The organism is Pedobacter aquatilis (assembly GCF_032678425.1).
Lineage (GTDB): Bacteria > Bacteroidota > Bacteroidia > Sphingobacteriales > Sphingobacteriaceae > Pedobacter > Pedobacter aquatilis_B.
In genome coordinates, this window is record NZ_JAVTSG010000002.1 from 57,672 (window position 1) to 115,342 (window position 57,671).

Annotated in this window: 35 protein-coding genes, 1 tRNA gene and 1 pseudogene (1 of these 37 only partly in view); 15 read left to right on the top strand and 22 right to left on the bottom strand. The window is 36.6% G+C overall.

The window, feature by feature from the left end; all coding sequences use genetic code 11:
• A tRNA-Met gene (locus R2Q16_RS06250) sits at positions 1–18 on the bottom strand; it reaches 56 nt to the left of the window's first position.
• A gap of 137 nt (positions 19–155) precedes the next feature.
• Here R2Q16_RS06250 and R2Q16_RS06255 point away from each other — a divergent pair.
• From R2Q16_RS06255 to R2Q16_RS06265, 3 genes are all read left to right on the top strand, one after another.
• Complete coding sequence (locus R2Q16_RS06255) at positions 156–536, top strand: START-like domain-containing protein (protein WP_316735851.1); 381 nt, start codon at positions 156–158, stop codon at positions 534–536.
• Between the two features lie 29 nt (positions 537–565).
• Complete coding sequence (locus R2Q16_RS06260; RefSeq protein WP_316735853.1) at positions 566–1,990, top strand: LptF/LptG family permease; 1,425 nt, start codon at positions 566–568, stop codon at positions 1,988–1,990.
• A gap of 122 nt (positions 1,991–2,112) precedes the next feature.
• Positions 2,113–3,324, top strand: a complete 1,212-nt coding sequence (locus R2Q16_RS06265) for a bifunctional 3,4-dihydroxy-2-butanone-4-phosphate synthase/GTP cyclohydrolase II (protein WP_316735854.1) — start codon at positions 2,113–2,115, stop codon at positions 3,322–3,324.
• A gap of 180 nt (positions 3,325–3,504) precedes the next feature.
• On the opposite strand, the gene R2Q16_RS06270 is transcribed toward R2Q16_RS06265, so the two are convergent.
• Positions 3,505–7,929, bottom strand: a complete 4,425-nt coding sequence (locus tag R2Q16_RS06270) for a translocation/assembly module TamB domain-containing protein (RefSeq protein WP_316735855.1) — start codon at positions 7,927–7,929, stop codon at positions 3,505–3,507.
• Between the two features lie 74 nt (positions 7,930–8,003).
• Here R2Q16_RS06270 and tsaD point away from each other — a divergent pair, with 74 nt between their 5' ends.
• Together tsaD and R2Q16_RS06280 are read left to right on the top strand one after the other, a co-directional pair.
• Positions 8,004–9,005, top strand: coding sequence for a tRNA (adenosine(37)-N6)-threonylcarbamoyltransferase complex transferase subunit TsaD (gene tsaD / locus R2Q16_RS06275; protein WP_316735856.1), 1,002 nt, complete (start codon positions 8,004–8,006; stop codon positions 9,003–9,005).
• A 184-nt stretch (positions 9,006–9,189) separates the two neighbouring features.
• Entirely contained in the window at positions 9,190–9,387 is a 198-nt protein-coding gene (locus tag R2Q16_RS06280) for a hypothetical protein (RefSeq protein ID WP_231463494.1), read from the top strand.
• A 76-nt stretch (positions 9,388–9,463) separates the two neighbouring features.
• Here the strand turns inward: R2Q16_RS06280 and recA are convergent, their stop codons facing one another.
• The 5 genes from recA to R2Q16_RS06305 form a co-directional block, all read right to left on the bottom strand.
• The gene (gene recA / locus R2Q16_RS06285; RefSeq protein WP_316735859.1) at positions 9,464–10,492 is read right to left on the bottom strand and encodes a recombinase RecA; all 1,029 of its coding nucleotides are present in this window, start codon (positions 10,490–10,492) and stop codon (positions 9,464–9,466) included.
• Positions 10,493–10,613: 121 nt separating this feature from the next.
• The gene (gene nth / locus R2Q16_RS06290; protein WP_316735860.1) at positions 10,614–11,273 is read right to left on the bottom strand and encodes an endonuclease III; all 660 of its coding nucleotides are present in this window, start codon (positions 11,271–11,273) and stop codon (positions 10,614–10,616) included.
• Between the two features lie 423 nt (positions 11,274–11,696).
• Positions 11,697–12,887, bottom strand: a complete 1,191-nt coding sequence (locus tag R2Q16_RS06295; protein ID WP_316735862.1) for an MFS transporter — start codon at positions 12,885–12,887, stop codon at positions 11,697–11,699.
• Positions 12,888–13,171: 284 nt separating this feature from the next.
• Entirely contained in the window at positions 13,172–13,366 is a 195-nt protein-coding gene (locus tag R2Q16_RS06300; RefSeq protein ID WP_316735864.1) for a hypothetical protein, read from the bottom strand.
• Between the two features lie 87 nt (positions 13,367–13,453).
• Complete coding sequence (locus R2Q16_RS06305) at positions 13,454–14,038, bottom strand: RNA polymerase sigma factor (RefSeq protein ID WP_316735866.1); 585 nt, start codon at positions 14,036–14,038, stop codon at positions 13,454–13,456.
• A gap of 261 nt (positions 14,039–14,299) precedes the next feature.
• Between R2Q16_RS06305 and uvrA the strand changes: the two genes are divergently transcribed.
• Both uvrA and R2Q16_RS06315 read left to right on the top strand, forming a co-directional pair.
• Positions 14,300–17,104, top strand: a complete 2,805-nt coding sequence (gene uvrA / locus R2Q16_RS06310; RefSeq protein WP_316735867.1) for an excinuclease ABC subunit UvrA — start codon at positions 14,300–14,302, stop codon at positions 17,102–17,104.
• A gap of 16 nt (positions 17,105–17,120) precedes the next feature.
• Entirely contained in the window at positions 17,121–17,774 is a 654-nt protein-coding gene (locus R2Q16_RS06315; protein WP_316735868.1) for a LysE family transporter, read from the top strand.
• 619 nt (positions 17,775–18,393) lie between these two features.
• On the opposite strand, the gene R2Q16_RS06320 is transcribed toward R2Q16_RS06315, so the two are convergent.
• From R2Q16_RS06320 to R2Q16_RS06360, 9 genes are all read right to left on the bottom strand, one after another.
• A complete protein-coding gene (locus tag R2Q16_RS06320) occupies positions 18,394–19,428 on the bottom strand; it encodes a DUF2157 domain-containing protein (protein WP_316735869.1) in 1,035 nt (344 codons plus the stop codon).
• Positions 19,429–19,567: 139 nt separating this feature from the next.
• Complete coding sequence (locus tag R2Q16_RS06325; protein ID WP_316735871.1) at positions 19,568–21,784, bottom strand: cation:proton antiporter; 2,217 nt, start codon at positions 21,782–21,784, stop codon at positions 19,568–19,570.
• Between the two features lie 93 nt (positions 21,785–21,877).
• Positions 21,878–22,237, bottom strand: coding sequence for a hypothetical protein (locus tag R2Q16_RS06330; RefSeq protein ID WP_316735873.1), 360 nt, complete (start codon positions 22,235–22,237; stop codon positions 21,878–21,880).
• A 55-nt stretch (positions 22,238–22,292) separates the two neighbouring features.
• On the bottom strand, positions 22,293–23,300 hold the full coding sequence (locus R2Q16_RS06335) for a bifunctional riboflavin kinase/FAD synthetase (protein WP_316735875.1): 1,008 nt from the start codon (positions 23,298–23,300) through the stop codon (positions 22,293–22,295).
• Between the two features lie 132 nt (positions 23,301–23,432).
• Entirely contained in the window at positions 23,433–24,293 is an 861-nt protein-coding gene (locus tag R2Q16_RS06340) for a YitT family protein (RefSeq protein ID WP_316735877.1), read from the bottom strand.
• A complete protein-coding gene (gene truB, locus R2Q16_RS06345) occupies positions 24,290–25,021 on the bottom strand; it encodes a tRNA pseudouridine(55) synthase TruB (protein WP_316735878.1) in 732 nt (243 codons plus the stop codon). The genes R2Q16_RS06340 and truB overlap by 4 nt, the downstream gene beginning before the upstream one ends.
• A 26-nt stretch (positions 25,022–25,047) precedes the next feature.
• Positions 25,048–25,842, bottom strand: coding sequence for an undecaprenyl-diphosphate phosphatase (locus tag R2Q16_RS06350; RefSeq protein ID WP_316735879.1), 795 nt, complete (start codon positions 25,840–25,842; stop codon positions 25,048–25,050).
• 77 nt (positions 25,843–25,919) lie between these two features.
• Positions 25,920–26,147: a DUF3098 domain-containing protein gene (locus R2Q16_RS06355; protein ID WP_316735881.1), complete on the bottom strand. Its 228-nt coding sequence runs from the start codon at positions 26,145–26,147 to the stop codon at positions 25,920–25,922.
• Positions 26,147–27,025 (bottom strand): cell division protein FtsX, encoded by an 879-nt coding sequence (locus R2Q16_RS06360; protein WP_316735883.1) that lies wholly within the window; start codon positions 27,023–27,025, stop codon positions 26,147–26,149. The genes R2Q16_RS06355 and R2Q16_RS06360 overlap by 1 nt, the downstream gene beginning before the upstream one ends.
• Before the next feature lie 201 nt (positions 27,026–27,226).
• Here R2Q16_RS06360 and R2Q16_RS06365 point away from each other — a divergent pair, with 201 nt between their 5' ends.
• Complete coding sequence (locus R2Q16_RS06365; RefSeq protein ID WP_316735886.1) at positions 27,227–27,631, top strand: lipocalin family protein; 405 nt, start codon at positions 27,227–27,229, stop codon at positions 27,629–27,631.
• Between the two features lie 275 nt (positions 27,632–27,906).
• Positions 27,907–30,693, top strand: a complete 2,787-nt coding sequence (gene leuS, locus R2Q16_RS06370) for a leucine--tRNA ligase (RefSeq protein ID WP_316735887.1) — start codon at positions 27,907–27,909, stop codon at positions 30,691–30,693.
• Between the two features lie 322 nt (positions 30,694–31,015).
• Here leuS and R2Q16_RS06375 read toward each other — a convergent pair whose 3' ends face one another.
• Positions 31,016–32,317, bottom strand: coding sequence for a DEAD/DEAH box helicase (locus R2Q16_RS06375; protein ID WP_316735888.1), 1,302 nt, complete (start codon positions 32,315–32,317; stop codon positions 31,016–31,018).
• A gap of 448 nt (positions 32,318–32,765) precedes the next feature.
• Here R2Q16_RS06375 and R2Q16_RS06380 point away from each other — a divergent pair, with 448 nt between their 5' ends.
• Positions 32,766–35,993, top strand: a complete 3,228-nt coding sequence (locus R2Q16_RS06380; RefSeq protein WP_316735890.1) for a TonB-dependent receptor — start codon at positions 32,766–32,768, stop codon at positions 35,991–35,993.
• Between the two features lie 16 nt (positions 35,994–36,009).
• On the top strand, positions 36,010–37,725 hold the full coding sequence (locus tag R2Q16_RS06385) for a RagB/SusD family nutrient uptake outer membrane protein (protein ID WP_316735891.1): 1,716 nt from the start codon (positions 36,010–36,012) through the stop codon (positions 37,723–37,725).
• 59 nt (positions 37,726–37,784) lie between these two features.
• On the opposite strand, the gene R2Q16_RS06390 is transcribed toward R2Q16_RS06385, so the two are convergent.
• Both R2Q16_RS06390 and R2Q16_RS06395 read right to left on the bottom strand, forming a co-directional pair.
• The gene (locus R2Q16_RS06390; RefSeq protein ID WP_316735892.1) at positions 37,785–39,119 is read right to left on the bottom strand and encodes an MFS transporter; all 1,335 of its coding nucleotides are present in this window, start codon (positions 39,117–39,119) and stop codon (positions 37,785–37,787) included.
• A 370-nt stretch (positions 39,120–39,489) separates the two neighbouring features.
• A complete protein-coding gene (locus tag R2Q16_RS06395) occupies positions 39,490–40,827 on the bottom strand; it encodes an APC family permease (protein WP_316735893.1) in 1,338 nt (445 codons plus the stop codon).
• Positions 40,828–41,053: 226 nt separating this feature from the next.
• Between R2Q16_RS06395 and R2Q16_RS06400 the strand changes: the two genes are divergently transcribed.
• Both R2Q16_RS06400 and R2Q16_RS06405 read left to right on the top strand, forming a co-directional pair.
• Positions 41,054–42,922: a DNA topoisomerase IV subunit B gene (locus R2Q16_RS06400; protein WP_316735894.1), complete on the top strand. Its 1,869-nt coding sequence runs from the start codon at positions 41,054–41,056 to the stop codon at positions 42,920–42,922.
• 118 nt (positions 42,923–43,040) lie between these two features.
• Positions 43,041–45,185 (top strand): ATP-binding protein, encoded by a 2,145-nt coding sequence (locus R2Q16_RS06405; protein WP_316735895.1) that lies wholly within the window; start codon positions 43,041–43,043, stop codon positions 45,183–45,185.
• Between the two features lie 9 nt (positions 45,186–45,194).
• Here the strand turns inward: R2Q16_RS06405 and R2Q16_RS06410 are convergent, their stop codons facing one another.
• The 3 genes and pseudogenes from R2Q16_RS06410 to R2Q16_RS06420 form a co-directional block, all read right to left on the bottom strand.
• Complete coding sequence (locus tag R2Q16_RS06410) at positions 45,195–46,211, bottom strand: YihY/virulence factor BrkB family protein (RefSeq protein ID WP_316735896.1); 1,017 nt, start codon at positions 46,209–46,211, stop codon at positions 45,195–45,197.
• 144 nt (positions 46,212–46,355) lie between these two features.
• Positions 46,356–48,509 (bottom strand): annotated as a pseudogene (locus R2Q16_RS06415) (BamA/TamA family outer membrane protein); the annotation flags it as partial.
• Complete coding sequence (locus R2Q16_RS06420; protein WP_316735899.1) at positions 48,493–53,487, bottom strand: translocation/assembly module TamB domain-containing protein; 4,995 nt, start codon at positions 53,485–53,487, stop codon at positions 48,493–48,495. The pseudogene R2Q16_RS06415 and the gene R2Q16_RS06420, both read right to left, overlap by 17 nt.
• A 147-nt stretch (positions 53,488–53,634) precedes the next feature.
• On the opposite strand from R2Q16_RS06420, the gene R2Q16_RS06425 reads away from it, so the two are divergent.
• Both R2Q16_RS06425 and R2Q16_RS06430 read left to right on the top strand, forming a co-directional pair.
• Positions 53,635–54,129, top strand: a complete 495-nt coding sequence (locus R2Q16_RS06425; RefSeq protein WP_316735900.1) for a cytidine deaminase — start codon at positions 53,635–53,637, stop codon at positions 54,127–54,129.
• A 585-nt stretch (positions 54,130–54,714) separates the two neighbouring features.
• Positions 54,715–57,621, top strand: a complete 2,907-nt coding sequence (locus R2Q16_RS06430; RefSeq protein ID WP_316735901.1) for a DNA gyrase/topoisomerase IV subunit A — start codon at positions 54,715–54,717, stop codon at positions 57,619–57,621.
• Positions 57,622–57,671: the final 50 nt, after the last annotated feature.

The following is a 57,671-nucleotide window of genomic DNA, read 5'->3' on the forward strand; positions in this document are numbered from 1 at the left end:
CATCTGAGCTACCCCGCCGGGTAAAAATATTTGCTTATATTATCAAATATTTAGGTGGTTATTTTTTGGAGTTGCAAATATAGAATAAATTACCTTTCTTTAAAAAAATAATATTAAAAAAATAGTCCGCAGTAATATTCGGGCAATGAATTAACATGGCAGAAAAGAAAAAATTTACGCTTGAGTACGAGGTTAAATCGTCGCCACGAATTTTGTATAGCTTTATAAGTGAGCCAAATGGCTTGTCGCAATGGTTTGCAGATGATGTTAATTTTCGCGATCAGGTTTACACCTTTACCTGGGATGACGAACAGCAAAAAGCAAAGCTAATTGCGGTAAAAGAAAACAAATTAGTGAAGTTTAAGTGGCTGGACGACGAACCACAATGCTATTTTGAGATGGAAATTGTGCAAGACGAACTAACCAACGATGTTGCGCTTTCTATAACTGATTTTACTACAGACGACCTCCTTTCAGAGAAAAAATTAATTTGGGATAACCAGATTGATTACCTGATAAGTGTTTTGGGTGCATAAAATAAATATGCATTGTTTACCTTTGTAGGGTGAAAAAGATACATCTTCTAATTATAAAAGCATTCATCAGGCCATTCATCAGCACATTTTTTGTGATGATGTTTATTCTGCTGATGTTCTTTCTATTTAAATATGTTGATGATATCATCGGAAAGGGCTTCGAGTGGTACACTATACTCGAACTCATGTACTATCAATCGATGGTGCAAATTTCTATGGCTCTGCCACTTTCTGTTTTGCTCTCTTCCATCATGACTTTCGGAACGCTTGGTGAAAACTACGAGTTGGTTGCCATAAAAGCGGCGGGTATATCCTTACAAAAGGCCATGCAACCCCTTTTTGTGTTGATACTGATGCTCACCATCGGTTCATTTGGATTCTCCAATTACATGCTTCCAAAAGCCAATCTTAAATTTTATTCCCTAATGTTTGATGTTCGGAATAAAAAACTGGCTTTCCTGATAAAACCCGGCGTATTTAACAATAGCATTCCAGATTATTCCATTCGTGTAGACAGTAAGGATGAAGATGGAAAAATGTTTGGCATTATGATTTACGATCATAAGGGTACTAATGGCATCCCAAAAGTTATTCTGGCAAAAGAGGGCGAATTAAATAAATCACCGGATGGCAAATACTTAATATTTAACCTGAAAAATGGGGTAACTTACGAGGAGCAAGCCAGTTCGAGCGGGGTTTACAACCCAAGGCAAATATTATACAGAAGCCGATTCAAGGAAACTCAGCCAAAGTTTGATATGGCATCCTTTGATATGCAAAAGACCGACCAGGGCAGTTTCGGCAATAATACAGTGATGCTAAATCTTAAAGGCATCGATAAAAAGCGGGATTCATTAGTTAAAAAAATGGATACGCTGAACATAAACCGGGCCCGCACTTTGGGGAATAACTTTAAGCAAACCAATATTGCACTGGGTTACACCAAAGTTAAAATTGCGCCTAAAAAGATTGATAACGATATCCTGAAGAATATTCCGAATGGTTATAGACTTCAAAGTGTTCAGAATGCAGCAAACATTGTTGCAACCATGAAACAAGGTTTAGATTATGGCGCTCCGGTACAGCAGGATTTAAAGGAAGAAATTATTTTTACCAGCGTAGAGTATCAGCGTAAGTTTACCCTCGCTGCATCTTGTATTCTGTTATTTTTTATTGGTGCGCCATTAGGGGCAATCATCAGAAAGGGTGGGATGGGCTTGCCTGTCGTAATCGCCATTATTTTTTTCCTGATTTACCACATCATCACTACAGTTGCCGAGAAATCTGCAAGAGAAGGCAATTTAAACCCGATATTGGGGATGTGGCTGGCCTTTATTATACTTACACCCTTAGCTGTATTTTTAACCTATAAGGCTACAGTAGATTCGGCATTGTTCGACGTAAACTACTACAAACAATTTTTCATTAAGCTCTTCAGGATAAAGCAAAAATAAAATCTCTTATCGTTTACTTACAAATGATATAATCATAATTATATTGCTCAATAAGGTTGTACCTTTGTATCAATCTATTCAAGATTTAATATCTGATAATAGGCAATTTGTACTTTATAAAAATGCAAACAAAATTAAACACCATACAAGAGGCTATTGACGACATCAAAGCCGGTAAAGTTATCATCGTTGTAGATGATGAAGATAGAGAAAACGAAGGTGACTTTTTAACCGCTGCAGAAAATGCAACACCAGAAGTTATCAATTTTATGGCGACTTATGGGCGTGGCTTAATTTGTGCCCCGCTAACTGAAGAACGTTGTAATGAGCTAAACCTGAATTTAATGGTTGGCAAAAATACAGCAGCCTATGAAACGAATTTTACGGTATCAGTTGATTTGGTAGGGCATGGTTGCACTACCGGAATTTCTGCAAGCGACCGTTCTAAAACGATGCTGGCATTGGCCAATCCAAATACCAATCCAGATGAATTGGGCAGACCAGGTCATATTTTCCCGCTAATGGCGAAGGATGGTGGGGTTATCAGACGTGCAGGACATACCGAAGCGGCTGTAGATTTAGCCCGTCTTGCGGGTTTTAAACCTGCTGGCGTTTTGGTAGAGATACTTAAGGAAGATGGGGAGATGGCTCGCCTACCGGATTTATTTAAAATTGCAGAGCAGCACCAGCTAAAGATTATTTCTATTGAAGATTTAATCGCCTATCGCTTAACAGTGGATAGTTTAGTAAAACAAGAAGTCACTATCGATTTGCCAACGGCTTGGGGTGATTTCAAAATGACCGCTTATACCCAACTGGATAATAACGCAACGCATTTAGCCATCTCTAAAGGAGAATGGACAGAAGGTGAACCGATTTTAGCTCGTGTACACAGTTCTTGCGTAACGGGCGATATCTTTGGTTCTTGCCGTTGCGATTGCGGTCCGCAGTTACATAAAGCGCTTGAAATGATTGAGAAGGAAGGAAAAGGTGTGGTTGTTTATATGAATCAGGAAGGACGTGGTATTGGATTGATTAATAAATTGCGTTCTTATAATCTACAGGACGCAGGTTTTGATACCGTTGAAGCCAATATCAAATTAGGTTTTAAGGGCGATGAACGTGATTACGGCGTTGGTGCACAGATTTTAAGATTACATGGTGTAACCAAAATGAGGTTAATGAGCAACAACCCAACTAAACGTGCCGGTTTAATTGGCTACGGTTTAGAGGTTGTAGAAAATATTCCGATTGAAATAGAAAGCAACGTACACAACGAACGTTATTTAAAAACCAAAAGAGATAAGATGGGCCATTCGATTATGAAAGGGTAAACTGTTATCAGTTGGGAGTTGTCAGTTACCTGTTTGGGTTCAACTGACAACTTTTTTATTTATATGCATCTACGACTGTCGACCAATAACTGTTATCTGTTTTGAGTTATCAGTTACCTGTCTTGATTCATTTAAACATCCTGACTAGTAACAGATAACAGGCAACCCGCAACTGAATTCCTATCTTCTCTGATTATTCTTATTCTGGTTAATAATCGCTTCCTTATTGATGGTGCGATTTGTTTTAACAGGTTGTTCTGCTTCCTTCTTTTTCAAGTTTCTTCTGTAAGCACCCGATAATTTTTGCAAAAACTCCTTAAATGTGTCGAACTGTTGTGTGTAAACCAAACCTACAGAGGTAACATTTGCCGTAGAACTGATACCGCTATTTAAGAAAATACTTTGCTGTGTTGGTGGTTTGTTGGCTAGTTTTCCAGTTAAACTTCCATCTTTTCTGATCAAAAATACAGCCTCAAGTTCGCTACCTACATTGTTTTTAGAGAAATCGATCACTGTAAAATCATTCAGACTGTTTCTGTCTACAATTCCGGCATTGATAATAAGCCTGTCATTGAAGAACTTAAATGAAGCGTTGGCCTCACTAAGCGACTTTACGTTCAAATCGACAAAGTTTAAGTTTAGTGATGATAATACATTATTAAACTGGTTAAATACCAACTCGGTTGCCGTACTCGAAACGCTAGAGCCCAATTGCTTACCAATAGATTCACCACCATTACCAGGCGCAAAACTCCTTCTGATAATTAAACTGAAAGCCTGCAAATTCAGGTTATTTTGGTCGCTGAAGTAAGTTTGAAGCTCTTCCTTAATTGCAGGTAGCGCCGGAAAATTAATATCAAGCTTGATATCCGGTTGTAATAAAAGCCCGGTTAAGCCCATTTCTACTTCGGTATTGACCCTTTGGTTGGCATTACTACTCGCATCTCTATTGGCTGCTTTGTACAATTCATTTAAGTTGGCACGAAGTGCATAAACAGCCTTTAGGTTGATTTGTGCTGCCGTCGGGTTTCCGGTCCAGCGGATGGTTCCGCCTTGCCTGATTTCGAATTTCTTATTGATAACTTCCTGTGCGGTAAAATCAAAACTTCCGGTTTCGATAATATAATCTCCAGACATCTCGAAATCGCCTAAACTATTAATGTTCAAGTTCAATTCAGCGTTGCCCTTACCACTTAAATTACCCAGAGTCGTAAAAATATTAGCGGTCGTATTCGGATCAATCGTTAATTTGAATGTTAAGGTTAAACCGTCGAAAGTAGTTACTTTTTTGACCACCTTCGCCGAATCTCTACTGATGAAATTAATGAAATCTTTATCTGAAACCGTTTCTGAACTATTTAACGGGAGATTAAAAACCGTTCCTTTTTCAGTTTTAGCTTTGATGTCAATCTTCATTTTACTGGTCGGGCCGTTAAATTTGAAAACCCCTGTACCGTAAGCCTTACCAAAATAAACAGAATTATCTTTAGAGGTGGTATTCAGTGCCATGAAGTCTTCTGCATTTACCGTAATATCAAGCGTTGGGTCGTCAATATTGTTCAAATCAACACTGCCATTTGCCTTGGCTTCATGTCCTTCTAAATCGGCTAGTTTAAAATCATCCAGGGTAATTACACTATTTTCTACATTAACTTTATCGCTAATGACGTAGGTCGTTTTAAGGTAATTCACCATCAATTGCCCTTTGTTTAAAGAGAGCGTTCCATTGATTTTCGGGTCATCTAGTTTACCTTTAACCGTTAAATCTGAGGATACATTTCCTTTCAGATTGGATACAAGCTTTTTAACAAAAGGCTCAAAAATGGTGAGTTTGCTTTCATCCATCTTGATATTTAAATCAAGCTCTTTTTCTTTTAAATCTACACCTCCGGTTACTTTAAACGTTTCAGAATCATTGGCCGTAATCCGGGTATAAACATTTATTTTGTTGTTCTCGTTAAATGAAGACGTGTCGGTAAGCGTACCTATATAAATATCATTAAAGTTTAACGAGTCGATTTTAATATCATCGTTAACCCTCGGTGCTTTTAAAATGCCATAAATATTCGTTTTGCCGTTTACATTTCCGGCAAGCTTAACGCCAAATCCCTTGGTAAAGAAATTAATGGTTTTTAGGTTGAAATCCTGAAAGCCTACCTCAAGCAAATCTTTCGGGTCTTCTGATATTAAACCATCAATCGTAATTTGTTGCTTATCGTTCGTTAAATCGAAGTTCTTGATTTCCGTTTTGCCATTATTTAAAACAATGCGAACCTTTTCCTGAATCCTCCATTCTTCATTATTAATCTGCAGGATGGATGGCAAAATACTTAAACGAGCGGTTGTATCTTGGTTTTTAGTAAATTCTACAAGTCCGTTTAAATCTAATTGGTTAGAATTATCTGCACTCGACGTTTTAATGTTAAATGCCAAACTATCATTTCTCAGAATGTTCGAAACGTTAAAATCTTTAACAAATAAACTATCGTTCAGTTGAACCCTATCTGATGTTACGTTAAGCTGAAGTTGCTGCGGTGTGGTGTTTTCATCAATAATGATGTTATTCACCACAACCCCCTGGTATTTTAGATTTTTGATAAATCCGTTTAGGGTGGCCGTATTATTCCTCGAATCGAAATTTCCGATAAAGTTTGCGCCTTCTGATAACTCCAGTCCAGGGGAAATTAATTGCGCCAAAGGTTCAAATCGCTTAACCTTTAAATTGAACTGAAAAATCTGCTCTTGAAACTTAATTATCTGTGTTTGGAATGAAGGTACATAGGTTTTGGCAATTGCCTTGTAGTAAGAGCCGATGGAATTCAAATCATACTTTCCATCAATACTGGCATCTAAGAGATCCGATTTGATGGTCAGGTGGCGATCTACACCACTGCCGTTCGCTGTCAATTCAACGGAATCGATACTGTAGGTTCCTTTAGGATTTTTAAGCACAATCTCCTGAATTCTTAACCGCCCTTCGATGTTATTTAGGTCTGTTCCCGAAAAATTGGTGTTGAATTTAGCATCAACGCGAAGCGAATCCTTAATCAGCTTAAGTGCTTTTAACCTGGCACCGGTTATGGTAGCGTTAAAGTTAAAAACTGGTAATTTCGGGTTCAGGTTTACGCCACCATCAAAATCCAGTTTAATGTTTTTATCGTTGATGGTTAGTTTTCCATCAAAATACTTTTTATCGAATGTTCCGTTAATTTTAACGTTTCGGTATCGGTAATTGTTAAAGTCGATGTAATCAACATCGCCCTCGATTTGCTCCGTAAGCTCTTTAAGTTCAGTACCTCTACCTTTTACATATAATGATGAGGTAATTCGGCCTAAGGTTTTTTCCTCTAAAAGATTGCCAATATTAAAGTCGTAGGTTTTAACATTTCCGGTGTAAGATGGAACATCGTTCTTGTCGATTTTCATGTTTACGTCCGAAACAATACGACCTAATTTCGTCTTGAATTCGCCATATGCAATAAAATCGTTTTGAAAACCCGTAAAACTGCCGTTAAAGTTAATGTTGCCAAACTTACTTACAATAGCAGGTACTATCTTCTTTTTCTTTCCGGTGATGCCAGCTAAAACTTCATCTAAATCAGTTTTATTGGTTCCGGCCATTTCGATTTTTAAATCCATAAAGGTTTCTTCCCATTTAGGTAAACCTTTAATTACAAAATCGCCTTTTATGTGCGTGGCCTTTCCCGATCTTATGGATAGTTTTTTGGCTTTGAGGTTATTCACCAAACCTGTAATCTGACCATCAACATCTAACTCCATTTTCATGGTGCTTAACTCGGGTGCAAAGTAGGCTACATCTTTAGAAGTGATGTGACTATCTTTAAAAATCGCCTTCATCCGAACATTATCAATGTAATGGTTAAAGTCTCTGAAAGTTTTAAACTGCATCCGGTAATAGTCCGTTAATCTACTTTGATTAGTGACCAGCAATAATTTTTTGAGTTCGATAGCATTGGTGTCAACCGTAGTTTCTGCCGTCAAATTCTTTAAATAGAAACCGCTTCGTTCTCTTAACGTCAGGTTTTTAATATTGGTTTTAAGGATATGGTTTTTAGTATCAAGCCCCTCTAAAATAACGCTCAAATTTTTTACATCAACATTGTCGAAGTTTACGCTATTACCTTGAACCGTGTCTTTTGCCTTATAGTTTTTGTATTTAAAGGCGAGATTATTGACAATGATTCTTCCGAAATCCATTTTGAATGGTTTCTTCTTTTTCTTTACAGTAACCTTACCATCATCAAAATAATTAATAATGAAATCGAGGTTAGAAGAATTATCTTTGAAATCTTTTAAGAAGAACTGCCCGTTATTAAGTTGAATTGTATTGATGTCGATTATCTTTTTATCAATCGATAATTGATTAATATCGACCATCAAGGTTGGTGTACTTAGTAGGGTATCTTTTTGAAGGTCGAGTACCAATAGTTCTTCAAGAACAATTGACTTAAAAGGCTTGATGTATAAGCTTTTAATAGAAACAGTAGTATTAAGCTCCTTTGATAAATACGCCGCTGCTTTTTTCGCAAAAAAAGTTTGAACAGGTTTAAACTGCAGTGAAAAAATAAGAAGCGCAAGCAGCAAAATTATTGATGCGATTACCCAAAGGAGTATTTTAAATAGTTTTTTAATAATTTTGCAGCTTAAATAAAAATAATTTGTCTATTATACTTGCTATAGAGTCCTCTTGCGACGATACTTCAGTTGCTATATGTAACAACGGCAAAATTACGGCCAATGTTATTGCAAACCAAACAATTCATGAAAATTATGGTGGCGTAATCCCTGAATTGGCTTCAAGGGTACATCAACAAAATATTGTGCCGGCTGTACAACAAGCATTATTGAATGCAAAGGTTACAAAAGAGGACATAAATGCTGTTGCCTTTACGCAAGGACCGGGTTTATTAGGTTCTCTTTTAGTTGGTGTTTCTTTTGCGAAATCTTTTGCATTGGCTTTAAATTTACCGCTAATTTCTGTTAACCATATGCATGCGCATATTTTGGCACATTTTATAGATGAACCAAAACCGAAATTTCCTTTTTTATGCTTAACGGTTTCGGGTGGCCACACACAAATTGTGCTGATTAAGGATTATTTCGACATGGAAATAGTGGGCGAAACTTTAGATGATGCCGCTGGAGAAGCTTTTGATAAAACAGCTAAGATTTTACAATTACCTTATCCCGGCGGACCATTAATTGATAAACATGCGCAGTTGGGAAATCCTAAAGCTTATAAATTTGCCGAACCTCAAATTGCTGATTTGAATTTTAGTTTCAGCGGATTTAAAACTTCAATTTTATATTTTATTCGCAAGCAGGAAAAGGAAAACCCTAATTTCATTGCTGAAAATTTAAACGATATTTGTGCCTCTGTTCAGTATAGTATTATTCAGATTTTGATGAATAAACTAAAAAAGGCAGCGAGGCAGTATAATATAAAAGAGATAGCCATTGCAGGTGGTGTTTCTGCTAATTCTGGACTAAGAAATACATTAGAGCAAACAGCTGTTGATTTGGGTTGGAACGTTTACATTCCGGCTTTTCAATATTGTACCGACAATGCAGGCATGATTGCAATTGCAGGCTACCACAAGTTTTTGAAACAAGAGTTTGTTGGCCAGGATGTTTCGCCTTTAGCGAGAATGGAATTTTAGAAAATGATTACACAGGGTTTGGTGAGGTGTGATTGATTAATTGTTGAATTGCTATTTGATAATTAAGCATTGAGAATTGAAACTTGGTTTTTTAGTTTTGATAATTGAAACTTAGTTTTTGAGTTACTGAATAATCTCCTGACCACTGAAAACTATAAACTGACCACTGATTAAAAAAAAATATATGACTGGAGCATCATTAGTATTTTGGATAGTTTGCGCAATTCCTCTGATGGGAATTTTATACTATCTGATAAGAAAAGATAAAAATAAATTGAAGGGGAGTTGGGGTGTAATTATTTTAGGCGCCTTACTTATTGCGGCAATATTGGTTATCGTTTATGTAACCAAAGATTTTAACGCCATTTTCAGCCAGAATTAAGTTTTAAAATGGCTATTAAATAAAACAGTCCCGATTAAATTAATAATCGGGACTGTTTTTGTTTATAAGAATTATACTATTTTTCTTCTAATTTATCGCCAGTTACTTCGGTTTTAATTTTAGCTTCTAGTTCCTCTGCTAATTCTGGGTTATCACTTAAAAGTTGTTTAACAGCATCTCTACCTTGTCCTAATTTGGTATCACCGTAAGAGAACCAAGAACCAGCTTTTTTGATGATGCCGAAATCAACACCTAAGTCAATAATTTCACCATTTTTAGAAATACCTTCTCCAAACATTACGTCAAACTCAGCAATACGGAAAGGAGGGGCAACTTTGTTCTTTACAATTTTTACTTTAACGCGGTTACCAGAAACCTCGTCAGTATCTTTAATTTGAGAGATTCTACGAATATCTAAACGTACCGAAGCATAAAACTTTAATGCATTACCACCAGTTGTGGTTTCAGGATTACCAAACATTACACCAATTTTATCACGTAATTGGTTAATGAAAATACAGCAACATCCGGTTTTTGAAATTGTACCCGTTAATTTACGTAACGCCTGACTCATCAAACGGGCATGTAAGCCCATTTTACTGTCGCCCATTTCGCCTTCAATTTCACTTTTTGGTACTAAGGCTGCAACGGAGTCAATTACGATTACATCAATTGCGCCTGAACGAATCAAATTATCAGCAATTTCTAAAGCTTGCTCACCGTTATCTGGTTGAGAAATTAAGAGGTTATCTGTATCTACACCTAACTTTTTAGCATAAAACTGGTCAAAAGCATGCTCCGCGTCAATAAATGCGGCAATACCGCCTTTTTTCTGCGCTTCTGCAATTATATGTGTTGCTAAAGTGGTTTTACCAGAAGATTCCGGACCATAAATTTCGATAATACGACCCTTTGGAATACCGCCAATGCCTAAAGCAATGTCTAAACTGATTGAACCAGTTGAAATGTATTCCAATGGCTCAACAGCGGTATCACCTAATTTCATTATCGTACCTTTACCATACGATTTCTCTAATTTATCTAAAGTAAGCTGTAATGCTTTTAATTTATCTGTGTTGGCAGTTGCACTCATTTTTTCTTTCATGTAAGGCGTAAATATAAAACTAATCTATCGGCTAAAATCAAATGTTAAAAACTTATATACTAAAATATTTAGCTAAGTTAATTGTTTTTTAGCTAATGTCAATAGTAAAGTAAAAATATTTTTAAACTTTTTCTAAGACATTGCGCTTTTGAAGTTTTTCAAAATAGCGACACATATATGTAATCTCGCAAATGTCGCATTTAGGGCTTCTGGCTACACAAACATAGCGTCCATGTAAAATTAGCCAATGGTGTGCAATATGAATATCGTGTTCTGGCAAATGTTTAACCAAATCTTTTTCTACAGCCAAAGGTGTTTTTCCATTGGTTAAACCCAGCCTGTTTGCTACACGAAAAACGTGCGTATCAACTGCCATTGCAGGTGCGTTGTATATCACCGAGGCGATAACATTTGCCGTCTTTCTACCCACACCAGGCATTTTTTGTAAATCATCAATGCCCGATGGTACAACATTATTAAATTCATTTAATAATATATTCGCCATTCCAACTAAATGTTTGGCTTTATTATTTGGGTAACTAATGCTTCTGATGTAATCGAAAACAATATCTGGTGTAGCTTCGGCAAGCGCCTTGGCATTTGGGAAACGCTGAAAAAGTGCTGGCGTAACCATATTCACTCTTTTGTCGGTACACTGAGCCGATAAAATTACCGCCACCAAAAGCTGATAAGGATTATTGTAATGGAGTTCTGTTTCTGCATCTGGCTGCTTGGCCGAAAAATGTTCAACAAAAAGTTTATACCGTTCTTTTTTAAGCATGGACAAATATAGGCAGGTATTTTTACATGCATTAGAAATTATTAGAAAATTGAAGCGAACAATTCTTGGCTCAATTCGTCCCGCTTTTTACTACAATCTTTTTATTTAACTTCTGTCATTCTGAGGAACGAAGAATCCCTGCCTGCGGCAGGCAGGTGTTTCATCGGTTACAGTTGCTTCGTGCCTCAGCATAACGGTGTATTTAAGTGGACTACAAATTAAAAAGTATTTTCGTTACAATCGGGTTTAGAAACATTGGATTTGTGCAGGAAATATCCCTTAACTTATGCAGATTGCAAAGGTAGGTTTGTTTATTGCAGATAACTTTGTTAATAAACCGGATAGAAACGAGCACGGAGTGCAACGGAGTAAAGTGTATAGCCGGACTGATAATTTTTAGTAGTGCTAACGCAGCCTTTCTAATTAATGGAAAGAGGTAACCGCAACTTTTTCATTTACATCAACTTCCTGATTTTGATTGCTTTTAATTAACCAAAAAGCAAAAAAAGCACCTATTAGAGCCATTGCAGCGCCTACGTAAGCGGGAGAAGTATAATCAAAGCCATAAACTAATGGCAAGCCACCAAAAAATGCACCTAATGCATTCCCAATATTAAAACTCGCCTGACTAGCCGATGCAGCAAGCATTTCCGAACCTTTAGCAGATTGTATCATGAGCATTTGAATAGGCGCAGCAAGTGAAAATGAAACGGCTCCGGTAATAAATGTCATTACGAGTGCCATCACTTGGTTAGCGGATACAAAATGTACAATTGTTAAGGTAACAACCATTGTAATAAGCAACACAGCCGAAGCTTTTGCGGGTGAATATTTATCTGCCAATACACCGCCTAAATAGTTTCCGGCCATCATGCCTAAACCAGCCAACATTAATATGTAAGTAACTGCATTAGATGAAAAGCCTGCAACCTCCGTCATTAGAGGGGCTATATAACTATACCAGGTAAACAGTCCGCCTGTACCAATCGATATCATAAAAATAATTATCCAGGCTTCTTTTTTCTTGAAAAAGCTAAGTTCGGCTTTTAAATCACGGTTTTTGGTGGCTTCTAATGCTGGTAACCAAACCTTCAAACTTAATAATGTAACTAAACCTACAAATACCACTACGGCAAAAGATATACGCCATGAAAAGTTATGACCAATAAATGTACCCAGCGGAACACCAATAATATTGGCTATGGTTAAACCCATAAACATTAAGGAAACGGCCTGGGCAGCTTTACCTTCTTTCGCAATTCTGCTTGCTACAACAGAACCAACACCAAAGAATGCACCGTGTGGCAAACCTGATAATAATCTGGCAATAAATAAAGTATCGAAAGTAGGAGCAAATGCAGAAAATGCATTAAAGGCTGTAAACATTACCATTAAGGCGATTAATATTTTTTTTGGTGGATATTTACCCGCGATCATAATTAATAGCGGCGCACCAATTACCACACCAAGCGCATAAGCAGAAATTAAATGACCAGCCTGTGGAATGGTAACCTTTAAATCTTTAGCAATATCAGGCAAAAGGCCCATCATTACAAATTCTGTAATGCCAATGCCTAAACCGCCCAACGTTAATGGAATTAAATTCTTATTCATAGCAAGTCTTAGTGTTAAAATTACACTATGTAAAGGTAAGACTTTTTGAGTTAAGGAAATGTAAAATATAATGGAGGAGGAGCAATGTAAAATTGTAGATGTGAGATGGGAAATGAAATAGGGTTAAAGAGAGAATGGAGAATAGGGAAGGGAAGATGTATAATGGAGAGTGGATGGGTTTGAGATATGGAACAGATGATGTGAGATGGAGGAAGGGGAAGGGTTACGATATAATTTAAAATAAAAAAGCTTCCTTAAATTTAAGGAAGCTTTTGCTGTGTAAATTACTTTTTCTTGCTGTAAGCTAAAATCCTGTTGATGCTATCATCAGAAGGATTTTGAAGCAGTCCATCTAACTTACTTTTGATTTGATCATAAAATAAGTCAATTTCCGCATCAGATTCACAATCAGTATTGTAATGAAACATGTTTTGGGTTGGTAAGTTTACACTTTTTAATGATGTAGAGGTTTTTGTCATAAGCAACTATAAGTTATTGTTTAATTAAGTAAACGATACTTCAGTAGCTTTATTTCAATCCCTAAAACATTTTATGTAACTTTTTTATTACCCTTTAGGTATCATTTCTTTCGTCTTCAGCATCTTGCGCAAATTGCTCAATGCGTAACGCATACGACCTAATGCTGTGTTGATACTTACATCAGTTAAATCGGCAATTTCTTTGAAGCTTAAATCTGCATAATGGCGCATTAATAGTACCTCTTTCTGCTCATCAGGCAATAAATGAATCATCGCTTTCAAATCTTTGTGCGTTTGGTCGCGGAGCATTTTTTCTTCTGCACTTTCATCATAAAAATGCAGCATATTAAATACATCCATTCCATCCGAACTTGTAATAATCGGTGTTCGTTTTTCCTTTCTGAAATAATCGATAACTAAGTTATGCGCAATACGCATTACCCAAGGTAAGAACTTGCCTTCCTCGTTATACCTTCCAGATCGCAATGTGTTAATTACTTTGATAAAAGCATCTTGAAAAATATCTTCTGCCAAATATTGGTCTTTCACCAACAAGTAGATAGATGTATAAATTTTGCTTTTATGTCTACGTAAAAGTTCCTGCAATCCATTCTCGTTCCCGGCAACATATAACTTTACCAGGTCCTGATCATTGTATGATTGTAAATTCATAGGTTTACCTACACTAAATCCCTTACTATTTGCTAAAAATTAATTTGTAGAAGTTTAATTTCTATAGCTTGTCTCCTATGTTTTTTGAATGTGTTAGTTTGGTTATGAGATTGTTAATACTCAAAGGACGGCATTTTTTTATCAAAAAACAAAAAATTAAATGTTAAAAAATAAATTAACCGTTCCAGTACCCTATTTTTGTATCTTCTTAAAACCCAAATTAGTTAATCGGGGTTTCATTATATATTCTATAATAAATACATGAGCAAAAAAGAAGCCGAAAAAGATCCGCACAAAAATATTATCATAAAAGGTGCACGAGTGCACAACCTTAAAAACATAGATGTTGCCATTCCAAAAAATAAGTTGGTGGTGGTAACGGGCATGTCAGGTTCGGGGAAATCTTCGCTTGCTTTTGATACGCTTTATGCCGAAGGTCAGCGCAGGTACGTAGAAAGTTTATCATCATATGCTCGCCAGTTCATGGGGCGGATGAATAAACCTGATGTAGATTATATAAAAGGTATTGCACCGGCAATTGCCATCGAGCAAAAGGTAATAACCTCAAATCCACGCTCTACGGTGGGTACATCAACAGAAATTTACGATTATTTAAAATTACTTTTCTCCCGTATTGGAAAAACCATTTCGCCAATTTCTGGCAAAGTGGTTAAAAAGGATTCGGTAAGTTCTGTGGTAGATTATGTTGGTTCGCTAGCTGATGATACAACAGTTACAATTTTTTGTCCGCTTTATCCGCATAATAATAGAACCATAAAAGAAGAGCTTGCAATTTTATTGCAAAAGGGATTTTTACGTGTTTTAATTAATAATAAAATTGAAAAAATTGAATCGGTTTTAGACGATGCCGATTTTAAGGATGCTGAATTAAGTGACGACAAAACAGTACAGATTCTTATTGATAGAGTGGTCACCAACCAGGAAGAAGAAACTTTAAGTCGTTTGGCCGATTCTGTTCAAACTGCATTTTTTGAGGGTAAGGGAGATGCTTATGTTGAAGTGCTTGGCAAAACAAAACATTTTAGCGATAGATTTGAATTGGATGGGATGCGTTTCGAAGAACCAACACCAAATTTCTTCTCTTTTAATAATCCTTATGGTGCTTGTAAACGTTGCGAAGGTTATGGGAATGTAATCGGTATTGATGAAGATTTAGTTATTCCAGATAAAAGCAAAAGTGTTTATGATAATGCCATTGCACCCTGGAGAGGGGAAAAAATGGGTATTTGGTTGCAGAATTTTATTAAAGCTTCCAGTAAATTCGATTTCCCGATTCATCGTGCTTTTAACCAGCTTACCGAAAAAGAGCAATCTCTATTATGGACAGGCAATAAATACTTTGAGGGCTTAAATGCTTTTTTCAAAGAGCTTGAAGAACAAACCTACAAAATTCAATACCGGGTAATGTTATCCCGCTACCGCGGAAAAACGGTTTGTCCGGATTGTAAAGGTTCCCGTTTACGTAAGGATGCATCGTATGTTAAAATTGCCGAAAAATCCATTATTGATGTGGTGTTAATGCCTTTGGCTAAAGCACTAACTTTTTTTGGTGATTTAAAATTAAGCGTTAATGATGCGAAAATTGCGAAACGATTATTAGCAGAGATTAACAATCGTTTTCTTTACCTTAATAATGTAGGCTTAGGTTATTTAACTTTAAACCGTTTATCCAACACACTTTCGGGTGGAGAATCGCAGCGTATTAATCTGGCTACTTCATTGGGTAGCAGTTTGGTTGGCTCTATTTATGTTTTGGATGAACCAAGCATTGGTTTGCATCCTCGCGATACAAATAAGCTAATAGAAGTTTTAATCTCTTTGCGCAATGTTGGCAATACCGTTTTGGTTGTAGAGCATGAAGAAGAAATGATGCGTGCTGCAGATTATATTATTGATATCGGTCCGGAAGCGGGTACGCATGGTGGTAATTTGGTTTTTAGCGGCGATTATGAAGCCATCTTAAAAGATAAAAACAGTTTAACTGGAAGGTATTTGTCGGGCGCTGATAAAATTGCCATTCCGGAAAAACGCAGAAAATGGAAGGACCATGTTTTAATTAAAGGTGCAAGAGAAAATAATCTAAAAAATATTGATGTAAAGTTTCCATTAGGGGTATTTACAGCGGTAAGTGGTGTTTCTGGTTCAGGGAAAACAAGTTTAGTAAAGAAAATTCTTTATCCTGCCTTACAAAAAGCCATTGGTAATTATGCCGGTGAACAAACCGGCGCTTACGATGGTATTTTTGGTAATTACGATTTGGTAAGTGCCGTAGAAATGGTCGACCAAAATCCGATTGGTCGTTCTAGCCGTTCAAATCCTGTTACTTATGTAAAAGCCTGGGATGATATTAGGGCTTTATTTTCTTCGCAAGCAGCAGCCAAAGCCGCAGGTTTAAAACCGGCAGCATTCTCGTTTAATGTTGAAGGCGGCCGATGTGATGTTTGCCAGGGTGAAGGAGAAGTGAAAATTGAAATGCAGTTTATGGCTGATATTTATCTGCCTTGCGAAGCTTGCGGTGGAAAGCGTTTTAAGCAACAGGTTTTAGACATCACTTACAAAGAGAAAAATGTATCTGATATTCTGGATATGACCATCGACGAGGCCGTAGATTTCTTCAAGGATGAACAAAAAATTCTGAATAAACTTAATCCATTGGTTGATGTAGGCTTGGGCTATGTTCATTTAGGTCAATCTTCAAATACTTTATCCGGTGGTGAAGCACAGCGTATTAAACTTGCTTCGTTTTTGATAAAAGGCAATAATGCAAATAAAACCCTGTTCATCTTTGATGAGCCAACAACAGGTTTGCATTTCCACGATATAAAGAAATTATTAAAGGCTTTAAATACTTTAATTGAGCAAGGCAATACCATTTTGGTTATTGAACACAATATGGATATGATTAAATGCGCCGATTGGGTAATTGATATTGGCCCTGAAGGTGGTGATGGTGGCGGACAGCTTGTTTTTGAAGGCGTTCCGGAAGATTTAGTGAAAGAGAAAAACTCTTACACCGGAAAATATTTAGCTGACCATTTAAAATAAATTTATACTTTCGGCAATGCTTTTTCTAACGTTTTTAATTGGCATCCTTCTAAATGCAATGGGCTATATTCCGCCCGGTAATATTAACTTAACCGTTGCGCAATTGGCCATTAACAAAGGCATGCGCCAGGTTTGGTATTTCATTTTATCGTTCTCGGTTGTGGAGGTTTTCTTTACTTTCGGGATGATGCGTTTTGCCCGTTGGGCCATGAGCGACATTAATCCAAATGAAGCGGTTAGCGAAGTAAGGCTCGGAACCTTGGTAGATTGTTTTATGATTCTCATGTTTATCACCATGGGAACAATTACATGGATTAACCGTAAAAAAGCGCCTAAAACCAGCAATAAAAAAGAAGATAAACGTAGCGGAAGTGTATTATATGGTTTAATTCTGGGGGTTTTAAATCCCGTTCAAATTCCGTTCTGGTTATTCTTTGGCAATTATGTCATCTTACACGAATGGATTGAAACCGATTATTTATCACTCGTGATTTTTAGTCTTGGTTCTGGTGTCGGTTCGGCGCTCGCTTTGTATCTATATGCGCATTTTGCAACATTTATTCAAGAGAAATTTGCACTAAGCAGCCTAATCATTAATAAATCGATAGCGATATTTTTGTATGTTCTGGCAACCTACTTAATCGTAAAGCAAGCAATTATTATATTTTAGGATTTGTCTTGATCAGTCGTTATTCTGAACTTGTTTCAGAATCTCTTTATTTAATCCGTTGGGTAAAGCCAAACGGTAACGAATAGGGGATTTGTCGTCATTGCGAGTTACGAAGCAATCTTAAAGCGATAGCCTTAAATTTTACAAGAGATTGCTTCGTACCTCGCAATGACGAGATGTATAGTACCTTCGTCATTTTGAACTTGTTTCAGAATCTCTTGCGATTCAAAATTGATCATTTGGAAATGAATGCTCAGATTATGATGGCGGCCTACACTCCCGCCAAACACTTTAATCGCTGCGCTCATGTTCGTTTATGTCGGGTTTAGGTACAATGGACTGTGCATTAAAAAAACCTCTCAAAATGGTTCCCGTTTTAATTTAAATAGCCCCGACATAACGGAAATCCTTTTGGCTCACCAAACTTTGGAAGTCTATAAAGCACCTTTGGGAAGATACGTTGTGAATTTAGCCAAAAGATTGTAGTGTTGGCGGGACTGCCGCAACCAAATGGCTACTGCTTTTGCGCTCCAAATAATTTATTACTTCGTGTTTCGCAAAGATGAGATGTATAGTACCTTCGTCATTCTGAAAGTGTTTCAGAATATCTGTTCGCTAACTATTTCAAAAATTCTACATTCCAAATCTTTTCTGCCTTTCTTCCAATTAACCAGAACGAAGCGGCAAGGACAGAGAAGAAAAGCGCTTTATGCCAACTATCCCAAAAATATTCAAAATAGCGGGTGTAAAGGTTTATAAACAGAAAGGTAATTCCAAACTCGCGGGCAATATCATCTCTATATTTTAAGCCATACAATGTACTTGCCAAACAAACAGCAGCAGAAATTAAGGCCCAATAAAATAAACTTAATTGCCTGATCTTATACCATTCTTCCAAGCTGGCAAAATTGCCAAAAACAGAAAGTGCCCAAAGTGAAACAAATAGGTAAACCATTCCGGCGATATAAGTAACCTGAAAAAAATGTTGGGTTTTGGAGTTAACTTTCATCAGGAAAGAAGCAGCGGTTAAAATTGCACCGAAGATTACAAACCTTAAAGGGTAATTCATGCCAAGAAAATAATAATTCCAGCGACTTAAATATCCCGTTTCGGTACCAAACCAAGCGCCAAGAGAGATTAATGCAAAAATCCAAATTAGTCTGGATTTAAAAATGTAGCCCAAAGCACCATAAATAAACACCGATATTAAAATCAGAATGGAGAAATTACCAGAGCCATTATCCAAGGCTTTTCCGAAATAGGCAATGGCATTTGCGGTTAAAAGTATTGCTGAAAATACAATCGCCTCATTGCTAAATTTTAAATTGGGCAGGTTCTTTTTTCTTCTAAATCCAAAGATGTATAGCCATGCCGCTATACCACCCGAAACAATTGCAATAACAATGTTTGGTGTATTGTAAACTCTTTTTAGATAGTTTAAGATAGAGTTATCGATGAGCAAGGAACCAAGCGCAATAAAACCGCAAGCAAGTGCAATCCAAAAGGCGTATTGCGCTAAGCGTAACCAGTCGAAATCTTTGGTATCGTAGCTTTTTCTAAGCTTTTGTCCGGTTTCTTGATTAATTAAACCATCAGTTTCCCATTGGTCAATCATGTCATCTAAAAACTCACTTTTTTCTCTATCGACTCTCATAGGTTAGGTTGTAGACGAAGATATGTTTTTTAGATGGTAGTCGGAAGACCGGTTATTTAAGAAAAGTATCGTCATTGCGAGGCACGAAGCAATCTACATTGTTATAGATTGCTTCGTGCCTCGCAATGACGAAGAGGATTTAAATCACCTCCTTAATCTTCTTGTTATTTCCAACAATCCAAATCACATCGCCATTATCAAAAATGAAATCAGATGAAGGATTAAGAATTCTTTCTGCACCACGTTCAATGCCCACAATAAGCGCTTGTGCCTTTTCTCTGATTCCGGCGTTGCGGATGCTTAAACCATAAACGGGCGATTCGGTATTGACCACAACCTTTTGCAAAGTCATTTCCTTATCAGGGAAACTATTTTCTTCTTCTATTTCTGGTGTGTTAACTTCTAAAATAGCCTTTACCATGGCTAGTTGGTCGTCGGCACCAATAAGTAGTAATTTATCATTCGGGTAAAGCCGTTCATCGCGTCCAGGCGTTGGAATTGTATTTCTTCCACGTTCAATCATAGCAATGTTTACACCGAATTTTTCTCTAATCATCAATTCGGTAAGTGTTTTGCCAACCACTTCCGATTCTGGTGAAACTTTAAGCTCCGTTAAGTGGGTATCCCAGGGTAAAATATCTGGTTTTTGATGCTCTCTGGCATTTAAGTTTTTTATAAATCGTCGTTCCAGTTTATCATAAAATGATTGAAGCTTTCTGGAGAAGATTATCATTCCGAGTACAATTAATCCTAGTGCAATCAGGGCAGCAATCCAGGTATCGAAAAACTCATACATTAAAAATCCAACAAAGAAAATTCCTAGTGCCACCCTGAAAAACTCAATGGCAATTAAAGGTCCGCGAGTATACTTTTTATTTAACCAGAGGTGAGAATAAGCCGTTTTTTGAATCCTGCGGATAGATAATGCCCATAAAAAAGGCGACATTAAGATAAACGAAAGTGCTACACTAATTATAATAGAAGTTAATCCGTTAGTAATATTCTTAACCATAAACGGTTGTAAATATCTCGCAGTAAGAAAGATAACTGCAATGATAATTACCGAATGAATAATTGTATTGGAGATGTATGAACGAAGTAGGATTTTCCAATCGCTTAGGGTGGTAATGCCTGCGGTACTCGAGCTATATCTTTCAATACCATCCAACCATTTTTTTGGTAAAACCCGGTTTAAGAAGTTGTAAAAGCTTTCTGAAGATTTAATTAAATATGGTGTTGTAAAGGTTGTAATGGCTGATGCCGCTACTGCGATTGGGTAAAGGAATTCGCTGGTAACTTTTAGTGTTAAACCCAATGTTGCGATAATGAAAGAAAATTCGCCAATTTGGGCTAAACTCATTCCGGCTTGAACAGAAGTTTTCAGCGGCTGACCCGATAATAAAGCGCCAAGAGATGAACTGATTAATTTTCCAAGTACAGTAGCCAATGTTACCACTACAATTGGGAAAGCATAATCAACCAGAACTTTAGGGTCGATTAGCATACCAACAGAAACGAAGAATACGGCAGCAAATAAATCTTTAACAGATTTTGTTAAATGCTCTATTTTTTCTGCCTGCGTAGTTTCTGCTAAAATTGAACCCATAATAAATGCGCCAAGAGCAGGTGAGAAGCCAACTTTAACTGCAAGTAAAACCATCACCAGGCATAGCGCTAAAGAAACGATGAGCATGGTTTCATCGTTCATAAGTTTTCTTGTGGCTTTTAAAAATGTTGGAATTAAGAAAATCCCCGCTAAAAACCATAGAACTAAGAAAAACGCAAGTTTTAGAATGGATACCAGCATTTCTGAACCTGCAAATTGCTGACTTACCGCCAATGTTGAAAGTAGCACTAACAATAAAATGGCTACCAAATCTTCCACAATCAATACGCCAAATACCAAGCCTGCAAACTTTTTATGTTTAACGCCTAGTTCTTCAAAAGCCCTTATGATAATTGTTGTTGAGGATACCGATAAAATACCACCGAGGAAGATACTATCCATTGTGCTCCAACCCATCAATGAGCCAGCTGCGTAGCCAATGAGGAGCATAAAAATAACCTCAACAATCGCGGTTACGGATGACGAACCACCAACTTTAACTAGTTTTTTGAAACTGAATTCTAAACCTAAACTAAAAAGCAGGAAGATTACACCAATTTCGGCCCAAATGGTTATGCTTTTGTGGTCGGTTACAGTTGGTAAAAATTTGAAATGTGGACCAACCATCAAGCCTGCTAATATGTAGCCTAATACAAGGGGTTGCTTAATTTTTTTAAATAGTAAAGTTATTATCCCTGCAGCGGCAAGTATTAATCCTAAATCGGCAATTAAATCTGGTAAATGAATCATTTTATTTTAAAATGCTTAAAAATTAAAAATTTTAAATTCGGCTAAATCAATGAATGAAATTGTTTTACCCGCTTATTATAGAATGAAATTTACTTACCAAAAAACATGTTTTGGATAGAGTATTTTGAATAAACACCGATAATGATTATCTAATTTATTCAAAAAAACTTTAGTATTTAATGCTTTGAATATTAAAACTGCAAATGCAGAAAATAGAAATATTATAAATATTGATGGATGAATTTTAAATGATGTAGCTGATGAAATAAAATCTTTTTGCAGATGTTCATTTTCGCTTTTTAAATTATCATCAAGCCCGATATTTTTCTTAGTAGTAAAAAAATACAGCTTTGTGTTGGATTCAATTTTATTGATTGCTACTTTTTTTTGCGAAGCAAAGCCTGCAAATGAAACAAAAATTAAAGAGAACAGAAAGATATGAAAAAGCCTCATTGCCGCTAATATAGCGAAAATGAGGCTTTTTTATGGTGGAAAAGCTTGAAAAAATCTATTTTGATATTGAGCTGAAAAACTCCAGTGTTGCTTCTTTGTCTTTTTGAAGCTGTACCGTTAGGGCCTCTAAGCCTGTAAACTTTACATCATGGCGAAGGAATTTTAAGAAATTCATTTTAATATCCTGGCCATAAATTTCTCGGTTAAAATCAAATATGTTCACCTCAATATTTCTGGTCATGCCGTTTATGGTTGGGCGTTGGCCAATGTAAGCCATACCTTTGAAAGTTGAAAGTTTAGGGTGCTCCTTTGAACTTTGAACTTTAAACTCTTCACTTTTCACTTCTAACTTTTCACTTTCTAAACTCATTTCAATAGTAACGGCATAAATGCCATCACCTGGAATAAGCTTGTAGGTTTCTTCAACAAAAATATTTGCAGTTGGAAAACCAATCGTCCTGCCAATTTTATCGCCCTTAATCACCCTTCCGTAAATCGAAAAAGGGTAACCCAAATAATCGGCAGCTAAACTTACATCGCCTGCTAAAAGTGCCTGACGGATTTTAGTAGAACTTACTGCAACATCATGGATGTCTTGTTCGGCAATTTCTTCAACAGTAAAACCAAAATGCAAACCTGCAGCTTTTAAGTCATCTAAATTTCCTGCTCTATCTTTTCCGAAACGATGATCGTAACCAATGATGATGTGTTTTGTACCAATATTATTTACTAAGGTATTTTGGATATAATCTTCAGGAATTTGATTAGAAAAATCGCGGGTAAATGGTGTGATGATTAAATGATCTACACCCAGGCTTTTTAAAATTTCGGCCTTTTCATTTATGGTGTTAATCATTTTCAAGTCCTGATTTTCGGGATCGATAATCATTCTTGGGTGAGGGAAAAATGTAAGGATTACACTTTCACCTCCATCTGCTTTGGCTTTTGCAACAAGTTGTTTGATTATTTTTTGATGCCCGAAATGAACACCATCAAAAGTACCAATGGTAACGATGGCATTATCTAGTTTAGAAAATTCGGAAAGGTTATTATATATTTTCAATGATGATATTTTTATGGTTTGGGTTTTTGCGTGAGGGATGGAAGCGGTATCTCCCGATTTTTCATCGGGAATTTAGCATACAGCCCGACCCCTTGCGTAGCTTGGGGGCACGCCCAAATTTATTTTATTATTTTAATGTAAGGCATGGCGTTTTACAACACCTCCCTTTATATCTGCAATTTGATGCTGAATTACAAAGGCATCAGGGTCTATTTGCCTGATGGCGGTTTGCAATTTGCTCATCTCCAGTTTAGTTACAACAGTAAAAATGATGTCAATGTTTTTCTTCTCGCCATAACCACCAGAACCTTTATAAATGGTAACACCACGTTTCATATCGCCTATAATGTAGCCCTTTATAGATTCTTGCTTTTCGGAAATGATGGTAACACCAGTATATTGCTCAATTCCGTTAACGATAAAATCGATGGTGTAAGAGGCTGATAAATACGTTAAAATTGCATACAAAGCGGTTTCGATGTTCAGAAAATATGCCGCGAAAGCAAAAATGATAATATTTAGGATGAGTACAATATTACCAACGGTTAAAATGCTGTTTTTACTGATATAAAGCGCTAAAACTTCAGTTCCATCAATAACGCAACCACCACGCATGGCCAAACCGATTCCTGCGCCTAAAAATAAACCACCGAAAAAGGCAATCAATAATTTATCGTGTGTGATGGGTTCAAAAGGTAAAAAAGCTAAAGATATTGAAAGTGCAGCGATGGCAATAGCCGTTTTAAGCGCAAAGGTTTTACCGATTTGCCTATAGCCTAATATCACAAACGGAATATTAATGATTACGATTAAGTAAGATAAATCCCAGTCGGTCAGCGTTCTTAACAAAAGTGAAATTCCGGTAACGCCACCATCAATAAAATGGCTTGGCATTAAAAAGCTTTTTAAACCGAAACAAGCTGATGTTACGCCAGCTGTGATTAATAAAACTTCTTTTATAAACCTTGCATTTTTGTTTTTTAAGTGGTTCATACCTCGTTAGCGGGTTTTGCTTCTTCCTTTTTGCTACGAATATAATTAACAAGCTCTAAAACCTCAAATGAATTTGAAAGGTGAAAATTTCCGCTGCGGGTTCTGGTTAATTTAGAAAGATATGCGCCGTTATTTAGGGCTTTCCCAAAATCAGAAACCAACGATCGGATGTAAGTTCCTTTACTGCACACAATTCTAAAATCAATTTCTGGTAATTCTATTCGGGTAATTTCAAATTCTGGAACGGTTACAAAACGTTTACGCAATTCTACTTCCTCGCCCAAACGAGCTTTAACGTAAAGGCGTTCTCCATTTATTTTTACCGCTGAATGTGCTGGTGGATATTGTTCTATATCGCCAGTAAATTGTGGCGTAGCCGCGTAAATTTGTTCATTGGTGATTTGGCTGATGTCGAAAGTTTCGTCAACCTCAGTTTCCATATCGAAAGATGGGGTAGTGGCACCCACAATTAAAGTTCCGGTGTATTCTTTTTCTTCAGCCTGAAAAGTATCTATTTGTTTGGTGAGTTTGCCCGTACAAATAATTAACAAGCCTGTTGCAAGTGGATCCAGTGTGCCGGCATGACCAACCTTTAACTTTAAGGGTTTTAAAGAATTACGAATTTTGCCAACCACATCAAAAGATGTCCATTTGTATGGTTTATTAATTAGCAACAACTCGCCTTCGGCGAAATTAAAGTTTTTAAATTTTGAATTTTCTGTACTCACAAATCTTTTTTGCGCAAAGATACAGATTATATTATTTGCAGATTACGTCCGCTTAGAAGTAGAGCAATAATAATTAAACCTGCAATAATTCTATACCAGCCAAAAACCCTGAAACCATGTTTATTTAAGTAACCGATAAAGCTTTTGATGGCTAATAATGCTACAATGAATGCTACAACATTACCAATAATTAATAGGTTCGTTTGTTCAGGAGTTATGGTGTTTCCGTCTTTATAAAAGTCGTAAAGTTTTTTAGCGGTAGCGGCAAACATGGTAGGAACAGCTAAAAAGAATGAAAATTCTGCTGCTGCCTTTCTGCTTAATTTCTGACTCATACCACCAACAATTGTAGCTCCAGAACGCGAAACGCCAGGAATCATGGCGATACATTGAAAAAAACCAATTTTTAGGGCTGTAAGGTAACTCACGTTTTCTTCTTCGGTAACGGTGGCTTTATTAAACCATTTATCAACAAATAATAAAATAATTCCGCCAACTAATAATGATATTCCAACTGCTAAAGGGCTTTCTAATAATTCATCGATTTTATCGCTTAGTAATAAACCAAAAATAGCGGCCGGAATAAAGGCAACAAATAATTTTAAGTAGAAATTAATGGATTTGAAAAATCTTTTGAAGTATAAAACCACAACAGAAAGTATTGCGCCCAATTGGATGGCCACGGTAAAAAGTTTTACAAATGGATCGCTGGCAATGCCCATTAAAGAAGAGCCGATAATCATATGGCCAGTGCTCGAAACTGGTAAAAACTCAGTTAATCCTTCAATTATTGCAAGGATAATGGCTTCGAAAGAATTCATGTTTTTGTTGGGCGTAATATGAAAGAAAACGCTTAATTTCTGATTAAGCGTTTTCCTGGTTTATCCAAAGGATATAATTATTTTTTTAAAATTGCGTAAATGCCGAAAGCGAAACCGAAAAGCACAACTAAAGGCGCTAATAAAGTTCTGCGGAAATCATAAATATCGCCGCTTGTGCCCATCATTAAAATAAAGCCTACAACAACTATTGCGATACTAATTAATAACAATTGATAATTCTTCTTCGTAAAAACCAATTCGCTTTTTGCTTCTTGCTGTGTAGAGGCTGATTTTTTTTGTGCCATTATCTATATAAATTATATGATTTTAAACGTAAATATCTGCTTACCGCAAACCAGGTACTAATTCCGGTAATAAAGAAACCGATAATTATTAAACCAACGAATACAATTCCAAATTCTTTGTAGTTGTTTAATATAATAATTTCAGGTACTTCTTTGCGGGCATAAATTAATGTAGCCAACAGAATAATTATTGCAATAAATGCAGCGATTAATCCATGTAAAAAGGCAAATAATATAAAAGGACGTCTGATAAAATTTTTAGTTGCACCAACAAGCTGCATACTTTTAATTAAAAAGCGTTGTGAATAAATTGCAAGTCGGATAGTGTTGTTAATCAATGCGATAGCAATAACCAGTAAAATAATGGCAAATGCTAATATGACCAAGCCGATTGTACTGATGTTTTTATTCACCATATCAATTAACGAACTCTGGTAAACCACTTCCTTTACAACCGGATTTTTAGAAATATTAGCTTTTAGGGCTTCAATACTTTTATTGTTTGCCGATTCTGCTTTTAAATAAACATCGAAAGTTGAAGTTAATGGATTGTAACCTAAAAAGTTAACAAAATCCTCACCTAAATCCTGCGTTAAGTTTCTGGCGGCTAACTCTTTATTTACATATTGAGTTTGCTTAACCGCAGGATTCGCATTTAAATCTTTCTGAAAGGCTAAAACGTCAGCTTCTTTAGCGCCTTCATCAACAATAATATTTAGAACAATGTTCTCTTTTACGTAGTTAGAAAGGTTTTTTGCATGAACAAGTACCAAACCAAGAAGCCCAAGCATTAACAAAACCAACGCAATACTAAATATTGTAGAAATGTATATGGTTTTGGTTTTCTTGGATGCGTCGCTTACTTCGAATTCTTCCATGTATTTAATTTTGTTTTTTGCGAAAATATAAATTATACCTGATAAACTCCAATTAATAGGTTTTTAAATGAACAATAACGTTCAATATAAAGCTTTAGTTTAATCAATTTGATAACGTAGTTTTTTAGTCTTTTTTTAAAAGCGGTACGAAATTTGGTAATTGGGCGTTAATATTATAATCTAAAACTTAATCAAACCTAAATGAAAAAACAATTTACCATGTTTTGCCTGTTTCTTTTAACAGCAACAGCGATATTTTCTTGTAAGAAAGACGATAGTTCTTTAAAGGCCCGCATTATTGGCAAATGGACAGTAAATAAAATTGAAGTTAGCGGAAATACAAATGCTGCATTAAACGGCACTTTCAATTATACGGTTAATGATTATATAGATTTTAAAGCGAACGATGATGATCAGGTTGAGTTAAGTTTAAACAGTCAACGTACCATCGGAACATACACGGCTTCGCTTGGCAACGATTTTGTAATGGCCTTTCCTGAGGGGATGTCTTATTCAACGGTTTCTACTTTAACTGGAAACCAATTACAGTTTACCGCCAAAATTGATAAAACTAACATTGTTAAGGTATACTACTTAACACGATAAAATCTTAATCCCCCGATTATTTGCTTGCGCCATTGGTTAATTTAATCAATGGCGCATTTTTTTTGGTTAACTTTTCGTCATTGCGAGTTACGAAGCAATTTATTTTACTATGAAAGATTGCTTCGTGCCTCGCAATGACGACTTATTCGGAACTCGTACCAAAATCAAAATTCCGTGAAAATCTGTGTTTCCGTGGCAAAAATACGGCGAAAATTATGTTTCACTAAACCCCTTAATTTCCGTAATTTCGCCACTTTAAAAATTTAAAACTTGCAATGGATTACCAATTCAAAGAAATAGAACAAAAGTGGCAGAAATTTTGGGCCGACAATCAAACGTTTAAAGCCGAAAGTAATTCTGAAAAGCCAAAATATTATGTGTTAGATATGTTCCCTTATCCATCGGGAGCAGGTTTACATGTTGGTCATCCACTTGGTTACATTGCATCAGATATTTTTTCGAGATATAAACGCCTTAAAGGTTTTAACGTATTGCACCCAATGGGTTACGATTCGTTTGGTTTACCTGCAGAACAATATGCCATTCAAACTGGTCAACACCCGGCAATTACTACCGAAGCAAACATTGCAACTTACCGTAGGCAATTAGATCAAATTGGTTTCTCTTTCGATTGGAGTAGAGAAGTTCGCACTAGTGAGCCATCTTACTACAAATGGACACAATGGATTTTCATGCAGTTGTTTAACTCATGGTATAACATCGAAACAGATAAGGCAGAAAATATTTCAACGCTAATTGAGAAATTCAATGCATCAGGCACAGCCGATGTTAAAGCTGTTTGCGATGAAGATGTGAAATCTTTCTTGCCAAGCGATTGGGCAACTTTTTCTGAAGAGGAAAAACAAGTGGAATTGCTAAAATACCGCATGACTTACCTGAGAGAAAGTACAGTGAACTGGTGCCCGGCTTTGGGAACAGTTTTAGCGAATGATGAGGTCAAAGATGGTTTTTCTGAGCGTGGCGGTTTCCCGGTTGAGCAAAAGAAAATGATGCAGTGGAGCATGAGAATTACGGCTTACTCTGATAGACTTTTGCAAGGTTTAGATACCATCGACTGGCCTGAACCGATTAAAGAAATGCAACGCAATTGGATAGGGAAAAGTGTTGGAGCATCAGTTAAGTTCAAAGTTGAGGGTAGCGATAAACAAATCGAAGTTTTCACCACCCGGGTAGATACCATTTTCGGTGTTTCGTATTTAGTTTTAGCACCAGAACACGAATGGGTAGCAGAGTTAACTACACCAGAACAAAAACAAGAGGTAGAAAATTATATTGCTCAAACTAAAAAGAAATCGGAATTAGACCGCATGGCGGATACAAAAACCGTTTCGGGCGCTTTTACTGGTACATATGTAATTAATCCGGTAAATGGCGAACGTGTTCAATTATGGATTGCCGATTACGTACTTGCAGGTTATGGAACAGGTGCGGTTATGGGGGTGCCAAGTGGCGACCAACGCGATTGGTTGTTCGCAACTTATTTCAATTTGCCAATTATCCAGATTCTGGATGCGCAGCAAAATATAGATACCCAAGCTGACCCAACTAAAGAAGGAAAATACATCAACTCAGGTTTTATTAATGGATTAACTTATAAGGAAGCAGTTCCATTTTTAAATAACTGGTTAGAGGTTGAAGCAGTTGGCAAGGCAAAAGTTAACTTCCGCCAGCGTGATGCGATTTTTGGTCGCCAGCGTTATTGGGGCGAACCAATTCCAGTTTATTTTAAGGATGGGTTACCATATTTATTACAAGAAGAAGAATTGCCTCTAATCTTACCAGAGATTGATAAATATTTACCAACTGAAACCGGAGAGCCACCTTTAGCGAGAGCCGAAAGCTGGACACCCAATGATGGCGAACATTACGAATTAAGTACCATGCCGGGTTGGGCTGGAAGTAGCTGGTATTGGTATCGCTACATGGATGCGAATAACGATAATGATTTTGCATCAAAGGAAGCTGTTGAATACTGGAAGGATGTTGATTTGTATATCGGTGGTTCTGAACATGCAACAGGTCACTTATTGTACAGTCGTTTCTGGAATAAGTTCTTGAAAGATTTGGGTTATACCAAAGAGGAAGAACCTTTCAAAAAATTGATTAACCAGGGAATGATTCAAGGTAGAAGTAATTTTGTTTACAGAATTAACGATGCAGATGGTAAGCCAACAAATACCTATGTTTCAGCTGGATTAAGAAAAGAATACAAAACTTCAGCATTGCATGTTGATGTTAATATTGTAGAAAATGATATCCTTGATATAAACAAATTTAAAACCTGGAGAGAAGAATATGCCAATGCAGAATTCATTCTTGAAGGTGGAAAATACATCTGCGGTATTGAAGTAGAAAAAATGTCTAAATCAAAATTCAATGTGGTTAATCCAGATGATTTGATTGAGCGTTATGGAGCTGATACTTTACGTATGTATGAGATGTTTTTAGGTCCGTTGGAGCAAAGTAAACCTTGGAATACCAACGGTATTGAAGGTGTATTTAAATTCTTGCGTAAGTTTTGGAGATTATTCCATAACGAAGCTTGGGAATTCACAGTTACAGATGCTGAGCCAACAAAAGCCGAACTGAAATCATTACATAAAATCATTAAAAAAGTACAAGATGATATTGAGCGTTTCTCATTTAATACATCAGTATCAAGCTTTATGATTGCGGTAAATGAGCTAACGGATTTGAAATCAAATAAGCGTGCTATTTTGCAAGATATGGTGGTTATTTTATCGCCTTATGCACCACATATTTGTGAAGAACTTTGGGTACAGTTGGGTAACCAAGCCGGAAGTTTATCTTACACGGCGTTCCCAATTTTCAACCCTGAACATTTGGTAGAAGATGAGTTTGCTTATCCAGTTTCTGTTAATGGTAAAATGAAAATGAATCTGAACCTAAGTTTAACTTTAGCACAACCAGAAGTGGAAGCTATTTTGATGGCTAATGAGCAATTCCAGAAATTTTTAGATGGCAAAGCGCCAAAGAAAATCATTTTTGTAAAAGGAAAGATTATTAATGTTGTAGTTTAAGTTTTTTAAGTTGAAAAATTAAAGACTAAAGCTTTCTTATAATGATTCATAAAAAAAACCTGAGTTGATTTTTCAACTCAGGTTTTTTTTATGCGCTTCGTCATTGCGAGGCACGAAGCAATCTATTCTCGCCAGAGATTGCTTCGTGCCTCGCAATGACGGTCGTTCTTGGGTGGTTTACTAAAGCATATCGCCTATTCATTGCCGTCCGGCTTCAGCCGACGGATAAAAAAACCGAGCTGTAATTTTACAACTCGGTTTTCTTATTTGCAAAGTAGCTTTTCGCTTTAGTCTTTCAGCTTTCCAGCTTTAAACTTATCTTTTACCTTTCCGCTTTCCTTCTATTCCCACCAAACCTTCTATTATTGCTCGCATTACGAGGTTTGCCGCTCATGTTTCCATCGCCACCACCTTTTTTGCCACCGCCGCCTTTCGATTGTGCTTGGGGTTTACGTTTCACTTGGTTTTTAGCCAACATACTTTCCCATGTTAATGGATAAGGATGGTTGTCTACAATCGGTAAGGTAATTTTTATCAGTTTCTGAATATCTAATAAATATTCATTCTCTTCAGCATCGCAAAATGAAATTGCATTTCCTGCAGCGCCCGCACGACCGGTTCTACCAATCCGGTGAACATAAGATTCAGGGATATTGGGTAAATCGAAATTGAAAACATGTGATAGTTGTTCAATGTCAATTCCACGGGCGGCGATATCTGTCGCAACCAAAATCCTTATTTTTCGTTCTTTAAAATCCGTTAAAGCCCGCTGACGAGCATTTTGAGATTTATTACCATGGATGGCAGCTGCTTTAATACCAGCATGAGCCAAATCCTTCACAATTCTATCAGCACCATGTTTTGTTCTGGTAAAAACCAAAGCCATTTCAATGGTTTTATCTTCCAATAGGTGAATAAGTAATTTTTTCTTATCCGGTTTATCAACAAAATAGATAGATTGATTAATGGTTTCTGCCGTTGATGAAATTGGTGTAACCTCTACTTTGGTTGGATTAGATAAAATTGTATTCGCTAATTTCTGAATTTCATCAGGCATGGTTGCCGAGAAAAATAAGGTTTGGCGTTTCGCAGGTAATTTAGCCACAACTCTTTTCACATCATGAATGAAGCCCATATCCAACATTCTATCGGCCTCATCTAAAACGAAAAGTTCGATAGTGCTTAAGCTGATAAAACCCTGGTTCATTAAATCTAACAAACGTCCGGGTGTTGCAACCAATATATCAACACCCTTTTTAAGTGCTTCAACTTGCGAAAATTGATTTACCCCACCAAAAATTACTAAGCGACGTAAATTTAAGTTGCTGCCGTAAGCTTTAAAACTCTCTTCAATTTGAATGGCAAGCTCACGAGTTGGTGTTAAAACTAGGGCTTTAATATTTTTGGTTGCTTTAACATTAAGGTGTTTCTCACTTAATAGCTGCAACATTGGAATAGCGAAAGCAGCAGTTTTACCTGTTCCGGTTTGTGCGCAGCCTAATAAATCTTTACCTTTTAATATAGTAGGGATGGATTGCTCCTGTATAGGTGTTGGTTTTGAATAACCTTCTTTCTCAAGGGCCTTTAAAATTGGCTCAATGAGGTTTAATTCTTTGAATAACATGTATGTTTTTATGTAATATTTATCGAAGAAGCTAGAACAATCATTTATTGAAGGACTAACTTGCGGAGAGAATATGCCAACAGATTGACAAGCCCTTATTCCTGCTTCGCCACAAAGATAACAAATTAAATTGGTGATGGGGAGATTGTATATTTTATTTCCCTAATGAGATTTTTTTTAACATGTGTAGGATTTGTCTATATAATCTGTATATTTAATAAGTTGTTTATATAATCTAACCAAATATATCATACAATTATGAAAAATAATCTACTCATCTCTGTAGGCTCTATTTCCTATATTTCAAAAACCAATATCTTTCGTATCAAATTCGATCGGATGTCATCGTGTGTGAGGCCTTGTTGTTGATTTGACTCTAGTCTAGAAAAATAAACGATGGCACAGATGTATGTACCGTCGCTATTACCTTAACTAATCAATTAAACTTATGACACAAAACCAATCTTTTGTTCAGAGGAGTTTTTTCCTCTGGGTACTGGCCGTGCTGTTTGCCGTCGGTGCTAATGCTCAAACCAAAATTACGGGTAAAGTAATTGCTAGTGATGATAAACAGCCTGTTATCGGCGCTAGTATCAAAATTAAAAACGGGACTGGGGGAACCAGCACAGATGCAAATGGTGTTTTTTCACTCAGTGTAAACCCATCAGACGTGCTGGTTGTTTCGTTTGTAGGCTACGCTTCACAAGAAGTAACAGTTGGTAGCCAAACCAATTTAACCATTACATTGGCACCTGAGAACAATAACTTATCTGAAGTTGTAGTAACTGGTTACACAACCCAACGAAAAAAGGATTTAACAGGTGCGGTTGCAGTTGTAGATATGGGCTTATTGAAAGCACAACCTGCTGCAAGTGCTGTTGAGGCCTTGCAGGGTAAAGCAACTGGTGTTCAAATTATCAATGATGGTGCGCCAGGTTCTACTCCGCAAATCAGAATCCGTGGAACGAGTACAATCAACAACAATGAACCACTGTATGTTATCGATGGCGTTCCGTTTGAGGGTAAATTATCTTGGCTGAATCAGAACGATATTGAAAGTTTGCAGGTGTTGAAAGATGCTTCATCAGCTTCAATTTATGGTTCGAGAGCAAATAACGGAGTTGTAATCATCACCACTAAAAAAGGTATAACCGGGCCACCAAGAATTACAGTTGATTCTTATTACGGAACTCAAGCGCCTCGCAAAGGAAGCTTTCCGCAAATGATGAATCCTCAGCAATATGCACAATATGTTTTTGACAGTTATACTAATGCAGGGAAAGCGATTGCTGCTGGGGCCAATTATGGCTCTGGAACTACGCCAACTTTGCCAGATTTCCTTGTTGCTGGTTCGGCTTTAGGACAAAACATTACGGCAGCAGATGCTGACCCATCAAAATACAATTACAGCAGAGATCCAGGTCTGTTTTATCAAATTACCAGGGCTAATAAGGCTGGTACAAACTGGTTTGATGAAATTACAAAAGCAGCACCAATCCAAAATTATCAACTTGGTGCTACAGGCGGCTCTGAAAATGCTACATACTCACTGTCAGCAGGTTATTTAAACCAAAAAGGAACAATTGAATACACTGGATTTAAACGTTATAACTTCAGATCAAATACAACAATCAGCGCCTTTAACAAACGCGTTCGTTTTGGCGAAAATGCACAATATAGCTATTCTGAAGGTTATGGTTTCGGTGTAAACCCGAATACTCCGGGTAGTTATCAAGATCAGGGAAGTGCTTTAGGTTGGGCATATAGAATTCCAACTATTATTCCGGTTTACGATATTAACGGAAATTTTGCAGGAAGTCGTGGTAGCCAGCTTGGTAATGCAGAAAACCCACTGGCGGTATTGTACAGAGCAAAAGATAACGTGAACAAAAACAATTTCTTCTTTGGAAATATTTTTGCAGAAGGTGATATTGTTAAAGGATTAGTATTGAAAACAAATTTCGGTTTGCGTTATGAAAACTATAATGGTTTATCAATGCGTTATCCAAATTTGGAGTTCTCTGAAGGAAACAATTCAAATAACTTAAATGAGTATCAAGGTTATAATACTGAATGGACCTGGACGAATACTTTAAATTATACGGCAACTTTTGGCGAAAAACACAGGTTAACAGCATTGCTTGGTACTGAAGCAATTCGTTCAAGATCAAGACAGTTAAATGCAGGTAGAAATGATTTCTTTTTATTAGGTGATCAAGATTACTATTACTTAAATACGGGTTCTGCAAACATTAGCAACTCGAGTACAGGTTCAATAGGTTCTTTATTCTCTTTATTTACAAAAATTGATTATTCATTCAACGATCGCTATTTAGCAAGTTTTACTATTCGTAGAGATGGTTCTTCAAACTTTGGTCCGGCAAACAAATACGGTTTTTATCCTGCCGGAAGTGTGGCTTGGCGTTTATCTGAAGAAAGCTTCCTTAAAGAATCAAAATGGGTTAGCGATTTAAAACTTCGTGTAGGTTACGGACAAACCGGTAACCAAAGAATACCGCCATATCAATACATTAACAGATACCAAAGTTCAATCATCAATGCTGCTTACGCCGTTGGCGGAGGCAACACTTTAACAACAGGTGTTTGGCAAAATGCGTATCAAAATGCTGATGTAAAATGGGAATCTTTAAAAGCATTAAATGTGGGTTTAGATTTTACCATATTTGATGGCAGATTCGATGGCTCGATTGATGCTTATAACAAAAAGACAACAGATATGCTTTACAACCTTCCACTTCCTGTAAGTGTAGTAGGAGGCGGTAGTGCACCTTTCGTAAATATCGGAGATATGAGCAACAAGGGTGTTGAGGTTAATGTTGCCTATCACTATGGCAGAAAAGCTGAAGACCCGTTGAAATTTGATATCGGTGTTAATTTCTCTAAAAACGTAAACAAAATCGACAGACTTGCGCCAGGAATTTTCAATCAGGTGTACGGTAATTACCGTAGTTTACAAACAAGCGTATTACAAGAAGGTGCTCCGTTTGGTTCATTTTACGGATACAAAACCAACGGAATTTACCAAAGCACTGCTGAGGTTACAACTGGCCCGTCTTATGCAGGTGCACGTGTTGGTGGGTTAAAATATATGGATATTAATGGCGATGGCGTAATCGATCCGAAAGATAGAACCATCATTGGAGATCCAAATCCTGATTTTACTTATGGTGTAAATCTTAATGCTTCTTACAAAAATTTCGATATTTCTGCTTTCTTATATGGTGTACAAGGAAACGACATTTTTGAAGCGACTCGTTACTTCACCGATTTCCCATCTTTTGATGGTGCAAAAAGTACAAGATTATTAGATGCCTGGAGTCCTAGTAACAGAACAAGCACAATTCCATCTGCATACTCAGGTGCATCAGATGTGGAGTTTGCTTCATCAAGTTATTATATTCAAAATGGTAGCTTTTTAAGGCTTAAAAACATTCAAATTGGTTACTCAATACCAACAAAAGTATTTGGATCAAAATCTGGTGTTAGCCGTTTCAGAATTTATGCATCAGCAAGTAACTTATTTACCATTACAAAATATACCGGTATAGATCCAGAGGTTACGCAGATTACAGATACTTTCTCTGCGCCAGGTGTAGATCAAGGTGTATATCCATCACCAAGACAATTTTTATTAGGTATTAATGTTGGATTTTAATTAAAAAGACGAGAAGATGAAACATATAAAAAGTATTTTCCTAATCACATTAATCTTTAGTGTAGTTTCCTGCAAGAAAGATTTCCTTACTTTAAACCCCCAAGCCGAACTCACGGCAGAACAACTAACCTCACAAGATGGTGTTGAGGGATTATTAGTTGGCGCTTACGGTTTATTAAACGGTAACATCAACGGAACATGGGGCAATTATGGAGCAGCGCCAAGTCAATGGTTATTTGGCGAGGTAGCTTCTGATAATGCACACAAAGGCAGTAGTAATGGCGATCAGCCAAACATGAATGCCATCGAGCAACATGCGCCAACCAGTACCAACGATAACCTTTCAAATTTGTATAACAGATGTTTTGAAGGCGTTCAACGTTGTAACAATACCCTTAAAGTTCTAGCTGATTTACAAGCTGGAAAAGGCACAACTAAATTTGCCGATGCAAGAGCAAAAGAAATCCAGGGGGAAGCAAGGTTATTAAGAGCGCATTATTATTTTTTCCTGGTAAGGGTTTTTAAATTGGTGCCATATGTAACTGAAGCCAGTGCAGGTGCTTTTGTGCCAAATGATAAGGACATTTATCCTAATATTGTTGAAGACCTTCAGTTTGCGGTTGCAAACTTAACAACAACCAAACCTAAAAATCAAAAGGGAAGAATGGATAAATATGCAGCACAAGCTTATTTAGGTAAGGTTTTATTATATCAGAAAAAATACGCTGAGGCTTATATTCAATTAAACGCAGTAATTACAGGTAAGGGAGATTTGGTAAATATGCCATACACCGATAACTTTGATATTACAAAAGAAGATGGACCGGAATCAATCGTAGTAGTTGAACATTCTGTAGGTACAGATGGTACAGGTGGCGATAATGGAAATGTTGGTGATATGTTAAATTTCCCATATGGAAGTGTTACCCCAATTAACTGCTGCGGATTTTTCCAGCCAACAATTGATTTAGCAAATTCATTCAAAGTAAACGCTGCAGGTTTACCCTTGCTAGATGGAAGCTATAGAACAAATCCATACATCTCTGACTTTGGATTAACAACTACACAGAAAGCAGCTTATCAGGTTGATAGAACTTTGGCATTAGACCCAAGAATTGAGGCAACAATTGGTAGGAGAGGTGTTCCTTATCGCGATTGGGGTTTAATGGGTGGCGACAGCTGGATTAGAGACGCAAGTAATGGCGGCCCATTCGTAGCCGTTAAAAATTCAATCGAAGCTTCGCAAATTGCATCTGGAACTGCACCAGGCTCTACAAATGTTACGGGTTTAAATGTTAACCTGATTCGTTTAGGTGATATTTATTTAATGGCTGCCGAATGTGCAGTAGAAACAGGCGACCTTCCAAGAGCGTTAACATTAGTAAATGCAGTTAGACAACGTGCTGCAAAAATTGTACCTGCAACAATTAACGGTACTGCGGCTGCGGCTTATAAAGTAAGTCCTTATCCATCATTTCCAAATGCTGATTATGCCCGTACTGCGGTTCGTTTCGAACGTAGATTAGAACTTGCAATGGAAGGACACCGCTTTTTCGATTTAGTACGTTGGGGTATTGCAAAACAAACACTCGAAAGCTATTTCGGCTTCGAAGGCAATTATTTCAACTATTTAAAAGGCGTAATTATCGAGCCAAGAGATGAATATTTCCCACTACCTCAAGATCAGATTGATAGAAGTAACGGAACGCTTAAACAACCTCAAGGTTATTAATAATAATTAAAATCTTTACAATTAAGGGCAGAACGAAAGTTCTGCCTTTTTTATTTGATTTATTTTTCTTCTTTAAATCTGCTGAAACAAAGCAGTGCAAGTAAGCACAATCCGAAACCAACAATACCATTTAAGCGCAATCCAAAATCGTTGCCGGGGTCTTTGCCATAAATGGTAAGCATGGCAAAAATTGCAATGCCCAATGTTTGTCCGAGCTTTACAAATAAATACTTAACCGCGAAAAACATTCCTTCATGATTTTCTCCGGTTTCAATCGTATCTTTCTGCGCAATATCGGCCAAAATAGCGGTAGGCAAAATTCCTAAAGCCGCTAATGGAAATGATGCGGAAAGTACAAGCATGTAAATCTGGGTGTGTGGCTCAAATGGTAATTTTCCTAAAAAAAAAATGGTTATAAAAATTAAGCAGAGCACTGCAAAAGCAAACATTACAAATGGCTTTTTGCCATATTTTGCCGAACCAAAATTAACTATCGGATAAAATAACAGGGAAGCCATAACCATAGCGCCCATAAATTTGCCACCTTCTGATTCAGGCAAACCCAATAAAACTGTACAGAAAAACAGCAAGCCGCTAGAAATTATACTTAAGGCGGTGTAAAATGCAAAATCAGAAACTAAATAATATTTAAAATTATCGTTTTTAAAGGTACTTGTTATTGCTGGCCAAAGTGGAATATGGGTTGGTTTGGCAACCGAAAATTCTTTTTCGTTAATAAAAAATATAGGTAACAGCATCACCAATCCTGATAGAATACATAAGCCCCATATTGCAATTTGTACGGCTTCGCTACGGTTGGCAACAGCAAAACTATTTTCAACCAAATCGGCAAAATTATTTGTACAGGCTGATAGAATAATACCGATTACAAAGCCCACTTGCTGATAGCTGGAAAGTTTAACTTTTTGTCTGGGGCTGTGCGTAACCTCAGCCAAAAGTGCATTATAAGGTATAATGTATGTGGTTACCGAAACAAAGAACAAGCAAAGCGTAATGGTAAGCCACCAGGCATTGTGTAAACTTTCGGCTTTTTGTAAAGGATAAAAAACCAAGCCGCAAAAAATTATCGAAGGGATAATCGCCCACTTCATAAAAGGCATTCTTCGTCCGTTTGGGTTTTGGCTTGCATCGCTTTTTGAAGCAATAAAAGGGTCGAAAATCGCATCAACCAATCTGCCTGAAGCTGCAATAATCGAAAGAATGTTAAAAGCACCAAATAAAACAAGCTGCGGAACCAAAGGAGGTAAACCGGCATTACTCGGCGGAAGATAAAAATACGGCAGCATCACAATGATAATATTCGTCATTGTGCTCCAGCCAATCATTCCGGCAGCATAAGCAATTTCCTGTTTTAAAGAGAGCGTTTTATTCATCAAATTAGTGTGGTATCTTTTTTTGGTAAAGCAAATTCCTGAAATATTCGGTTAATTCAATCCTGCTTTCCGTTTTATCCCGTGGATGTTTTAGTGCCAAACGTTCGGCAGAAAAACGGGATATTCACTTCAATCAGGTTTATTTTACGCAGGTAAATCTTACTATTTTCGGCTAATGGCTTAAAAAATCGTTCAGATTTATTAATAAGAATTACCAGTGCAATTTAAGGTTTTAATTTAACCATTTTGGAGAAATTTGCCATCTAAACCCGATAGAAACGAAAATCTCCCGATTTTTCATCGGGAATTGTAGTGAATAGCGGGACTATCGTAACCCAAAAGAACCACAATTGCTTTTCTAATTTAATACTTATCTCTGCTTAAATACTTTCGAAATAAAATAAACCGCTAAAAATCCAATAAAAATATACAGACCATTTAAAGCTGCATTCGGGTCATCAGCATAAATACTGAAGGCTACAAAAGTGTAGGCTGCAATAAAAATAATAGGCAAAATTGGGTATAACGGAACGGTGTAAATTGTTTTTTTATCGAGATGTGCCGTTCGTTTTCTAAGTATAAAAATGGTTGCTGCAGAACTCGCCATGCTAATACTTTCCAAAAAAATGGTGTAGTTTAAAATCTTATCGAAAGTTTTGGCGTAGAAAATGATGGTTACCGCAACTAAAGCAAAAACGGTTAAACTTACACTAATCACTTCTGTTTTTTTGTTCATCTTGCTAAACACTTTTGGTAAAGCGCCTTCTTCGCCCATGGCAAACATAGCCCGTGGATTGCTTAATAAATTCACGTTTACATAGCCCATAACGGAAACAAAAATGATAACCGAAAACATTTTAAAACCAGCCGGGCCAAATATTTTCGAGGCAAGAATGGCTGCAATACTCTCGGCAGTTTTTAACTCTTCGAAACCAATTACTTTTACATATACGTAATTTAACAGTACATAGAGGCTTACAATAATGCTCAAACCAATAATTATCGAACGCGGAATAACTTTTTTGGCTTCGGTAACTTCGCCGCCAAAATTAATGGTTTGTGCATAACCGGCGTATGAAAATGATACAGCAATTAAACATAAACCCAGAGCCTTTCCGTAATCGGCCCAGGTAGGCAGTGTATTGTGTTGAGTTTTAAAAACTGGATTTACACTTTGGGTTTCTGCCCCAAAAAATATTGCACAAATAAGTGTTAAAATTAAACCTATTTTAATGATGGTGAGTACATTTTGTGTTTTAGCACTCGCTTTTAATCCCAATAAATTAATTAAATAAAAAACTAAAATGGTTGTTATTGCAATTGCCACCCGATAGATTTCGGTTTGCATGTCAGCAGGTAAAATAATTTTACTCAAATATTCGGCACCAATAATTGAAATTGCTGCAACTGAAGCCGCACTCGAAATAAGCACAATACAATTAATAGCAAATGCAATGGAGGGATGGTAAGCTTTTGAGAAAATTTTGTAATAGCCACCAGTTACCGGGTAGCGTGAACCGATTTCGGCGTAAGTTAACGCACCACAGAAAGCTACAAAACCTCCGATAAACCAGGCAAGGTAAAATAATTCGGGTATTTGAGCTTTTGCCGCCACATTTACAGGTGTACGAAAAATACCCATCCCAATTACCAAACTCACCACAATCATGGATAAATCGAATAACGAAAGTTGCTTTTTGTTTTGCATTAAAGAAGTAAAATAAATATGGGTTGAAGATAGGGAAAATGTTTGATGGGAAATTGAAGGAATGTAAAATGGCAAGAGGTAAAATGGATAATGGAAATTTGTTGCTTTAACAGAATTGCTACTTGTCCTTCATCCATTTTCCATATTTTTTCCACGTTGGAAGATAAATTCTTTGAGATTGCCTATTTTAGCAGAGTTTTTCATCTGGATTGCAAACAATAAATTTATGGCAGAAGTAATTTACAACGACGATAGTATTCGCTCATTAGATTGGAAAGAACACATCAGACTACGCCCCGGTATGTATATCGGTAAGCTTGGCGATGGTTCTGCTCAAGACGATGGGATTTATGTTTTACTAAAGGAAATTGTAGATAACTCTATTGATGAGTTTGTAATGGGTACTGGTAAAACCATAGAAATTACAGTTTCCGAACAAAAGGTAAACATTCGGGATTATGGTCGTGGTATCCCTTTGGGTAAAGTTATTGATTGTGTAAGCAAAATTAACACTGGTGGAAAATACGATAGTAACGCATTCCAAAAATCGGTTGGTTTAAATGGTGTTGGTACAAAGGCTGTAAATGCACTTTCTACGAGTTTTACAGTTCAATCTTATCGCGATGGAAAAACGAAGAAGGTCGAATTCTCTAAAGGTGAAATCACCAATGAGCAGCCGGTAATTGATACCACTCAGAGAAACGGAACAGCAATTACTTTTTATCCTGATGAAAGTATTTTTAGAAACTACCACTACATTCCTGATTTTGTTGAAAGCATGGTTTGGAATTATGTATTCTTAAATACTGGTTTAACGGTAAATTTCAACAATCAGAAATATTTTTCAGAAAGGGGTCTTTACGATTTACTTTCTAAGTTTAATAAACCCGAAGAAATTCGTTACCCAATTATTCATATGATTGGTAATGATATCGAAATCGCCATGACGCACGGTCAGCAATATGGCGAAGATTATCATTCTTTTGTTAACGGGCAGCATACTACACAAGGCGGAACACACCAGGCAGCTTTCAGGGCTGCGGTTGTAAAAACCGTTCGTGAATTTTTTAAGAAAGAATTCGACGCTTCTGATGTTCGTTCATCAATTATCGCTGCAATTTCTGTGCGTGTGCAAGAGCCTGTTTTCGAATCGCAAACTAAAACTAAGTTAGGTTCGCAAAATATGGGCCCCGAAGGACCATCCGTGGCTACTTTTATAAACGATTTCGTTAAAAAGGAACTTGACGATTATCTGCATAAAAATCCAGATGTTGCTGATGCACTTTTAAAACGTATCAATCAATCAGAAAGAGAACGTAAAGACATCGCTGGAATTAAAAAACTGGCTAACGACAGAGCTAAAAAAGCATCTCTGCACAATAAAAAACTTCGCGATTGTAAGGTTCATTTTAACTCTACTCACGAGAAACGTTACGAAACCACCTTATTTATTACCGAGGGAGATTCTGCATCAGGTTCGATTACCAAATCTCGTGATGTAGATTGTCAGGCCGTATTCAGCTTAAAAGGTAAACCGCTTAATTGTTATGAGCTAACCAAAAAAGTTGTGTACGAAAATGAAGAATTTAACCTTTTACAACATGCTTTAAATATTGAAGATGGTTTAGAAGGTTTACATTATAATAATATCGTAATTGCTACCGATGCAGATGTTGATGGTATGCACATCAGGTTGTTAATGATGACTTTCTTCTTGCAGTTTTTCCCTGATTTGGTAAAGGCAGGCCATGTTTATATTTTACAAACACCACTTTTTAGGGTTCGTAATAAAAAAGAAACCATTTACTGCTACAGCGACGAAGAGCGTAAAAATGCGATAGAAAAATTAGGTAACAAGCCTGAAATTACACGTTTTAAAGGTTTGGGTGAGATTTCTCCAGATGAATTTGGTTTGTTTATTGGTAAGGATATCCGTTTAGACCCAGTGATTTTGAAAGACCAGACGATTAAAAGTTTGCTTGAATATTATATGGGTAAAAACACGCCAGACAGGCAGCAGCACATCATAAGAAATTTACGTGTAGAAAAGGATGAAATTAAAGAGGAGGCTAAAGTTATTGATGAAGTTGCGTAATTAAAACGCTTGCATTAATCAATATCTTGGAATACCTTTGTTGGCATTAAACATCTCCCTGTTGTTTGATAGATTTTCCTGTGATTTTAACAATTATGAATCATAATTTTTAAAGTCAATGCCCTTTAAATCTACCAGAAATTCTGCCATAAAATACTTAGTAATCGTATTTTTAATTTTAGTTGTTTTTGCAATAAGTGCAAGCTTATTCCTTAACTTTTCTAAAATACCGATATTAAAATCAGTTAATAAAATTGTTCAGGTTCAGAATGATTTTACAAAACTAGATAGCTGTATTTTTAAGTTATACAATGCAGAAAATAGCTGCAGAATGTATGTTGTAAGCGGAAACCGAGCTTACTACAACCAGTTTGTTGCCGAAATTAAAGAGGTTTCGGTGATAATGGATGCTATAGAATATAAAAGCCAAAAAGAAAAGGCTTTTCAGGTCGATAACTTCAATGATCTCATCGAGCAGAAGAAAATACGTACAAATCAATTTATTCAACTTAGAAAATTAGCCGATAGCTTAATTAATTTTTCTGTACAGGTTGATGATAAGCCACAATTAGTTGAACCCAAGAATAATCTGTTTACAACAAGGCAATTTAGAAGTATTGTAACTATTGATACCATAAAACCAACTGTGATTGTTGCACCTCGAAGAAAACTTTTTGGTAGAATTATCGCTGCAATTGGGAATAAAAAAAGCAAAAAGGTTGATAGTCCAAAATCTACGCTGGTAAAAACCGCTGTTTCGGCAGATACTTCCTCTGTTAGTGTTGCCTATAACAAACTTCAGCTTAAATTAATAAACGATTATTACGTTAAACTCTACAGACTAAATAAGAATTTAAAGGATAAGGAATGGCTTTTATTAGATGTAAATCATAAATTAATTGAGGCAATAGTTAGCAACTTGAACAAATACAAAGTAAATGAAAAGCTGTACTACGATACCGTCCAGGAAGATATAAATGTAAAAACCTTTAAAACGGTAGATAACCTTGATAAGTTTACCAAAGTCATGTTTAGTTTGGCCGTTTTATTATTGCTCTGCATAATTTATTCGATTTACAGATTGTATCGTAATGAAAAGGCATTAATTGATTATAGCAACAAAGCAAAGCTTTACGCACTTTCAAAAAGTAGGTTTTTAGCCAATATGAGCCATGAAATACGAACGCCTTTAAATTCTATCGTTGGCTTTTCTGAGCAATTAACCCAAGTCATTTTACCACAACAGCAGTGCGAGCAGGTTACCGCAATTCGAAAATCATCGGTGATGTTGCTTGATGTTGTTAACGATATTTTAGATTTTTCAAAGTATGAAACGGGAAAGGTAAGCTTTGAAAAACTTCCTTTTTCGCCGCAAGTTGCGATTTATGATGTTTTTGACAGTATGAAAATTCAAGCGGATAAAAAGAAGCTGGATTTTATTCTGGATATGCAAGTGGATAAAAATACGTTTGTGCTTGGAGATTCGCTTAGGTTGAAACAAATTGTGATGAACCTTTTAAGTAATGCCATAAAATTTACCAATAATGGAAAGGTAACGCTATCGGTAGAATTCCAGAGAAAAAACGAAAGAAATATAATTTTAAAAGTTAATGTTAAGGATACGGGTTTAGGAATTAGCTCGGTTGACCAGAAGATTATTTTTGATGAATTTGCTCAAGTGTATTATGCATCAACAAAAGAAAAACAACAAGGTACCGGATTAGGCTTGGCAATTTGCAAAAAAATAGTTGAGTTTCATGGCGGTAACATTTCCTTATCTAGTGAGGAGGGAAAAGGCTCGGTTTTTTCATTCGAAATCCCTTATCAAGTTACTTTTAAGCCGATTGAAACAGATAAAAAATCAGAGTTTTCTGTGGCTCAGTTAGAAATGCTGGTTGGAAAAAATATTTTGGTGGCTGATGATAACGTGTTGAATATTTTGTTGGCAACCACAATTCTCAAGAAATATAAACTAAACTTTAGTGCAGCAAGTAACGGTCAGCAAGCTTTTGAGCTTTTTACCGAGCACAATTACGACCTCATTTTAACCGATATTCAAATGCCGGAACTTGGTGGTATTGAACTTACGAAATTAATCCGTAGTTATGATGATGAACACAAACGTAATATTCCGATTTTAGGGGTTACGGCAAATGTTATGCAAGAGGATAGGGCAAAATACCTAAAATCGGGCATGGACGAGTTGGTTTTGAAACCCTTTCTTGAACAGGAACTCTTAGATAAAATTTTAAAGTTTATTTAGCACCCAAATTTAACCTTTGGGTGCATCAACCGTATCTTCCGGATGTTGCGGTGGTAGCACATCCACATTTTTTTCTACAATGGTGATTTTAGTAAAAACCGCGTATTTACTTGGTGCAATGCCGCCATCATATTTTTCGGCATAAGCTTGTGTAAATTCAGCACCGAAATACAAAATAACCGAGGTGTAATAAATCCAAAGTAAGATTACAATTATTGAACCTGCAGCTCCAAAAGCAGAAACTGTTGTTCCTTTTTCAATATAAATTCCGATTAAGTATTTACCCAAACTAAAAAGTAAGGCTGTAAATAGCGCACCAATTATGGCCGATTTCCACTTTATGTTTACATCGGGCAATACTTTAAATATTATGGTGAAAACTGCAGTTACAGCGGCCAAAGTTAAAACGTTGTTTAAAATGTAAATCAGTAATGCCATCGTATCATTCGCTACCGGAATTACTTCGTCAATATCACTTTGTGAAATTAATGAAACCAATTTATCTCCCAAACCAACAACTAAGCTATTTATCACCAACGAGACCAGCAATAGAAAACCCATCGAAACAATCAGTGAGAAAGAAAGTAACCTGTTCGTAAGCATTTTTAGCCAGCCTTTTTTGGGCATAGCTTTTACCTTCCAAATTAGGTTTATACTATCTTGTATTTCGATAAAAATTACGGTAGCACCGATAATTAAGGTTCCAATACCGATAATTAAACCAATGGTTGATTGTCCTGACTTGTTGGCATTTTCTACAAAACCTTGTATTTGAGTTGCCGCTTCTGGCCCAACCAGGTCGGTTATCTCGTTGAAAAACTTATCACGGGTTTTCATCGCTTCACCAAAAAATAATGTGGCTGATGCAAGAATGATGATAATGAGCGGTGTAAGCGAAAATATGGTATAATAAGCCAGTGCAGCACTTAACTTCATCACTCTATCTTCTGCAAAACCCTTTCCTGCTGCAACGAGTAAATGATATAAGGCAACAAAGAAGTTTTTAATCTTAGTCAGTAATTTCATAATTGATTAAAATGGGTAACCTATACCGATGTTAAAAATTAAGTTTTGTCTGCGCCAATCTTTATTTCCGAAGGAGATATCGTCAAATACCCATCTTTGTCCTTCAGGTAAATAAGGTTTGCGAACCGGAAATGCAACATCTAAACGAACCACAAAAATAGTTGCATCAACACGTAAACCTGCACCTGTACCAACAGCTAATTCGTTTAATGTATTTTTTAGCTTAAACTCCGAACCAGGTCTTAAGGGGTCTTCCTTGCGCAACCAAACGTTTCCTGCATCGACAAATAATGCACCGTATAAAACGCTGATAAGTTTAAAGCGTAACTCTGAATTCAACATTAACTTAACGTCACCACCTTGATCTGCAAAAAGTGCATTATCGTCAACTTTAAACGTTCCAGGGCCTAATGTTCTGGCTGGAAATGCTCGAATATCGTTACTTCCGCCAGCAAAAAACTGCCTAACGAATGGGAGGGAAGTACTGTTGCCATAAGCATAACCATAACCAACGTTTAAACGGTTTGCCCAGGTTATATTTCTGGTGATTTTATAATAGTCTCTTAAATCAGCTTCTAAACGAACAAATTGAGTGAGCGCTGTGTTAAAAAGAGTTCTTTGGCCTAAATCATTTTTAGGCGTAAATAAACCCCAAACATTACCCCCGGTTTCTATACCGCCAAAGAAATAAGTGTTATTTCTTCTGTTGGTTTCCATTTGGTTGGTATAGGTGAAATTGTAATTACTACCAATAATAAACTGATTTTCTAGGGTAGCTTTTAATAGTGGATTTGAATCATACAAACTGTCCCTGGTATCATCAGATGGAAATGATGTAGAAATGTAGCTCAATGATATCGGATTCAAATTATGTTCTTTATATTGATTCTCCTTAAAATTGTAACCAAACTGACCTTTATATGCCCTTAAGGTATATTCAGAACCACGACTTAGCATTTGGTATGAAAGCGATGCAATTGTTTTCGGGATAAATGCCGTTGTACTGTTCGGTTTATAAAAGGGAACGATAAATCTCGGAAAGGTTAATTTACCTTCAGCTGTAAGTGAAAGTGAATTTCGACCAAGTGAAGTTCCTCTGGTTTGCGTTTCAAAACCACCACTTACACTTACATCCAATTGTTCTGCACCTCTAAATAGATTTCTGGTGGTTTGCGTAACCTTAACTTCAGAACCAACAAAGTTATTCGATTTACTCGTTCCGGTAACGGAGAAGGTTAACGAATTTTTCTTCAATGGAGTTAAGTAAATATTTAAATCCAGCTGATTGTTTTTAAAACTGTCTACCGGTAAAAACTCTGCCCTAACATCTTGAAAGGCATTTATGTTAACCATTCTGTTTAAAGATTGGTTATGATCTTTACGGTTATACAATTCGCCTTTTTGAAAGAAAACTAAGCGATCAAATAATCTGGGTTTGAAAGTATTTCTATCATCATAGATGTTGAAATCGTGATATTGTAGCGGTTGCAGTTTCCTAAGTGATGAATCTCTTCTTAACGAATAACTCGGATAGATATTGATATTTTTGATGGTATATGGCTTTAAACCTGCATCTGGAGCAATGTCTTTTACCTTAACGGTGATGTTTACCAGACTTTTACCAATCGTGCTATCCACTTGCATAATCAGGTAATCCGGACTGAAATAGAAATAGCCATTTTCCTTTAAGTCGTTATCAATTCTCACACGTTCATTTTTGTAAACATCCAAATCATAATAATCGCCGGTTTTTAAAAGGGTTTTATCTTTATTTTGGTTGATGATTTTTGTTAAAACGCCAGAATCAGGTGGGAAAGTTATGGTATTGATTTTGTATCTATCGCCGGTATTTGCGGTGTAAATGGCTTTTGCTTTTTTATCTTTTACAACGGTATCTCCAGTAACAACTGCTTGTAAATAACCCTCACTAATTAAATAGCTGGTTAAAACATCATTATTGTACTTTAATTTTACTTCACTTAAAAGCACAGGAGGTTCGCCTTGTCTTCTCAACCAGTTTCTAAATCCTTTAGGTTTTTTAGGTTCGCCAGCAAGATTATAAATGGCCAGTTTAAACTTAATACCCAATAAAGATTTGTTAGGGCGTGGACGAGTTTTGCTTTCTAAATCAGCTTTAACTTGTTTTTCATCTTCAATTCTCCCGGCAGAATCCGGATTAATTTTTACTTCAGCCCCGGTGTACAAGGCCTGTCCTGGTTTTAAAGATTTTGTGCTACTACAACCCGCATAAACTAAACAGGCCAGTATAAATAAAATCGGTCTAGTTAGTTTTCTCATCTTGTGCTTTCTGTTCAATGTTTCTTGTTCTTCTTACTCTTTTCTTCTGAAATATTTCTCTGAATTTATTGTAATCAACTACCAGGGTAAAACCTAATCCGGTTTCTATAATCTGGCCTTGTACAATTACATCATTCTGGTTTCTTCGGTATGCCCTTAGTCTGTATCTTCCATCGGCCGATAACGCATATTCTACATTAACGTTTCCGGCAATATCAGTCGATTTTTCTCCCGGTGCCTGCGGCCCTTCAAGTGCAAATGAACTTCCTACCGAAACCGTTAATCTATCATTTAATAGTTTTTTAGATAAGCCAACTTCCAGATCAGTTTTTTGCTGTAATGAACCTGAAGAATAATCTTCTGACGAATTCACGCCAAAGTTTAAGTCTACACCTTGAATTAAATCAGAAGTTAAATTATTCAACTGCTCGGTCAATAATTTACTTACGCTTGAACGGGCGAGGGTAGAAACGCCGCCACCACCACCGGCTAAACTTTGGAATGGATTACTGGCGATAAATCTGTTTAACGCCAGTAAAGCAAAAACTTGCTTGTTTAACTCGCTTTCATCGCGATTAACATTATTTAGTTTAGCCCTGATGTCGCCATCTATTGCACCACCTTGGTTGGCTGGTAAATCTAATTTGAATGAAATAATCGGTTTCAGTAGTTCACCTTTCATCATTAAATATACCTGGAAAGGCAATTTGTTTTTAGCCAGGTAATTATCTGGTTGATTTAATAAATCGATAGGAGCAGCCAGTACTTCATACATGGCACTTAAATTTACATTGGCGGTTGTTGGTTCGCCAGTCCATATAATTGTACTTCCTTTTACTAGTCTGAATTCTTTTTTACCCAATGGACCAACCGATAAGTTATAAGAACCATCAACAATTTCATAGCGACCAGTTAAGCTAATTTTACCACTTGGGTCGATGGTTGCGTTTAGGTTCGCATCTCCTTTTACGTTTAAAGCGTCACCATTTGATGGGTCTACAACCACATTCAGCTCCGCTTCAGGGTCAACTGTAATATTGGCAACCAAATTCATCCCTTTTACTGGCGATTTGCTAATGCTATCTACCTTTAAAGCCCTTTGTCCGTTAAATGGTGGTGCATCTGCATCAATAAACTGAACAATTCCTTCCTGGTCGATAATCGAAGGGTCATTCGCTGGTAGTGCAAAGAAAAACTTTGTTCCCTTGTTTACATTTACCGACATGTTTACATCAGGTTGATTTAAATCGCCACGAACTTTAATATTACTCGTTAAAAATACCGTTCCATAAATCATCTCATTATCAGCTGCGGTAGAATTTATTGCCCTGAAATTATTCATGTTGATATCTAAACCGAAGCGATAGTTTTTAAAATCAGTGGTGTAAACTTTCCCATTGATGGTTGCTTTTTGATTTAAAGAATCAATCAAAGTGAAATTATTAAAACTGATGCCTTCATTGGTAAACGATATTTTTTCGTTCGGCATGCGGAAGTAAGAATTTACATAAGCAACGTTAATTCCGGCATTATTGAAAGTCAAATCACCCAAAATTCTTGGAGCAGTTAAAGCGCCTTTTACAGTCAGTGCGCCCGTTAAAGTTCCCGTTCCATTTTTCAGCTGACCTTGAGATAAACTCTCAATATTTTTCATCTCGATTTTATCGATGTTAACCGTTAAATCCAGTGCGCTCTGTGGTGCGGTGTAATAGAAACCATTCACCCTTAAATCGTGCACGCCGGTTAACGCAACATTTACCTCGAAAGCATTTTCTGTGTTATTGTTTACCGCAACACGTAAAGTGCCAAGTTGGTCTTTTTGGTAGCGCAGCTGATCAATGGTAAGGTTTGCTTCAAACTTTGGTGTACTGGCTAAATCTTTAACATTTGCAGTTCCGTTCAATCTACCACCAACTAAAGTGGTATCGGTTTCAGCAAACTTGGTTAAGGTTTCCAGTTGGAAATCTTTAAACTCTACCGTTAGTGGTGCATTTGGTTGTGTTGGGTTACTGTTAATAGCTAACGACTGTCCGCTGTTGCTAATCTGAAACTGGTTAACTAATATTCCTGATGCACCAAACTGAATATAGTTGTCTTGTGAAACGACCCACTTTTCGTAATCGAGCAACAGCTTTTCAGGGTCTAAGCTAAACTTAAAGTCTTTGTTTATCGATTGGAAATTACCACCAATTACGTACTTATTTTTAAGTTGCCTATCGCGAAGAAAAATATTTACACCTAGAATGTTGTTTGCTGCATCGCCACTAATTTCGGTATTAAATAATGCAATTGAAGGACTCTGTAAATGCTTTACGGTTAAGCCATAGTCGAGTTTATTATTATCATTGTTGATGTTTAAAACAGTCGTGTCAACTTTAAAATCGCCGTAAACAATTTGTGGGAAATTACCTTTGATTTGCAAACTATCTTTTTGCGTATCAATCAATCCATAAAATTGAGAGGATTTAAATACCGTTAACTCTGGTACGAATTGTTTGAGCAATTTAGAATCATATACCTGAACAAAGAAACGCATGCGTTGGTCTGGAATTTTCGTAACCTCACCAAAAGCATAATATTTATTTATTTCGTTGATGAAAGCGCTACCAATTTTTGTTAATTGATATTTACCATCAACTTTTGCCGATAGGATTTCTGATTTTAAGGTTAATTCATTTTCTGTGGCGGTAGATTTTGCTTTAACAGATATCGTATCAACAGCGATTCTTTGCGCATCTTTTACAACTTGTAAACCAGTAATATCAACCGTTCCGTTCAAATAATCTGCATCGGCAGTTGCTAAATCTACTTTAACCAAACCAGCAGCACTCAAAACAGTCGGACTAAAATTCAGTGCTTGTAAATTAACTTGCTTTAAATTCAAATCAGCCTTTACTGATGGATATTTGCCAGCTAAACTAACTTTTGCATCCAATGCGAAATTGGCATTACTATCGGGCATATTGCTTTTTATGGCTACATTTTGGTTGGCATAAGTACCCGATAAATTCAGGTTTCTGTAGGTATATTTATTGTAGTAAGCACTTAAAACACGGGCATTAAATTTTGCATTAATTTTCTTCGGGTCTAAACCTGCTCCGGCAACATTCGCTTTAACTGAAACGCGACCAAGTTTTGGCTGCATTTTAAGTAACCGACCAACATTAAAATTATTTAAACTAACATCTGCCTTATAACTTTCGCGGCCTTTTGGTCCTTTCATTCCGGCAACCAAAACTGCGCCACCCATATCCGTCTGGATATTCATATTGGTGTTGAAATCCGTCATCGAGCCCTTAAAATTTCCTTTTGCGTTAATCACGTTAGGCAATTCTATTGAAGGTGGGAGTGATTTTTTCGGAACTGCAACCAAGATGTCGCTTTTAGTAACGTAAAGTTTTTTAATGTTTAAATCGAGAAAGGTTTTGTTAATGTCTGGTAAACCTTTAGCCGTTCCGCTAATGTCGATTTGAGTGTTTCTTAATCCATTGATTTGCAACCTTGGAATATTCAGATTGTTTAAATAGCCATTAACTTCGGCATTCAGTTTTATCTTTTCATTGCGATAATTGGCTGGAATTGCATCACTAAAATATCCTGCATCTTTTAAACCAATGGTTGTATTTTTAAATGCTAGGTTCAATTTAACCTTTTCAGGATGTTTGGTTAAATCATCCATTGAAGTAAAATTCAACTCTGTCGCATTTTCGATATTTGTATTAGGTGTTTTTAAAACGAAATTACTCAGCTTAATTTGTTTATCGTTGTAGATTGCGTTTCCTTTCAACTCGTTTAAGGCAAAACCGCTTTTTTCTTTTAATGAACCATTTTTAACATTAGCAGTTATTCCATCGGCGCTGTAATTTACATCGCTTGCGCCAAATGCCAGACCTGTAATTTTTAGGTGGTTAAAATCCATGCCTTTTGCAGCAGGTTTTGCGCCCAGATTGTCGAATTGCAGGTTGTTTTCTGCAAGGCTGATATTTTTGATAATCAAACCCAGAGGCGATTTTTCAGGAACAACAGTATCTTTAACTTTCTTCAAATCATTACTTGGCGCAGGCTTAAACGCGAAAATGATATTCGATTTATTCAATCTCGCATCATCAACAGAATATTTGCTGTTCGTTAAATCAACTTTCAGATTCACCAAACCTAAATCATTAACATCAGCAATTGCCTTTGTTGTCGAAATTTGGTCGTCATAATTTACTTTTACATTCGAGAAAGCGAAGTTTTCTACTTCAATTAGGGGAAGTTTTCCTTGCTCTTTTTCGGCACTATCTACCGTGTTGGTAATGTGCTGAACTAATTTTACTAGTGGTTTTTGCTGTAAGTATTTGAGGGAAGTATTGTTAAGTGTTAAATCTTTAATTACGTAGTGCTGGTTTTCTAAATCAAATGTTTTCAGTTTAGTTTTAAAAGCACCCAAATAAAGTTTAACATCATTTCCGGCAACATCATCTCGATATGTTAAGCCAATATCCTCGAAAGACACCTTATCAACAGAAAACTTTAAGGCAGAGGTCGTATCCTTATCAACCTTTTCTTCGGGTTTTTTCTGGTCGCTCATAAAGGCATCCACCAAAAAAGAAAAGTTAAAAGTAGTATCCGGACTTATCCTTTTAACGTTGGCCCGTATATTTTTTAGTTCAATATTGTTAACCTCAACTGTGTTTTTTAAAAGTTTAAAAAGGCTAATATCAACGGCTAATCTTTCTGCATAAAGAAGCGTGTCTTTGTTTAAATCTTCAATATAAAATTTATTTAAAACAACATCTTTCGGTAAGGCTATTTTAATGCTTTCAAGCCTTACCTCTGTTTTAGTTTTGCCTTTAAGGTAGTTTATGGCTTTATCTTTTACAAAATTTTGTACCGCCGGAATGTTTAAGGATAGGGCCAAAGCAACCACCAAAATTATAACCGATGCGATAATCCATAATAATATTTTGAGACTTTTACGTACGTATTTATTCAAAGCGGAGAATGTTTGGTGTTTGTGAAATGCCAAAAACGTGCCATGAAAAATTAATTTCAACGCACATTTTATAATTAATACAAAAAATACCCTAAATTGTTCGCCCGTTGTAAAAATTTAACACAGCGGTTTTGTAAACGATTAAAAATGAAATCGATAAATCTTAATATAACTTTTGAGCAATACGCTGGCGTTGAGGAATTAACTAAAAACGACCAGGAACTTTGCGCACTATCTGAGCAAGCATTAAAAACTTCCTATTCGCCATATTCTAAATTTAAAGTAGGTACTGCCATACGTTTAGCCGATGGTAAAATTGTTCAAGGTAGCAATCAAGAAAACTTGGCTTATCCATCAGGTTTGTGTGCAGAGCGTGTCGCACTTTTTTCAATTGGCTCAACTTATCCTGATGCTATAATCGAAAGCATGGCCATTACTGCCCAAACCGATGCTTTTGAAATCATAAAACCAGTAACTTCTTGCGGCGGTTGCTTGCAGGTAATGGCCGAATTTGAAAGAAAGCAAAAATCGCCAATTTCCGTGATTTTTTATTGCCTAAACGGTGAGGTTTTAAAAGTGCACAGCGTTAAAGATTTACTGCCTTTCGGTTTTGTGGAGGATAGATTGAGTTCGAAAGCTTAGTTTTTGGAAATGTATGGTTCTGCAGCTTTTCGGTAACTGTAGTCCCGCTAACGCTGCAAGTCCTCGCTCATGCTTCGCTGTAGGCTTTACGCTAATATCAGGTTTAATAATTATGTTTAATGCTTTTGGGTGGGTTTAACCAACCCCTCGCCCCTACTAAATTAGGAGGGAAGTAGTTTCTGCTATAGCAGGATTTTATTTCCTTTTATGGGGTGATTGCTGTAAACCCAAAGCCGTTCAAATTACCACAAGTAAAAAATATTATCACAGTCCAACTCCCCTCCTTATTTTCAAGGAGGGGCAAGGGGTGGTTTTTTAGCCACAAGCACTTCCTTTTGTAATTAAACCCGATTGAAGTGAAAATCCTTTTTGCTTGAAAACTTACGAAGTTTCATAGAATCATCGGGAAAGAACTTCGTAAGTTTAGCAAAAAGATTGTAACGGAAAGCGGGAACAAAATAACCGAAGCACTACTTTAATTGCTTTTCAACAAAAAGACCAAACCTGACTTTCGATTGTGAATAACCAATATTTAACCGTGTTATCCTTTTTATTATATTTACGGCTGCCAATTTCTGTAAATAAATGAGTGAAGAATTAGACCCTAAATTAAACGAAGAACATAAACATACCATAACGCCAATTAACGGTTTGTACGAAAATTGGTTTCTTGATTACGCATCTTATGTAATTCTGGATAGGGCCGTTCCACACATTAACGATGGTTTAAAGCCTGTACAGCGACGCATTATGCACTCGCTAAAGGAAATGGACGATGGACGTTTCAATAAAGCAGCCAACGTGATTGGAAATACCATGAAATACCACCCACATGGCGATGCATCTATTGGCGATGCAATGGTACAAATTGGACAGAAAGATTTACTGATTGATATGCAGGGAAACTGGGGCGACCCGGTAACCGGCGATAGCGCTGCCGCTCCTCGTTACATCGAAGCCCGACTATCGAAATTTGCGAACGAAGTTGTTTTTAATCCCGATACTACAGAATGGCAGTTAAGTTATGATGGACGTAATAACGAGCCGATAACTTTACCCGTAAAATTCCCTTTATTACTTGCTCAAGGTGCAGAAGGGATTGCTGTTGGTTTGGCTACCAAGGTTATGCCACACAATTTTATCGAATTAATTGATGCTTCAATTGAATCGTTAAAGGGTGTTCGCCCGAATATTTTTCCTGATTTTTTTACAGGCGGAATGGCCGATTTTTCGAATTATAACGAAGGCCAGCGTGGTGGTAAAATTCGTGTTCGTGCAAAAATTACAGAGAAGGACAAGAAAACCTTAGTTATTACCGAAGTTCCGTTTAGTACCACAACTGGTTCGGTTATCGATAGTATTTTATCTGCCAATGACAAGGGTAAGATTAAAATTAAAAAGATTGAAGATAATACCGCGGCAAATGTTGAAATTGTAGTGCATTTAGCGCCCGGAATTTCGCCCGATGTAACTATCGATGCACTCTATGCTTTTACCGCTTGCGAGGTATCTATTTCACCAAATACTTGTATCATCAACAATGATAAGCCACACTTTATGAGTGTGAACGATATCTTAATTGAAAATACAAAACATACAAAAAGCTTACTTAAGCAAGAACTGGAAATTCGTTTGCACGAGTTGCAAGAGAAGATTTTCTTCAGTTCCTTGTTAAAAATATTTATTCAGGAAGGCATGTATAAAAATCCTGAATATGAAAACTCTGCAAATTTTGACACAGTTGTGGAGGTTTTACATTTATTGTTCGACCCATTTAAGCCATCGCTTTATCGCGAAATTTTACCAGAGGATTTCAAGAAACTGATTGATAAGCCGATGAGTAGCATCACCAGGTTTGATGTTAAAAAGGCCGATGAACAGATGAAAAATCTGGAAGATGAAATTAAGGTGGTGAAAAACCATTTAAAACATCTTACGGATTATGCAATTGCCTGGTTTCAGAAACTTAAAGATAAATATGGCAAAGGCAGAGAACGTAAAACCGAAATCCGTTTATTTGATAGGGTAGAGGCAGCAAAAGTTGCACTTGCCAACATTAAATTATATATGAACCGTGAAGATGGCTTCATAGGTTCGGGTTTACGTAAGGATGAATTTGTTGCCGATTGCTCTGATATTGATGAAATTATTGTTTTCCGTGAGGATGGAAAATGCATCATTACAAAAGTGGCCGATAAAACTTTTGTGGGTAAGGGCATAATCCACGCTCAGGTGTTTAAGAAAAACGATGAGCGTACAGTTTACAATATGATTTATAAAGATGGTTCGAGTGGAACATCTTACATAAAACGTTTTTCGGTTGTGGGCGTAACCCGCGACAAGGAATACGATTTAACAAAGGGCACCAAAGGCTCGAAGGTTATATATTTTACGGCCAATCCAAATGGCGAAGCTGAAGTAATTAATGTTGCTTTAAAGCCGCATTCAAAGTTGCGTAAACTGCAGTTCGACCAGGATTTTGCCGAAGTTGCAATTAAAGGTCGTGGCTCTCAGGGAAACATCATTTCGAAATATCCGGTTAAGAAAATCATCCTTAAAAGCAAAGGTGTTTCTACCTTATCAGGATTAAAAATTTGGTATGATGATTTACTGAAACGATTAAATGTTGATGGCAGAGGTAAGTATTTGGGCGAATTTGATGGCGATGATAGAATTTTACAAGTTCATAAAGATGGTTCATATGAGCTGAGTTCTTTCGAATTAAGCAATCACTTTGATGATGATTTAATTTTAATTGAAAAGTTTGAACCCGATACTGTTTTCGCAGCCATACATTTCGATGGTAAAGCACAAAACTATTTCGTAAAACGTTTCGTTTTTGAGTTACAGTCTGTTGGTAAAAAAGTGCCATTCATTAGCGAAGAGCCAAAATCTAGGTTACTGTTTTTAACTTCAAATCCATTGGCAAAAATTGTGGTTGATGTTTTAAAAGGCAAAACCCAGATTCCGGAAACTTTAGATTTATTGCTGGCTGAATTAATCGATATTAAAGGTTTGAAAGCAAATGGAAATCGTTTATCGCCGCATGATGTTCAGAAAGTTGTTTTGGATGAACCTGTTATTGAAGTTGAGGAAAATGAGGATGAGGAACCTGAAAATAATGATGGAGAAACAGATTCGTCTGAAGTTGTTGAAGAAGTTGTAGTTGAAGAATCTGATGCAGTTGTAGATGAGGTTGTAGAAAAACCAGTGGTTGAGCAGTCAAAGCCGAAATTTGAAAGCAAACCTGTAGTGAAGGAAGAAAAGGAACCCGTTGCAGAAACGCCCAAGAGCGAAGAAAAGCCTATTGTAGAGGTAAAACCAATAGCAGCTGAAAAACCAGTTCTTAAACCCGAACCAGCTAAAAAGGAAGTGCCAACACCAGAAGAAAAACCAAAAGAAGAAGCTAAACCTACAAAAAAAGTGGATTTCGAAATTACCAATCCGGATGATATCGATATTGACGATAAAGGTCAGCTAGGTTTGTTTTAAAAAGATATATTATTTAATAGTGGAGCAATTTTACAAGCATTATTGCTCCA

Coding starts and splice junctions, on each gene's coding strand:
- R2Q16_RS06255 (WP_316735851.1), top strand. CDS start 156: ATGGCAGAAAAGAAAAAATTTACGCTTGAGTACGAGGTTAAATCGTCG.
- R2Q16_RS06265 (WP_316735854.1), top strand. CDS start 2,113: ATGCAAACAAAATTAAACACCATACAAGAGGCTATTGACGACATCAAA.
- R2Q16_RS06280 (WP_231463494.1), top strand. CDS start 9,190: ATGACTGGAGCATCATTAGTATTTTGGATAGTTTGCGCAATTCCTCTG.
- recA (WP_316735859.1), bottom strand. CDS start 10,492: ATGAAAGAAAAAATGAGTGCAACTGCCAACACAGATAAATTAAAAGCA.
- nth (WP_316735860.1), bottom strand. CDS start 11,273: ATGCTTAAAAAAGAACGGTATAAACTTTTTGTTGAACATTTTTCGGCC.
- R2Q16_RS06295 (WP_316735862.1), bottom strand. CDS start 12,887: ATGAATAAGAATTTAATTCCATTAACGTTGGGCGGTTTAGGCATTGGC.
- R2Q16_RS06300 (WP_316735864.1), bottom strand. CDS start 13,366: ATGACAAAAACCTCTACATCATTAAAAAGTGTAAACTTACCAACCCAA.
- R2Q16_RS06305 (WP_316735866.1), bottom strand. CDS start 14,038: ATGAATTTACAATCATACAATGATCAGGACCTGGTAAAGTTATATGTT.
- uvrA (WP_316735867.1), top strand. CDS start 14,300: ATGAGCAAAAAAGAAGCCGAAAAAGATCCGCACAAAAATATTATCATA.
- R2Q16_RS06315 (WP_316735868.1), top strand. CDS start 17,121: ATGCTTTTTCTAACGTTTTTAATTGGCATCCTTCTAAATGCAATGGGC.
- R2Q16_RS06320 (WP_316735869.1), bottom strand. CDS start 19,428: ATGAGAGTCGATAGAGAAAAAAGTGAGTTTTTAGATGACATGATTGAC.
- R2Q16_RS06325 (WP_316735871.1), bottom strand. CDS start 21,784: ATGATTCATTTACCAGATTTAATTGCCGATTTAGGATTAATACTTGCC.
- R2Q16_RS06330 (WP_316735873.1), bottom strand. CDS start 22,237: ATGAGGCTTTTTCATATCTTTCTGTTCTCTTTAATTTTTGTTTCATTT.
- R2Q16_RS06340 (WP_316735877.1), bottom strand. CDS start 24,293: ATGAACCACTTAAAAAACAAAAATGCAAGGTTTATAAAAGAAGTTTTA.
- R2Q16_RS06350 (WP_316735879.1), bottom strand. CDS start 25,842: ATGAATTCTTTCGAAGCCATTATCCTTGCAATAATTGAAGGATTAACT.
- R2Q16_RS06355 (WP_316735881.1), bottom strand. CDS start 26,147: ATGGCACAAAAAAAATCAGCCTCTACACAGCAAGAAGCAAAAAGCGAA.
- R2Q16_RS06360 (WP_316735883.1), bottom strand. CDS start 27,025: ATGGAAGAATTCGAAGTAAGCGACGCATCCAAGAAAACCAAAACCATA.
- R2Q16_RS06365 (WP_316735886.1), top strand. CDS start 27,227: ATGAAAAAACAATTTACCATGTTTTGCCTGTTTCTTTTAACAGCAACA.
- leuS (WP_316735887.1), top strand. CDS start 27,907: ATGGATTACCAATTCAAAGAAATAGAACAAAAGTGGCAGAAATTTTGG.
- R2Q16_RS06375 (WP_316735888.1), bottom strand. CDS start 32,317: ATGTTATTCAAAGAATTAAACCTCATTGAGCCAATTTTAAAGGCCCTT.
- R2Q16_RS06380 (WP_316735890.1), top strand. CDS start 32,766: ATGACACAAAACCAATCTTTTGTTCAGAGGAGTTTTTTCCTCTGGGTA.
- R2Q16_RS06385 (WP_316735891.1), top strand. CDS start 36,010: ATGAAACATATAAAAAGTATTTTCCTAATCACATTAATCTTTAGTGTA.
- R2Q16_RS06390 (WP_316735892.1), bottom strand. CDS start 39,119: ATGAATAAAACGCTCTCTTTAAAACAGGAAATTGCTTATGCTGCCGGA.
- R2Q16_RS06395 (WP_316735893.1), bottom strand. CDS start 40,827: ATGCAAAACAAAAAGCAACTTTCGTTATTCGATTTATCCATGATTGTG.
- R2Q16_RS06400 (WP_316735894.1), top strand. CDS start 41,054: ATGGCAGAAGTAATTTACAACGACGATAGTATTCGCTCATTAGATTGG.
- R2Q16_RS06405 (WP_316735895.1), top strand. CDS start 43,041: ATGCCCTTTAAATCTACCAGAAATTCTGCCATAAAATACTTAGTAATC.
- R2Q16_RS06410 (WP_316735896.1), bottom strand. CDS start 46,211: ATGAAATTACTGACTAAGATTAAAAACTTCTTTGTTGCCTTATATCAT.
- R2Q16_RS06425 (WP_316735900.1), top strand. CDS start 53,635: ATGAAATCGATAAATCTTAATATAACTTTTGAGCAATACGCTGGCGTT.
- R2Q16_RS06430 (WP_316735901.1), top strand. CDS start 54,715: ATGAGTGAAGAATTAGACCCTAAATTAAACGAAGAACATAAACATACC.